We start from the raw sequence: 57671 nt of genomic DNA, 5'->3' as shown, positions 1-57671 counted from the left end.
GTCCACCGGCTGGACGTCCTCGACACCGCCTACCGCCGACTGGGCGGCAGATACGCCGAGTTCGCCGATCTGCTGCGGCAGCGGCGCGCACGTCTCCTGGACGAGGCACGCGGCGACATCGAGGACTTCGCCCTGCTGGTGGAGGCGTGGGAGCCGCTGGTGAGATCGGCGGCGCTCACCGCCGTGGACCCGATGCCGGGGCAGCGGCCGTGACGGCGCGCGGGACGCGGGAGTCCGCACCGTTGCTCGCCGCGCTGGCGGAGGCCACCGAGGACCGTGTCGTCCTCGACCTCACCGGCATCGAAGACCGCTACGACTCGCTCAGGCGTGAACTGCCGGGCGTGGACGTGCGGTTCGCGATGAAGGCCTGTCCGGTGGACGAGGTGCTCGCCCGTCTCGCCGCGAAGGGCGCCGGAGTCGACGGGGCGAGTCCGCGCGAACTGGAGCAGGCGCTGCGCGCGGGCGTCCCGGTCGGCCGGACCCACTACGGCAACACGGTGAAGTCGGACCGGGACATCGCCGACGCCCACCGCCTCGGCGTGACGGTCTTCGCCACCGACAGCATGGAGGACCTGGCGGCGATCGCGGCCCACGCACCGGGAGCCCGGGTGTTCTGCAGGCTCGCGACCAGCGGCGAAGGGGCGCTGTGGGGCCTCAGCGACAAGTTCGGCTGCACACCCGGGGACGCCGTGCGCATCCTGCGGGCGGCGCCGGACCTGGGGCTCACGCCCTCCGGTCTGTCCGTGCACGTCGGCTCCCAGCAGATGACGGCGGACGCCTGGCACAGTGCCGTCGAACGCCTGGCCGACGTGCTCACCGCCCTGGCGGGACACGGGATCGTCCTGGACCACGTCAACCTCGGCGGCGGTCTGCCCGCCCTCGGTTACCTCGACCGGCACGGCGCGCCGCTGGACCCGCCCTTGGACAAGATCTTCGCCGTCATCCGCGAGGGCATGCGCCACCTCAGACAAGTCCACGGCGAGCACCTGGAGTTCGTCATGGAGCCGGGGCGCCACCTCGTCGCCGACCACGGGGCGGTGCGCGCCCATGTGGCCCGGCTCGCCGAGCGCCGCGGCCCCGACGGGGAGCGCCGGTACTGGCTGTATCTGAGCTGCGGGAAGTTCAACGGCCTCTACGAGATGGACGCGTTGCAGTACCCGCTCGTGTTCCCCACCCACGCCGACCCCGTGTACGTCCCCGCCGTCCTGGCCGGTCCCACCTGCGACAGCGACGACGCCTACCCGCCGGGCCACGGCCTTGTGCACGTCCCCCGGGACCTGGCGTCCGGCGATCCCGTCTGGGTGCTCGCCGGCGGCGCCTACGCGATCAGCTACACCACCCGGGGCTTCAACGGCTTCGCCCCGCTGCCGTACCTCTGCGTCGGCGAAGGACGTCCATGAGCGGCGACGGCGTGCGCGTACGCCCCATCGCCGACGCCGACTGGGACGCCATCGTGGCGATGGAGTCCAGGACCTATGCCCACCTCGGCCTGTCGGAGGGGCGCGCGGCCCTGCGTTCCAGGGTGGACGCCTCGCCGCACACCTGTTTCGTCCTGGACGTCGGCGCGCGGCCGGCCGGGTACCTGCTGGCACTGCCGTATCCACCCTTCGGATACCCGGACCTGGAGCGGGCGGAGAAGGCCGAACCGCCGTCGACCGCACCGCGCAATCTGCACCTGCACGACCTCGTCGTCCTGGAGCGGCTGCGGGGCAGGGGACTGGGGCAGCGCCTCCTCGGCCACCTGACCGTGACGGCCGCCGCACGAGGGTTCGAGCGGATCTCGCTGATCGCGGTCGGGCGCAGCGAGCCGTTCTGGTCGGCGCGCGGGTTCAGCGCGAGCCCGGGGATCGTCCCCACCGGTTACGGAGCCGACGCCGTCTACATGTCCAGGGCGATGTCCGAGGCGACGGCCGAGTCCACGAAGCGAGTTGATGTACGTGTCCCGTGTCCATGACCCCTTCCACCGCGGCCGGTCGGCCATCGCCGCGCTGTTCTGTTCCCTCGGCTTCCAGTACGCCACCTGGGCCTCACGCATCCCCGCCGTCAAGGCCGACCTCGGTCTGACCGCGGCCGAGGTGGGAGTGCTGCTGATGGCCGCCGGCATCGGCGCCGTGGCGTCCTTCCCGCTGGTGCCGGTCCTGGTGAGGCGGCTGGGCTCGGCACGGCTGGCACTCCTGTCGGCCCTGTGCCTGACCGCGCTGCTCCTGGCCCTCGCCGTGGCCCCCGACTACCCGGTGGCACTGCTGGTCATGGTGGCCGACGGGGTGTGCGTGGGATGCCTGAACGTGGCCATGAACGCGCAGGGCACCGCACTGGAGACCCGCTACCGACGCAACACCATGGCCCGGCTGCACGCCACCTTCAGCGCCGGTTCCCTGCTCGCGGCGCTGCTCGCCTCCGGCATGACCGCGGCGACCTCCTCCGTCACGGCGCACTTCGGCGTGGCCGCCGTGGTCCTCGTCCTGCTGGCCGGCGTGGCCCGCACCGGCCTGCTGGAGGACGAGGCTCCCGGCGAGGCACGGCAGGACAAGAGCCGCACCGGATGGAGTCTGCCGTCCCGGATCACCCTCTGGATGTGCTGTGCGATGGCCTTCGGCACCGTGACCGAGGGCGCCATGAACGACTGGTCCGCCCTCTATCTGCGCGAAGTCGCCAAGGCCTCGGCGGAGTTGGCACCGACGGGCATCGCCGTGGTGTCCGGGATGATGGTGGTGGCCCGGCTCTTCGCCGACGGGTGGCGCAGCCGCTGGGGTGACGGGCGCGTCGTCCTGCTCGGCAGCGCACTCGCCGCCGCCGGGCTGGCCTTCGCCCTGGTGAGCGGGGGAGTGACGGCGGCTCTCATCGGGTTCGCCTGCGTCGGCCTCGGCTGCGCGGCCGTGACCCCCTGCGTCTATGTGGCCGCGGCGAAACAGGGCTCACAGGCGCTGGCACTGGTCGCCGCGATGGGCACGACGGGCCTGCTGGCCGGGCCGCCCCTCATCGGCTTCGTCGCGAGCGCGAGCAGCCTGGTCTGGGGCCTCGCGGTGGTCGCGGCGGCGGCGGCCGTGGTCTCGCTGTGCAGTACCCGGATCCGGTGGACGCCCGTGACCGGCTGACGGGACGCCCGCCGACGGGACATCGGCGGGCGTTGCCTTCCGACCCGCCGATCGTTGATCACTGCACGCGGTGAGCGATGATCGGAGAGCCCTGTGCGCATGACCGACCTCCAGCGGTGCGAGATCCGGCCGGGAAGGCTCGTGGAATGGACGCTGCATCCGGCGTCCGTGGGTGCGGCGCGAGCACTGCCGGACGACGCGAGGCCACCGGCGTACGTCCAGGAGTCCCATATCCGTACGGCACGCACCGTGCGGGAGGACGGGCTGTTCGTGCCGACCTGGATCGGAACCGCCTTCGACATCCCGGGGCGTATCGAACTCGACGTGCTCCAGGGCGCGTTGGAGAGCTGGATGCTGCGGCACGAGACGCTGCGCAGCGGGTTCCGGTGGGCCGGTGACGAGATGCGCCGGTTCACGCTGGGCGAGGGCGCCGTCGCCCTGCACCGCGAGGACGTCGGGGAGTTCGCGGACCCGGTGACGCTCACCCGCTATCTGCAGGACCGTTTCGATGTCGCCGCCGACGCGCTCACCTGGCCGAACTTCCTCTTCGCCGCCGTCGTCCGGGACGACGGCGCGAGTGTCTACATGGCGTTCGACCACAGCAATGTGGACGCGTACTCGATCCACCGCATCACCGCGGAGATCCACGAGCTCTACGCGGCCGGGCTCGACGGACGGGCCGTCGAGCCCCAACCGGTCGCCAGCTACGTCGACTTCTGCGCGAGCGAGCGCACGGACGCCGATCTGATCGACGACACGCACACCGTGGTCGGCCGCTGGCGCGAGTTCATCGCCCGCTGCGACGGCAAGCTGCCGAACTTCCCCGTCGATCTCGGCCTGGACCCCGAGGGCCCGCTGCCCGAGCAGAGGTTCCTCACGGAGATGCTCGTGGACGCCGAGGACGCGGCGGCCTTCGAGGCCTACTGCCGGCCCTACGGCGGCACTCTCGTCGGCGTCGTCGCGGCGGTCGCGCTCGCCGCCCGCGAGATCGGCGGACTCGGCGTGTACCGCACCGTCGTGCCCTTCCACACCCGGGTCAAGTCCCGCTGGGCCGACTCCGTCGGCTGGTACGTGGGCGGCGCCCCGGTCGAGATCCCGGTGGCACGGGCCACGGACTTCGACGGCGTCCTGGAGCTGGTCCGCGCCGCGCTGCGCGACACCCGGCCGCTGTCCCGGATGCCCCTCGCCCGTGTGCTGCGCCTGCTGGGCGCGGACTTCCGGCCCACCTCCCCCGACCTGTACTCGATCCTCTCCTACGTCGACTCGCGCGGTATCCCGGGCGCCGAGCGCTGGCAGGAGCTGAAGGCGTACGGGCTGATCCGGGTGTCGTACGGGGACCAGGTGTGCGCGTGGGTCACCCGTGTCCACGAGGGGCTGCAGTTCGCGTGCCGGCTGCCGGACACGGAGGTCGCGCACCGGAACATGCGGCGCACCGCCGACCTCGTGCGCGAGCGGGTCGTAGCGGTGGCCCGCGAGGCCGCGGCCCTGACCGTACGGGTCTAGCGCCCGGGAGCCTGTCCGCGCATCGGTGGGCTTGGTGTGATCTTTGCCGGTGCACACGTTGCCCCGGCGCTTGCGCCGCGCCTAGCCTCACCCGCGGAACCGTGGGAGGGCCGGGATGCTGAAAACCGTCCGGGAACAGGCGGCAGGACTCACCAAGGACCAGCGCAACGCCTTCGTCGCCGCCTATCTGGGCTGGGCGATGGACGCCTTCGACTACTTCCTCGTGGTCCTCGTCTACAGCGAGATCGCCGACGACTTCGGGGTCTCGCTCACCGACATGGCCTTCCTCACCACCGCGACGCTGGTGATGCGGCCGGTCGGCGCGTTGCTCTTCGGAATGTGGGCCGACCGCAAGGGCCGCCGGGTTCCGCTCATGGTCGACGTGGTCTTCTACTCGATCGTCGGCTTCGCCTGTGCGTTCGCCCCCAACTACGCCGTCCTGCTGGTGCTGCGCCTGCTCTACGGCATCGGCATGGGCGGCGAGTGGGGACTGGGCGCGGCGCTGGCCATGGAGAAGATCCCGGCCGAGCGGCGCGGCTTCTGGTCCGGGCTGCTGCAGAGCGGTTACTCGCTCGGGTATCTGCTCGCCGCGGTGGCGTTCTTCGGCATCGAACCCGCCTTCGGCTGGCGGGGGTTGTTCGCCTTCAGTCTGGTGCCCGCCCTGGTCGCCCTGTGGGTGCGGTCCCGGGTGGAGGAGAGCGAGGTGTGGGAGAAGAGCGTCCGGCTCAACCGCACCCCCGCCCACCAGGTGTTCAGAAAGCCGGCCGTGCTGAAGCGGTTCGTGTACCTGGTCGCGCTGATGACCGCCTTCAACTGGCTGTCCCACGGCACGCAGGACGTCTACCCGACCTTCGTCAAGAAGGGCCTCGGCCTCTCCCCGGACACCGCGATCGCCATCGCCGTCGTCTACAACGTCGGCGCCATCATCGGCGGCATGGTGCTGGGCGCCTACTCCGAACGACTCGGCCGCCGCCGTACGATCATGATCGCGGCTGCCGCCGGCCTGGTCGTGGTGCCGTTCTTCGTCCTGTCCACGCAGGTCGGCTGGCTGATGCTCTCGTCCTTCCTGATGCAACTGTGCGTCCAGGGCGCCTGGGGCGTGATCCCCGCGCACCTCACCGAGATGAGCCCGGACGCGATCCGCGGCTTCTACCCCGGCGTCACCTACCAGCTCGGCAACCTCATCGCCGCCCTCAACCTCCCGATCCAGGAGGCCATCGCCGAACGCCACGGCTACCCCCCGGCGATCGCCTGGACCGTGGTACCCGCCATGGTCGCCGTGATCGTCCTGAGCGCGTTCGGCAAGGAGGCCAAGGGCATCCGCTTCGGCACGACGGCAGCACAGGCACCGAGCACGGCGGCGGCGGACACGGCGTGACGACGGGCCGGCCCCGAGGCCGACGATGAGCGCGCTCTGTCGGAGACCGGCGTGTTCACCGGCCCACGCCACCCGTCCCACGGCCACCGCCACGCGATCGGGGCCGGCCTGCTCGACCGGTTCCGGGAGCGTTAGCCTGTGGCGTGCACGCATTCCCGGTCGGCGCCGCCACCACGCTCGACGAACTCGCCCGCGACCCGCACCCCCGGCTCGCCCTGCTGCGGGCGCGCGAACCCGTGTCCTGGCTGCCGGAACTGGACGGCTGGCTGGTCACCCGCCGTGACCTGGCGCTGGAGGTGATGCGGGACGCCGTCACCTTCACCGTCGACGACCCCCGCTTCTCCACCGCCCAGGTCGTCGGACCGAGCATGCTCTCCCTGGACGGTGACGCCCACGCCCGGCACCGCGAGCCCTTCGCCCCGCCGTTCCGGCCCCGCGCGGTGCACGACGGCTTCGCCGCCTTCGTCGAGCGGGAGACCGACCGGCTCGTCACCGCGCTCGCACCGGCCGGCGCCGCCGAGCTGCGCCGCACGCTCGCCGGCCCGCTCGCCGTCGCCGTCGTGACGGAGGCGCTCGGGCTGGTCGGCACCGACGCGGACACCGTCCTCGACTGGTACGAGTCCATCGTGCGGGCCGTCTCGGACATCACCGCGGGTCAGGACGCCGACCCCGCGGGCGCCGCGGCCTACGCGCAGCTGCGGGCCGCCGTCGAGGCCACCCTCGCCGACCGGGGTGCCCACTCGCTCCTGATCTCGGCGGCCGAGCGGCTGACGCCGTCGGAGGTGGCCTCCAACGCCGCGGTGATGATGTTCGGCGGCATCGAGACCACCGAGGCGATGATCACCAACGCACTGCTCCACCTGCTCCGCCACCCCGACCAACTCGCCCTGGTCCAGGCCGACGCCGACCTGCTCGACGGCGCGATCGAGGAGTCGCTGCGCCTCGAGCCCGGTGCGATGGTCGTGGACCGGTACGCCACCCGCGACACCGTCCTCGGGGAGGCGGACATACGTGAGGGCGACCTCGTCACGGTCTCCCTCGCCGGTGCCAACCGTGACCCCGCCGTCTTCGCGGACCCCGACCGCTTCGACGTCCGCCGCGCCAATGCTCGCCTCCAGCTCGCCTTCGCCCACGGCCCGCACCACTGCGTCGCCGCCCATCTGGCCCGCCTGGAGACCCGCGTCGCTCTCCGCTGCCTCCTCGGCCGGCTCCCCGGCCTGCGGCTCGACCCCGAGCACCCGGCGACGCCGTACGGCCTGGTCTTCCGTAAACCGCCCGCCCTCCATGTGCGGTGGGGCTGAAGAACTGTTGAAGCACCTATCAGGACGGCCCCGAGGAGCAGCTCGTGACGTATGACATCAACGCCCTCCGCTCCCAGTTCCCCGCCCTCGACGCGGGAGTGGCGCACTTCGACGGCCCCGGCGGCACCCAGACACCCCGGCCGGTCATCGAGGCGATCGCCGGCGCCCTGGCCGGCCCGCTGTCGAACCGGGGACACAACGCGCCGGGGGAGCGCAACGCCGAGGCCATCGTCAACGGCACCCGCGCCGCCCTGGCCGACCTCCTCGGGGCGGACCCGTCCGGGATCGTCTTCGGGCGCAGCGCCACCCAGCTCACCTACGATTTCTCCCGCACCCTCGCCAAGTCCTGGGCGCCCGGCGACGAGGTGGTCGTGACCCGGCTGGACCACGACGCCAACATCCGGCCCTGGGTGCAGGCCGCCGAACGGGCCGGCGCCACCGTGCGCTGGGCCGACTTCGACCCCGCCACCGGGGAGCTGACCCCCGACGACATCCGCGCCGTGCTGTCGGAGCGCACCCGGCTGGTCGCCGTCACCGCCGCCTCCAACCTGATCGGCACCCGCCCCGCGGTCCCCGAGATCTCCCGGCTCGCCCACGAGACCGGGGCGCTGGTGTACGTCGACGGTGTCCACCACACCGCCCACGCGCTGGTCGACCTGGACCGACTCGGCGCGGACTTCGTCGTCTGCTCGGCCTACAAGTTCCTCGGTCCGCACCACGGAGTCCTCGCCGCCCGGCCGGAGTTGCTGGAGACCCTGCGGCCGGACAAGCTGCTGCCCTCCACCGACGTCGTCCCGGAACGCTTCGAACTCGGCACGCTGCCCTACGAGTTCCTGGCCGGTACCCGCGCCGCCGTCGACTTCCTCGCGGGCCTCGACCCCAGCGCCACAGGCAGCCGGCGCGAGCGGCTGACCGCGGCCTTCGAAGCGCTGGAAGCACATGAGCGGGTCCTGCGCGCACAGCTCGACAAGGGCCTGTCCTCGCTCGACGGGATCACCGTCCACTCCCGGGCCGCCGACCGCACGCCCACCCTGCTGCTGACCTTCCGGGAGCACAGCACGGTCGATGCCTACGGCTTCCTCGCCGAGCGGGGCGTCCACGCGCCCTCCGGCTCCTTCTACGCGATCGAGGCGTCCCGCCGGCTCGGCCTCGGCGACACCGGCGGTCTGCGGATCGGTCTGGCGCCGTACAACAACGCGGAGGACGTGGACCGGTTCCTGGCGGGACTGGGCGAGTTCCTCGCTTCCTAGGCGGCCTCGAACCCGGTCAGCGCCGCCCTCGCCACCGCCGTCCCCGCCCGCAGCGCCCCGACCGGATCCACCGCCTCGTCCAGCTCGACGAGGACGGTGCCCGCGCCCGGGGTGCGGGACATCGCGTCCGCCCAGCCCTCCCAGTCGACGATGCCCTTGCCCAGCTCGGCCATGTAGGGCCGCTGCTGGGCGAAGACCGTCTCGTCGACGGTGAGTTCCACGTCGATCGGTTTGACCGCGTCCTTCCAGTGCGCCAGGGCGATGCGCCGGGCGTGGCGGCGGGCCACGGCCACCGGGTCGCCGCCGCCGAGCGCGATATGGCAGGAGTCGGGGCAGAGCCAGACATAGCGAGGATCAGTCAGCGCCATGAACAGGTCGATGTCCCGCTCGTACCAGAGCGTGCTGTTGGACTCCGTGTGCAGGGCGAGCCTGACACCGTGGTGGGCCACGGCCTCGCCGACGGCGTGGGCGATGTCGGCCATACGGGCCATGTAGGCGGCGTCGACGAAGAAGGGCGGGCGGATCCCGAACGTCTGCCGCATCGGCAGCCCGGCGACCAGGAGCTCCGCTCCGGCCTCGGCGAGGAACGCGGCGCGCCGCTCGGCGTCGGCGACGATCGCCGCCGTGTTGCCGGCCCGCCGCCAGTCGGGCGCGTCGCTGTCGGCGATGAAGGCGCTCACCAAAGACAGTCCACGGCCGGCGAGTTCGCGCCGGAACGCCTCCGCGCTGCCGAACGCCCGCAGCACCGAGCCGATGTCGCCCGGCGCGAACGTCAGCTCCAGTCCGGTGACGCCTGAGGCGAGCAGCGAGTCCATCACCCGCTCCCAGAAGGCCCCGGGGTGGTCGTGGGCCCATGCGCGCAGTGCGGCGGCGGAGTCGAGCCCCCAGAACTCCGGGTGGTGGAAGGTGATGACGTCCGTCGCGAAACGCCGGGTCACTCGGAGCCTCCCCGGGCGTTGTAGACGTCGACCCCGCCCGCGTCGACGGCCTCGCGGTAGGCGCGGAACACCGCGAGGGCCTCGTCCCGCAGCACGTCCGACACGACCTGGATGCCGCGTTCCTCGAACTGCTCGGCCCAGTCCTCGCGGACCGGCCCCTCGTCGAACGTGGTGATCTCCTCCAGCTCCGGCCCCTCGCCGGCGACCACCAGTCCGCGCACCCCGGACCACATGGTCGCGCCGTAACACTGGACGCACGGACGCCAGTTGACGACCAGCTCGTGCCCCGGCATCCCCTTGCCCCCGAGATCCCAGCTGCCGGTCGCCGTCTGCGCCAGGCCGAGTGCGAGGACCTCGGCGTGGGCGACGGAGACGCCGGTGGTGAGGACGACGTTCACCCCGACCGAGACGATCCGCCCGCTCTCCCGCTCGGCGACCAGTGCCGCGAACGGACCGCCGTTGCCCTCGCGCCAGTTGCGGTCCGCGAGCCGGTGCACCAGCCGCATCCGGTCCTCACGGGAAGGGAGGACCGCCGGCCCCTCGGCCAGCTCGTCGTCGATCCACGCGGGCAGCGAGACGCGGAATTCCTTCGCGATGTCGATCATGTTCAGACTTCCTGCGCGATGTTCATGGACGGTTCGGCTTCCTGGGCGACGGTGACGGAGGACCCGGCCTCCCGCCGGTGCACGGTGTTGGCCGTCCCGCGGGCGCTCAGCGCGCGAGCGGCCCGGACAGCCGTCACCATGCCGGTCAGAGTGACGTTCGCGGCCATCGCCGTGGGGATCACTCCGTTGCCGGCGAGATACAGATTGTCGTGGCCCCACACCCGTCCCTCGGGGTCGCACACGCTGGTGCCGTCGTCGGCGGCACCCGTGCGGACCGTGCCGGTCAGATGCAGCGAGGAGCCGGGCGGCAGCAGGGCGCTCTCCGTCTCCGGGTCGAAGGGGCCGAACTCCTCGGCCAGCGAACGCACTTCGGCCAGCGCCCGCCCGATCAGCGCACGGTCGGCGTCGGAGTGGCCGAACTCGACGGTGATGCGCGGCATCCCCGCCAGGTCGGTCCGCTCGTCCGAGAAGACCAGCCGGTTCTCGGGGCGGGACTCCAGCGGCGCGTACAGCGAGAGCCCCACGGAGTGGGCGAGCGGGCGGCCACCCTCGTCGACGTACGTCCGGTTCATGATCTGGCCGTGGAACGGCTGCGCGGGCCCGTTGTGCGGCAGCCAGAGGGAGTCGGTGCTGAACTCACCGGGGCGCGGCAGCGGCAGCGCCTCCAGGTCCAGGCCGAACCGGTCCAGGTCGAGCAGGACACGGGCGGTGATGAAGGCATGTTCGTTGAGACGGCGGCCCAGCGCGGGTGGGCGGATTCCCGAGGCGAACAGCAGCTGTGGGGTGCGCAGCGCGTCCGCGCACACCACGACGGCGTCCGCGCGCAGTTCCGATGCGACGCCGTCGGCGAGGCGGCGCAGCCGGGCGCCCCGGACCCGGCCGTCCCCGGCGACGAGCAGGGAGGTGGTGAGTGTGCCGGTGAGGAGCCTGAAAGCGGGGTCACCGCCCATGGCGATCGGCGGGAAGATGGTCCCCGGCGCGGTGCGCGGCATGGGTCCTGAGCCGGTCGCCGTGACGGCCATGGGCATCGGCTGCGGCCTACGGTCCTCGGGCCCGACACTGTCGTAGCGTCGCCGCAGGACGTCGAGGACCTGTCGTCCGACGGGGGTCGGGCCGATCGCGGCGGGTGTGACGCCGAGCAGCCGGTGGGCCGTGGCCAGGTCCGCCGCCCAGCCCTCCGGGTCACCGAAGTCGAACACCTCGTCCCCGGCCGGCCAGGGTGTCGCCGCCGTCCAGTGCACTCCCATGCCTCCCGTGTTCCACGCGAGGGCCGCCCGAGGCATCGACTCGGCGTCCTCGCCGAACGCGAGCGCGTGGTACATGCCGGGCGCCAGGCCGGTGAGCGTGTCCGGGACCTCGCGGACCACCTCCGCGCCGGTGTACATGCCCTGGATGCCGGTGGCCACCTGGGCGTTGTAGCGCGCCCACAGGCCCGGGTCGTCGAGGTCGTGCAGATGCCGTCCGGGGGCCCCGCCGATCGGGGCGCCGGCGTCGACCATGGTGAGGGCGAGCCCCGGATCGGTCCCGCGCAGCAGCCGCGCCACGGCGGCTCCCATGATGCCGCTGCCCACGATGAGGACGTCGGTGTGGGGGATGTGGGTGGTCACGTGAGACTCCGTAGGTGGGGGCGGCTCGGGCCCAGGGGGCCGAACAGCTCGGTGTCCATGCGGTCCAGCGCCAGCTTGACGGCGCCGACGAGCGGGGCGTCGGCCCCGAGGCCGGTGGCCCGTAGTTCGACCGCGGGGGTGCGGGCGGCGCGCAGGGCCGCGCGCACCCGGGGCAGCAGCACATCGGCGGCGGCCTCCAGTCCGCCGCCGAGGACGATCAGCGAGGGCGCGACGGTCCACGACAGGGTGGTCAGGATGGAGGCGATGTTCTCCACGAACTCCTCGACCTCCGCGAGCGCGAGCGGGTCACCGGCCCGCGCCGCCTCGAAACGGCCGAGCGCGACGTTCCGCCGCTCCGGCTCCGGAGAGGTCAGCCAGGCCGCGGGGCGGTTCTCCACCGAGCCGGTCGGTATCGACGCCGCCTCCACGATCTCACCGGCGGCCCCGTCGAGCCCGCGGTGCACGGCGCCCCTGATCAGGATGCCGAGGCCGGTCCGGTTGCCGAGCACCGCCCAGACGACGTTGTCGTGGTCGCCGGCCACACCCCGCCAACGTTCGGCGAGCGCGCCGAGGTTGGAGTCGTTGTCCGCGAACCACGGCACCCGGACGCGCCACGCCAGCTCCTGCGGCAGCCGGACGCCCTCCCAGCGGGTGGTGTGCACCAGCCGCCGTACCACCCCGTCGTCGTCGATCGCGCCGCCGCTCGCCACCGCGCCGGCGCGCAGACGCTCCGGCGAGCCGCCCGCGTCCTCCAGCGCCTCGCCCACCAGTTCGGCCACGTCGTCGAGGGTGGCCCGCGGGTCCTGATAGGCGCGCAGCGGACGCTGGGCCCGGCCGACGATCCGCCCCCGCACATCGGCCACGACCGCCGAGGCGTACTCGGTGTTGATCTGGGCCGCCGCCAACAGGGCGTGTTCGGCGCGCAGTTCATAGCGGCGGGCGGGGCGGCCGGCGCAGCCGCTGGTGGACACCCGGTCGAGCTCGGCCACCCAGCCCGCCTCCACGAGGGAGTCGAGGATCAGCTCGATGGTACGGCGCGACAGTCCCGTCAGCTCGGCCAGCGCGGTCAGCTTCAGCGGGCCGGCGGAGACCGCCAGCGCCCGCAGTATCACCGACGTGTTGACCCGTCGTACGGCACTCTGGTTCATCCCGGACATCAGCACCCCCGCGCCGCCGTCCGCACCGGTCGGGTCGCCGTCACCGCATCCCCGTCCCCGCGACGCCCTGCACGAAGTACCGCTGCAGGAACAGGAAGAGCACCAGCACCGGCAGCATCACGACGATCGCGCCGGCCAGCATCAGACCGTAGTCGGTGACATGGGCCGCCGCCTGACTGGTGGCGGCGAGGCCGACCGGGAGGGTGTAACTCGACATGCTCTGGGCCACGATGAGCGGCCAGATGAAGTTGTTCCAGGAGTACAGGAACGACATGATCGTGATCGTCGCCACGGCCGGACCGGCCAGGGGCAGGAAGATCCGGAAGAAGATCCGGAACTCGCCCGCGCCGTCGATCCGGGCCGCCTCCAGCAGCTCGTCCGGGATCGACTGCGCGTACTGCCGCATGATGAACACCGAGAGCGGCAGCGCCATGGACGGCAGCGCGACACCGGTGAGGGTGTCCGCCAGTCCCAGGTCGACGGTGATCACGAACTGGGTGAGGAACACCGAGGTGACCGGCACCATCATCGCCGCCATGACCGCCGCGAACGCGAGCCGCCTGCCCGCGAACTCCAGCTTGGCCAGGGCGTATCCGGCCGCCGAGGCGGCCACCACGTTGCCCACGACGACCAGCGCCGCGACGACGACACTGTTGGCCAGGAACCGGCCGAAGCCCTGGGTCCGGAACAGCCGGGTGAAGTTGTCGAAGGTGACATGGTGCGGCAGCCATGCGCCGGGGTCGGAGCGGATCTCGTCCAGACTGCGCAGCGAACCGCTGAGCACCCAGACGAACGGCAGCAGCGTGAGCAGCGCGCACAGCAACAGGGCGCCGTAGAGGAGAGGTTGGGAGATCGAGCGGTGGCGGACGGCGATCCGGCCGGCGGTCGCCCCGGTGACGGGGCCGGTGGTGGGTTCGGTGCTCTGCGGTGCGGTGATCGCGGTCATGAGCGGGGCCTCAGCAGTCGGAACTGGACGACACTCACCAGGGCGACGAGGGCCAGCATCACGAAGGACGCGGCCGAGGAGACGCCCAGCTCGCCCACCCCGAACTGGTGGTAGGTGTACAGCGCGACCGACTCGGTGGAGCCGAGCGGGCCGCCGTCGGTGAGCAGGTACGGCTCGTCGAAGACCTGGAGGTAGAAGACGGTGAGCAGGACGGAGACCATCAGGGTCGTCGGCATCAGCATCGGCAGGGTGATGTGCCACAACCGCCGCCGCTTTCCCGCCCCGTCGAGGGACGCCGCCTCGTGGACGTCCCGGGGGATCGCCTGGAGTCCGGCGAGGAACAGCACCATCGCGGTGCCGAAGTTGCGCCAGACACCGAGGGCGATGACCACGGGCATGGCCAGGTGCTGATCGTCCAGCCAGTTCGGCCCGGCCAGGCCGATCGCGCCGAGGACCTTGTTCACGGTGCCGTTCTCGTTGAAGGCGTACCGCCAGATCAGCGCCACCGCCACGACGTTGGTGACGACCGGCGCGAAGAACACCGTACGGAAGGCGCCGCGCAGCCGCCGGACACCGGAGTCGAGCACCAGGGCGAGCGCGAAGCCGACGCCCATCGTCAGCGGCACCCCGACGGCCACGAACACCGCCGTGTTGAGGATGTCCCTGAGGAAACTGTCGTCCTGGAAGAGACGGACGTAGTTCTGCACTCCGGTGAAGTTCACCGCGAACGGGTGGCGCAGGTCCGTGCCCCGCAGATCGGTGAGGCTGAAGCCGAGCGCCGAGAACGTCGGGACCGCCGTGAAGAGCAGGAACAGCACCGTGAAGGGCGCGAGGAACAGCCAGGCGACGGCCGTCCGGCGGGCCCTCACTTCGCTCCCGTGCCGAGACTCTCGGCGTACGCCTGTACGTTCGCGGCGGCCTTCGCCGCGCTGCGGGTGCCCTTGGCGACGGCCTCCGTCTCCTTGCCCAGCCGGGTGGCGACCTGCTGCCAGGTGGGCACCTGGGGAAAGGCGCGGGTGTTCTTGAGCTGGGTGAGGAACGCGTCGAGCAGCGGCTGGCCCTTGATGGCCGGGTCGTCCCAGGCGGAGACCACGGCCGGCAGTGAGCTGTAGGCCTGGTACTGCGCGATCTGTGTCGCGGGCCGTGCCAGATACCGTACGAACTTCCAGGCCGCGTCGGCGTTGCCCGCGTCGGCGAGGACCCCCCAGGTGCCGCCCGCAGAGAAGGACACGCTGCCCGACGGGCCGGCCGGCAGCGGGGCGGTGGCCACATGGGCCGCCGTCCAGCCCTTCTTCTTCGCCGCGGTGTCGAGCTGACCGATCACCCAGGGCCCGGTGATCATCGAAGCGGTCTTGCCGGAGACGAAGTACGGCTGCGCGTCGAGGAAGGTCGGTCCGCTGGTGTCGGCCGCCCTGGACGTGAAGAAGGACGCGTTGTACTTGAGCGCGTCCACGGTCGCCGGAGTGTCCAGCGTCCACTTGCCGCCCGACAGCAGCGAGCCGCCCGCCTGCCAGGCGTACATCGCGACGTCCTGGCCGTTGAAGACGTCCCAGCCGATGTCGGCCCCGAGCCCGTGCCCGGCGCCCGCGCCCTGGAGCGCCTTGAGGAACGGCACCATCTGGTCCCAGGTGGTGGGCGCCTTCACGCCCGCTTTCCTGGCGAGGTCGGAGCGGTAGACGAGCGCGTACGTGTACGCGTACCAGGGCACGGTGTAGGGCACGCCCCCCACCACACCCGCCTCCCACAGGCTCTTGAAGAAGCTGTCCGGGTCGACGAGCCCGTCCGGTACGGCCCGCAGGATCGACGGGTCGAGGAACTGTGCCTGCTCCTCCGGGAAGAACTGGGCGATGTCGGGTCCCTTGCCCGCCGCGATCGCCGACTGGAGCTTGGTGTAGTACTCGGCGTTCGGGATCAGCGTGAACTTCACGGTCAGCTTGGGGTTCGCGGCCTTGAACGGCTTGATCACCTGGGTCAGCACGTCGGCGTCGCCCTGGGCGGCCCACACGTCGAGGGTGCCGGTGGCCGGGGCGGTGCCGATCGGCGCGGCGGAGGTCTTGGCGGACGCGGTCTCCGTGCCGCGGCCGCAGCCGGTCAGGGCCGAGGCGCCGAGCAGCGCCAGGCCGGCGGTCAACTTCAGGGCACCACGTCTGGAGGGGTGGGACATCGGGGGCTCCTGGGGGATTTCGCGGGAAAGCAGCGATATTGCTGACTGCGAAGCTACGAACGCCGTGTTGCACCGGCGTGGCCCGCCCGTCACGAATAATTTCGGAACTTGTAGCGAAATCCCCTCCTCACCCTCTGTGTGCGATTCCGCACGGCCTGTTGCGTGAGGGGCCGCTGGTGCACCAGGGTGTACTGCCATGGACCGTGACTGGAGCCCCACCTTCCGTCCGACCCGCCGTCAACTCCTCGCCGCCGCGGGCGCCGTGCCCCTTCTGGGTACGACGGCCCCCGCGGCGGTGGCCCGCCCCCACACCGGCGCGTCCGCCCTGACGTTCACCCGGGCCACCAACGGCTCGGCCACCCTCGCGCCCACCGGAGACCGTCTGGTCGCCGAGGCGCAGGGCACCCTCTGGTCCCTGCCCCGCACCGGCGGCAGCGCCCGCTCCCTGACCCCGCCCGACCTCGAACCGGGCCGCCCCACCCACTCCCCGGACGGCGGCCTCATCGCCTTCTGCGCCTACCGCGACGGCGGTTTCCACCTCTGGACGGTCCGCCCCGACGGCTCCGAGCTGCGCAGACGCACCGACGGCCCCTGGGACGACCGCGGCCCGGCCTGGTCGCCCGACGGCGCCCGCCTCGCCTTCTCCTCCGAACGCGGTGGCGACCCCGTCGCCGGCAGCCCGTACCGCATCCACGTCCTGGACCTGGCCACCGGTCGTATCACCCGTGTCACCGGCCTGGGCGGCCAGGACGGCCCCCTCCAGGACAACCCGTGGGAGGACTTCGACCCCGTCTGGTCCCCGGACGGCACCCACATCCTGTTCGTCCGCGCGAAAACGGTCATCACCCCCCTCGGCCCGACCGTGGAGGCCCGCACGATCGCCGCCGTCCCTTCCGACGGCGCCGGCCCGGTCACCGTCCGGTACACCGAGACGGAGGCCGCCCAGGTCATGACCCCCGCCCTCGCCCCCGACGGCCGCCTGGCCCACCTCCGCACGACCGCCGCCCCGAACGCCTCCAGCACCCTCGTCGTCGACGGCCGGCCCGTCGCGATCACCGGCGACATCGCCCCGGTGCCCCCGCGCTGGACACCCGGCGGCGCACTGCTCCTGACCCTGGACGGCGCCTTCACCCTCGTACGGCCCGACAAGCCGGAGCAGCGGGAGACCGTCCCGTTCGAGGGAGTCCTCCCCGTGCGACGGCCGCGGTACCGCACCAAGGAGTACGACCTCGGGCAGGCCCGCACCCGTCCGGTGCGCGGCATCCATCTGCCCGCGCTCTCGCCCGACGGCCGTCAGATCGCGTTCGCCGCCCTCAACTCACTGTGGCTGGCCGGAAGTTCGGGCGGGCGCCCGCCGCGGCGACTGCACACGGCGCCGGCCACCCGCTATCTCCTCGGCCCCGTGTGGGCACCCGACGGGCTCTCGCTCGTCCACGCCGACGACCGCGACGGACTCCTCGGGGTGTACCGGCACGACCTCGCCACCGGAGAGGAGACCGCCCTCGCGACCGGCGGCCGGGTGCACCCGGCGCTCTCGCCCGACGGACGGCGGCTCGGCTGTCTCGACCTCACCGGCAGACTCCTGGTCCGCGACCTGGTGTCCGGCGAGGAACGCGTCCTGGCCTCTCCCCTCGGCGGGGGCGGTCTGCCCGGCCGCCCCAGCTGGTCACCCGACGGCCGCTACCTCGCCCTGTGCGACCGCAACCGTCTCAACTCCCGCTTCAGGGAGGGCTACAACCTCGTCCGGATCGTCGACACCGCGACCGGCGCCGACCGTCTGCACCCCGTGGCACCCCACACCTCCATCGCCGACCGGTACGACTCCGGGCCCGTCTGGTCGCCCGACGGCCGCCGGCTGGCCGTGATCGTCGAATCGGCCCTGTGTCTGCTGCCCGTGGAAGCCGACGGCACCCCGAGCGGTGAGCTGCGCACCCTCACCACCGAACCGGCCGACCACCCCTCCTGGTCCGCCGACTCCACCACCCTGCTGTACCTCTCCGCCGGCCGGCTGCGGCTCATCGACGTCGAAAGCGGCGACGTCCGCACCGTCCGCGTCCCCCTCGACGCGCACCGGCCCACCCCCGCCGACGTCGTCGTGCACGCCGGACGGCTGTGGGACGGCACCGGTGAGACAACCCGCGACGACGTCGACATCGTGGTGAGGGGCGGACGGATCACGTCGGTCGAGCCCCACCGCTCCCGGCGCAGGGCGGCGCTCCGCCGGATCGACGCCTCGGGACGCACGGTCGTGCCCGGCCTGTGGGACACCCACACCCACCCCTGGCAGAGCACCTACGGCGGCCGGCAGACCGTCGGCCAGCTCACCTACGGCATCACCACGGCCGTCTCCCTCGGCGGATTCGCCTACGAACAGGCCCGGCTCCGCGAGGCGGTCGCCGCAGGTCAGCTCGCCGGGCCCCGGCTCCTGACGACGGGGGAGCTCCTCGACGGCGCACGGGTCGCCTACAGCATGGGCCGCGCCCACCGGACCCGGGCGGGGCTGCGCCGCTCGCTGGCACGGGGCGCGGCGCTGGACTGGGACTTCGTCAAGACGTATGTGCGGGCGCCGGGTTGGGTGATGGAGGAGGCCGCGCGGTTCGCGCACGAGCGGCTCGGAGTACGCACCGGAGGGCATCTCCTGTCGCCCGGCGTCCAGCTCGGCCAGGACCTGACGACCCATCTGCAGGCCACCCAGCGCGCCGAGTTCGGACACGCCGTCACCGCGACGGGCCATGCCCACCAGGACGTCGTGGAGATCTACACCGCGCACGGTGTGCGCTTCTCGATGATCGCGACGCCGTTCTCCGCCGTCCCGCTCCTCGGCGCGGATCCCGCCCTCGCCGACGATCCCCGGGTCACGGTGGTGATGCCGCCCTGGGACAGCGCCGCCGTCAAGCAGTCGGCCGGTGTCCCGCCCACCGCGGCCCAACTCGCCACCCTCCGCACGGAGACCGACATCTACCGGCGCATCCTGGCGGCCGGCGGAACCGTCGCCCTCGGCACGGACCAGCCCCTCGTCCCCGTCGGGCTCTCCCTCCACCTCGGCCTGCGCGCCCTGCACCGGGGCGGTCTGTCCCCGGCACAGGCGCTGCGCACGGCCACCGTCCTGCCCGCCCGCCTCTTCGGCGTCGACCGCGATCTCGGCACCGTCGAGGAGGGCAGGCTCGGGGACCTGACCGTCGTCGACGGCGACCCGTTCACGGACTTCGACGATCTCGTCCGCACGGTCGCGGTCGTCCGGGGCGGAGTGCCGTACAGCACGGAGGAGCTGGTCGCCGCGTTCGAGCCGATGAGCGGGAAGGAGGACTGGCTCGGGATGGGACGGCTCATGCGCAGGGACGGGTGCTGTGGCGCCCAGTGGTGAGCCGCGGTCCGGGGCACTCGCCGTGCGCCACCGGTGCGCGTGAGCGTGCTCAGCGGCCCGGGTCCACCCAGGTGAGCCCGTCCTCGGAGGCCACCAGTCCGCCGGGCCGCACCGGTGACTCGTCCTCCAGCGGCCCGCCGAACACACCCCGCTCCTGCAGCACCGCCCCCTCCTGGAACACCTGACGCACGGAGGCCGACTCGAAGAGCGGGTTGCGCAGCCCGTCCGACTCCGGGAGCCGCCCGACCGCGCCGTCCAGCTCCGAGGAGGCGCTGGTCAGCCGCGCACCCGGATCGGCGAGCGACGCGTCACCGGAGGCCAGCCCGCCCACCAGCTCCACGAACGCCTCCAGCTCCGTCGCCGCCACGTTCGTGACCTTGCGGGCCTTCCAGAAGTACGACCGCTCGTCCTGGTGCATGTCGTAGAAGGAGACCAGGAACTCGTAGAACAGCGCGTACTCGTGCCGGTAGCGGGCCTGGAACTCCTCGAGCAGCCGTTCCTCGGCCACCTCCCCGGCCAGGGCGCCGTTGATCGACCGGGCCGCGAGCAGCGCACCGTAGGTGGCGAGGTGCACGCCGGAGGAGAGCACCGGGTCGACGAAGCAGGCCGCGTCCCCGACCAGCACCATGCCGGGCCGCCACAGCCGCGTCTTCCAGTACGACCAGTCCTTGCGCACCCGCACCTGGTCGTAGGGAGCCTCGGTGGCCTGCTCCACCCCGGCGAGCATCTCCCGCACCTCCGGGCACGCGTCGATCAGCCGCCGCCAGCCGGCCACCGGATCCCGCTGGATCTCGGCCGCGTTCTCGCGGCTCACCACGGCGCCCACACTGGTCAGCCCGTCCCGCAGCGGGATATACCAGATCCAGCCCTCGTCGAACGCGGCGCAGAAGATGTTGCCGTCGTTCGGCTCCGGCAGCCGCGCGCCTCCCGCGAAGTAGCCGAACACCGCGATGTTCCGGAAGAAGTCCGAGTACGTCCGCTTCCCGCCGACCTCACCGTGGATACGGCTGCCGTTGCCGGAGGCGTCCACGACGTACCGGGCCCGCGCCTCACCGACCTCGCCGTCCGGGCCGGTCCAGCGCACCCCCCGCACCCGCTCCCCGTCCGCCACCACCTCTCGCACCCGGCAGCGCTCACGGACGTCCACGCCCTTGCGGCGGGCGTTGTCCAGCAGGATCGCGTCGAAGCGCTGCCGTTCGACCTGGTAGGCGAAGGAGGTCGGGTCCGCGAGGCGCGGTGAGAGGGCGAAGGAGAACTGCCAGGGGTCCCGGTTGCGCCCCCACCGGAAGGTCCCGCCGCGTTTGACCTTGAACCCGGCCCGCGCGACCTCGTCCTCGACACCCAGGATGCGGCACACCCCGTGGACCGTGGAGGGCAGCAGCGACTCGCCGATCTGGTAGCGGGGAAAGGCCTGTTGCTCCAGGAGCAGGACCCGGTGGCCACGCAGGGCGACGGCGGTGGCGGCGGTGGACCCGGCCGGTCCGCCGCCGACGACGATCACGTCGAACTCGGTGGGATGCATTGCTCTCCTCGTGCCGTCAGGGCGTCTGTGCCAGGGAGTCGATCCAGGAGCGGACGGCGTGCGCCGTGACGCCGGCGTGCTCCTGCATGAACGAGAGGTGGTCGCCCGGGACTTCGACCTGGCTGTGGCGCAGCGGCCAGGACGTCCGCCACTCGTCGGGGCCCGCGCCCGCCGCCATCCGCGGGGTCGGCTCGGCCGCCCGCACCAGCAGGGTGGGCGTGTCGACCGGCTCCGGCTCCCAGTCGAGGAACATCCGGGTGTACGCCCCCATCGCCGCGACGCCCGCGTCCTCGTCCCCGGAGAAGTCGTGGCCGCCCAGACGCGGCGCGATCGAGGCCGGCAGGGACAGCAGCCACTCCCTGTCGCTGTTGCCCTCGTCGATGAGATAGGTGTCGAGCAGCACCTGCCCGAGGGGAGCCCTGCCCAGGGACTCCAGGTGCCGGGTCACGGCGTGGGCGATCGCGCCTCCCGTGCTGACACCGGCGACGACGAAGGGCCGGTCGCCGATGTGCCGCAGCACCGTCTCCGCATGGGTGTGGGCGAGCGTCTCCCGGTCGACGGGCACGGCGTCACCCGCGCCGACACCGGGATGCGGCAGTTCGAGGACGTCCAACTCGCCCTGGAGACAGCCGTGGAAGCGGGCGAACTCACCGCCGGGCGCGGCGAAGGGCGGGTGCTGGCCGGTGAAGAAGACCAGCACGGGCCGGTCGGCGGGGCCGGTGGCGCGCCGCAGAGGTGGCAGGGCGTGCTTCCGGCTGTCCGCCGCGTCGAAGGTCGGCACCGCGTAGGACGCCGTGACCAGCATGTGCATCGCGGCGACGACCTGCCCGGCCTCGCAGACCCGCCGGTAGAGCGCGGACAGGGTCTGTGCGGGCCGCTCGTCGGGGACGGTGCGTCCGGGCCCCGGGTCCGCCGGCGCGGCGCCAGGGGTGTCGGGCAGATCGTCGAGCAGGCCCAGCACATGGCGGGCGAGCCCCTCGGCCGTCGGGTGGTCGAACACCACGGCGGCCGAGAGCCTCAGCCGCAGCGCCATGCTCAGCCGGTTCCGGATCTGCACCGCCATCAGCGAGTCGAAGCCCAGTTCGGCGAAGGACTTCCCGTCCGGCAGCGAGTCCGCGTCCGGATACCCGAGGACCGTCGCCACGTCCCGGCGCATCAACTCCACGAGCCTGCCCTCGCGTCGGGCACCCGGCAGCTCCGCCAGCATCTTCCGCCAGGCTCCCGGCTCCCATGCCCCCTCGGTGTCGGGCTCCGCCGTACGCGCGGTGGGCCGCCCAGGAGGTACGAGGTCGCGCAACGGCGGCGGCAGGGTCCCTTGCGCGGAACGCAGGCCTGCCTTGTCCAGCGCGACCGGCACGAGCACCGGCTCGCCGCTCTCCCGGAGAGCCGCGTCGAACAGGGCCAGGCCGAGCTCGACGGACAGCGGCCGGAGCGGGTCACCGGCGCTCCGCGGAGCGGCCATACCGTCCGCCGTCTCCCAGGGACCCCACGCCAGGGAGACGGCGGGCAGGCCCTGCGCGGTGCGATGGCGGGCCAGGGCGTCCAGGAACGAGTTCGCCGCCGCGTAGTTGCCCTGCCCGGCCCGCCCCAACAGCCCGGACACGGACGAGAACAGCACGAACGCCGACAGGTCCAGGTCCCTGGTGAGCTCGTGCAGATGCCAGGCCGCGTCCGCCTTCGGCCGGAGTACGCCGTCCAGCCGAACGGGGGTCAGCGCGGCCAGCACGCCGTCGTCCAGCACCCCGGCGGCATGGACCACGGCCGTCAGGGTCGGCGCACAGCTCTCGATCACCCCGGCCAGCGCCGCCCGGTCGGCCACGTCACAGGCCACGATCCGTACCTCGGCGCCCAACTCGGCCAGTCCGGCGCGCAGTTCATCGGCGCCGGGTGCCTCGGGCCCCCGCCGGCCGGTGAGAACCAGGTGCCGGACGCCGTACGAGACGACGAGATGCCGGGCGAGCGCGGCGCCCAGCGCGCCGGTGCCCCCGGTGATCAGCACCGTGCCGTCGAGGGACGGCGTACCGCTCGCCGGGACGGCCGCCGCCGGGACGAGCCGCGGCACCGTCACCTCGCCTTCGCGGACGGAGACTTGGGCCTCACCGCAGGCCACGGCCGTCGGCACCAGCCGCTGCGACTCGGGCCGCCCGTCCGTGTCGACGAGGACGACACGGCCCGGCAGCTCCGACTGGGCCGCCCGCACCAGTCCCCACACCGCGGCACCGGCCAGATCCGGGTCGGGGGCGGTGGCGTTCTCCGTCACCACGACGAGACGCGCGCCCGCCGTACCGGGATCGTCCTGCCAGTCCTGCACCGCGCGGAGCACGCTCGCCGTCAACCGGCGCACCGCGGCCGGCGGGTCGGACCCCACCGCCGGGTCGACCGCCCTGACGATCACGAGGTCGGGCTCCGGCACGGCGGTGCCGACCTCCAGGGCGGTCCACTGGGGACGCCACAGCGCGCGCCGCACGGCCTCGGCCGCCGACTCGGCGGCGCTGTCCGGGAGTTCGCGCGTGCTCAGGGAGTCCACCCGTGCCACGGGTCGGCCCGCCGTATCGGCGAGGGCGACCGAGACCGTGTCCGCGCCCGTCGGGACGATGCGCACCCGCACGTCCGTCGCCCCGGCCGCGTGAAGGCGCACACCGTTCCATGCGAACGGCACCCGGACGGCGCCGGCGCCGGAACCGGCCGGCAGCGGGGCGTGCACGGCCGCGTCCAGCAGCGCCGGGTGGATCCCGAAGCGGTGGGCCTCCTTCGACTCGCTCTCGGGCAGCCGGACGTCCGCGAACAGCTCCTCGCCCCGCCGCCACACGGCCCGTACGCCCCGGAAGGCCGGCCCGTAGGCGAGACCCGTCTCCGCGAGGCGGTCGTAGGCCTCGGTGAGATCGAGTGCGGTGGCGCCGCGTGGTGGCCAGTCCCGGGAGGCGAGGTCCGGTTCGGGCACCGGAGCCGCCGAGGCGCCGAGCAGGCCGGTCGCGTGCCGGGTCCAGGACGCGTCCGCCGTGTCGGGGCGGGTGTGGAGGTCGAGGGGGCGTCGGCCGGTCCCGTCCTCGGCGCCGACCACGACCTGGACATGTACGGCCGTGCCCTCGGGAAGTGCGAGTGGGGCCACGACCACGAGTTCGTCGAGGCTGCCGCAGCCGACCGCGTCGCCCGCCCGTACGGCCATCTCCACGAAGGCGGTCGCCGGGACGAGGACCCGCCCGGCGACCACATGGTCCGCGAGCCACGGGAGGGCCGCGGTGGACAGCAGCCCGGAGAACACCGTGCGGTCGGTGCCGGGGACGGTGAACGCCGGTCCCAGCAGCGGGTGTTCACGGGTGGCGGCCGGTGGATTGGGGCCGGTGCCGGAGGCGTCCAGCCAGTAGCGGCGGTGCTGGAACGCGTAGGTCGGCAGCCCGACCCGGCGTGCTCCGGTGTGCGCGAGAGCCGTGGGCCAGTCGACCCGCACCCCGCGTACATGGAGGCGGGCCAGGGCGGACAGCAGGGTCTGGGGCTCGGGCTCGCCGCTTCGGCCGGCGGCCACGCACAGGGGGTCCCGGTCCGCGAGACAGTCCTCGGCCGCCGTGGTGAGCGCATGGCCCGGGCCGATCTCCAGAAACGCCGAGACACCGTCGTCGCCGAGCCGTCGTACCGCGTCGGCGAACCGGACCGGTCGTCGGACGTGCCGGACCCAGTACTCCGGGGAGCGGAGCTCGTCGGGTCCGGCCGGGCGGCCCGTGACCGCCGAGACCAGCGGAATGCGCGGTGCGTGGAAGGTCAGGCCCTCGGCGACGCGGCGGAAGTCGTCGAGCATCGGCTCCATCAGGGGCGAGTGGAAGGCATGGGAGACCCGCAGGTGTACGGTCCTGCGGCCACGTGCCTCGAACCCGGCCGCCACCGCGAGCACCGGCTCCCGCGGGCCCGAGATCACCACGGAGCGCGGCCCGTTGACCGACGCGACGGCGACCCGGCCGCCGGTGTCGGCGAGCGCGGCGAGGGCCTCCTCCTCCGTCGCGTCCAGCGCCGTCATCGCCCCGTCCTCGGGGAGTGCCCGCATCAGCCGGCCCCGGGCCACGACGAGCGCCGCCGCGTCGGGCAGGTCCAGCACACCGGCGACATGCGCTGCCGCCAACTCGCCCACGGAGTGGCCGCTCAGGACGTCGGGGCGGACGCCCCAGGACTCCAGCAGCCGGAACAGCGCCACCTCGAAGGCGAACAGACCGGTCTGGGCGAAGTCCGTACGGTCGAGCAGCGTGGCCTGAGGGGTTCCCGGCGCGGCCGACAGCACACCGCTCAGGGGGTGTTCGAGACGGCCGTCCAACTCCTGGCAGACCTCGTCGAGGGCGGCGGCGAAGACCGGGAACGCGGTGCGCAACCCGGCGCCCATACGCGCGCGTTGGGAGCCCTGCCCGGTGAACAGGAAGGCGGTACGGACATCCGGGTCCGCGACGCCCCGTCCGCCCCCGTCCCCACCCCCGCCCTCGGCGAGCGTGTGGAGGGCGGAGAGCATCCGGGCCCGGTCGCCCGCCGGAACCGACGCGCGATGGGACAACGCCGACCGGGACACCGCCAGGGACAGACCCACATCGGCCGCCGTGAGTCCGGGCCGGGCCGTCAGCTGGTCGGCGAGACGGCGGGCCTGGGCACGCAGGGCGGTTTCGTCGGCGGCGGACAGCAGCCAGGGGAGGGGAGCGGCGGGCTCACCGGAGGCGGGCGGCGCGCTGGTCCTCGCTGCGCCGACGCTCTCCCGTGGCGCCTCCTCCACGATCACATGCGCGTTCGTCCCGCCGATCCCGAAGGCCGACACCGCCGCGCGCCGCGGTCCGGATTCCGTCCTCGGCCAGGGACGTGCCCGCGTCAGCAGCCGCACCCGGCCGGTGGACCAGTCGACGTGCGGGGTCGGCTCGTCCGCGTGCAGGGTGCACGGGAGCCGCTCGTGGCGCAGCGCCTGGACCATCTTGATGACCCCGGCGACACCGGCGGCCGCCTGGGTGTGCCCCAGATTGGACTTGACGGAGCCCAGCCACAGCGGCGGCCGGTCCTCCCCGCGCCCTTGGCCGTACGTCGCCAGCAGGGCCCGTGCCTCCACCGGGTCGCCGAGCCGGGTGCCCGTGCCGTGCGCCTCGACCACGTCCACGTCCTGCGGGTGGAGCCCGGCGCCCGTCAGCGCCTCGGAGATGAGCCGCTGCTGGGCCGGTCCGCTGGGCGCCGCCAGCCCGTTGGAGGCGCCGTCGGAGTTGACCGCCGAGCCGCGCAGGACGGCCAGTACGGGATGCCCGTGGCGCCGGGCGTCGGACAGCCGCTCCAGCAGCACCAGCCCCACGCCCTCGGCCCAGGCGGTCCCGTCCGCCGACGCCGCGAACGACTTGCAGCGGCCGTCGGCGGCGAGCCCCCGCTGCCGGCTGAACGCCGTGAACGCCTTGGGCGTCGACATGACGGTGACCCCGCCCGCCAGCGCGAGCGAACACTCCCCGGAGCGCAGCGCCCGGGCCGCCCAGTGCAGCGCCACCAGGGAGGAGGAGCACGCGGTGTCGATCGTGACGGAGGGGCCGCGCAGGCCGTAGACGTACGAGAGCCGCCCGGAGGCCACGCTGCCCGCCGAGCCCAGCGCCAGATGGGCCTCCAGTTCGTGGGTGCTGAACCGGGAGGAGTAGTCGGCGTGCATCATGCCGACGAACACACCCGTGTCGCTCTCCCGCAGGGATGCCGGGGCGATACCGGCCCGCTCCCAGACCTCCCAGGACGTCTCCAGGAGCAGCCGCTGCTGCGGGTCCATGGCGAGCGCCTCGCGCGGTGAGATGCCGAACAGGCCCGCGTCGAACTCCGCGGCCCGGTGCAGGAATCCGCCGCTGCGGGTGTACGACGTGCCGACGTGGTCCGGGTCGGGGTCGTACAGCGCGTCCAGGTCCCAGCCCCGGTCGGTGGGGAAACCGGAGACGGCGTCCCTGCCCTCCGACACCAACTGCCAGAGGTCCTCGGGGGAGTTGACGTCCCCGGGATACCGGCAGCCCATGGCGACGACGACGATCGGGTCCTCGTCGTCGCCGCCCGCGCCGGTGTGCGGCGCGGGCGCCGCCTTCGGGGCGAACAGGGTGTCGTACAGCTGCCGGGCGAGTGCGGTCGGCGTGGGGTGGTCGAAGACCAGTGTCGAAGGGAGCCGTAGCCCGGTCGCCTCGCCGAGCCGGTCGAGGAGGGAGACCGCGCTCGCGGAGGTCAGCCCGAGGTCCGTGAAGGTGCTGTCGGGGGAGGTGAGTCCGGACTGCCCGGCCTCGGCCGTCTCCGCCAGCACCGCCTCGCGCAGGGCGCGTTCGCGTGCCTCGGGCGGCAGGGACAGCAGCTGCCGGCGCAGCGAGCCCCCGGGCCCGGTGGCCGCCGCCGGCGCCTGTACGACGGCGTGGCGGGCGATCTTGCCGGAGGCCGTGCGGGGGACGGCCGCGATCTCATGGATCTCGACGGGCAGTTTGTACGCGGCCAACCGGGGGCGGCACGCGTCGAGGACGCCCCGCGCGTCGAAGCCGCCCGGCTCCGGGACGACGTAGGCCACCGGGACCTCGCCCAGGACGTCGTCCGGGCGCCCCACCACGACCGCGTCCCGTACGCCGGGGCAACGCAGCAGGGCCTCCTCGATCTCCGTCGGGTGGATGTTCTCGCCGCCCCGGATGATCAACTCGCTGACCCGTCCGGTGAGCCGGAGATGGCCGTGCTCGACGCGCCGGCCCAGGTCCCCGGTGCGGTACCAGCCGTCCCGCAGCGCGGCGGCGCTCTCCTCGGGCCGGTCGTGGTAGCCGGACATCAGACTCGGCCCGCGCACCCAGATCTCGCCCTCGGCCCCGTCGGTGACGTCGCCGCCCGAGCCGGGATCGACGACGCGCACCTCCATGCCGGGGACCGGCGAGCCGCAGGAGCCGTCGACGCGCGGTCCGTCCGGACGGTTGACCGCGATCATCCCGCAGGTCTCGGTGGAGCCGTACGCGTCGAGGAGCTGCGCCCCCAGCAGCTCCTCCACCGCCCGGCGCAGGGGCGGTGCGCTCGGCGCTCCGGCCACCAGACAGGTCCGCAGCGGCGGCGGAGGAGCGGCACCCTCGGCGGACGCCAGGAGCTGGTGGTAGGTGGCAGGCACGCCGGCCAGGACGGTGTAGGGGCCGGGCAGGGCGGGGTGCGGGGTGTGGAGTTCGCGCAACAGGCCGTCGGGCGGAAGGAGTTCGGCGGTGATCCGGGCGCTCGCGCCGACCGCGGTGACGCCGAGGATCGCCAGGGAGTGGCCGAAGCTGTGGAACAGGGGGAGGGGCCACAGCAGCCGGTCGTCGCGGGAGAGCCCGAACAGTGGGGCGTAACAGGCGGCCGGTGACCACAGGGCGGCGCGCTGGGTGGACAGGACGCCCTTGGGGCGGTGGGTGGTGCCGGAGGTGTAGAGCATCCACGCCGGTTCGTCCAACCCGAGGTCGTCCCGGGGCGGTTCGGCGGACTCGGCCTCGGCCGCGTCGGCGAACCGGACCGTGCCCTCGGGGGCGTCGGCGGGCAGCGGGTCCGGGCCGGTGAGCAGAACACGGACGGAGTGGCCGAGCCGCCGCAGCCGGGAGAGTCCCACGGGGTCGGTGACCAGGACGGAGGCGCCGCTGTCCTGGAGGAAATGGGCCAGTTCGGCGTCGGAGGAACGGGGGTTGAGCGGTACCCCGACCGCCCCGGCCCTGACGGCGGCCAGCACGCTCTCCACCATCTCGACGCGGTTGCCCAGACAGATCGCCAACCGCTCGCCGCGCCGCAGCCCCGTGCGCGCGAGGTACGCGGCCAGTCGTCCGGTGCGCCGCTCCAACTCCGCGTAGGTGACGGCCCGTACGTCATCGGCGTAGGCCACTCGCGAGGGCGACGCCGCGGCATGCGCCGTCAGCAGTTCGGGCAGCGGACGGATCAGCCGGTCGTGCGTCATGGTCCTGCCCCTCCGGCACCCGCCGGGGCGCGGCGCCGTCGATCCCCTTGCCGAACAACATCATCGAGCCTAAGGCAGCGCGACCCGTGCTCGAACTGGTCAGCGACCGCTGTCGGGGCAGAACTGGCCCGCCCCGGCGGGGCCTTCGGGGCAGGCCGATGGTACGGAAAGGGCAACCGGCGCGCTCCGACAGGGCAGTTCGCCGGGGCGCACCGGCGACCGGCGCCTATCCGATCTCCACCACCCGCGCCCAGTCGGGAGGCGAGTCCGGCACATAGTCGGGATCGTTCTCGATCCAGGAGCCCCGGGACCGGGGGAACAGACCCACCACCGTGCGGCAGGCCGGGCGCGACGTCGGCCAGGGGGTCTGTCCGTCCGTCAGCACCACGACGACATCGGGGCGGGGCCGGGTCCGCAGCGCCGTCGCGAAACCGGTGCGCAGATCCGTACCGCCGCCGCCGAGCAGCGGGATGCCCTCGGCGCGGCACAGCGGGTGCGCGATCGGGGCCGCCGCGTCGCACGGCACCACCGTGACCAGGTCGCGCCGGCCGCCCAGGGCCCGCGAGATCGCGGCGACCTCCAGCAGCGCGCTGCCCAGTTCGGCGTCGCTGACGGAACCGGACGTGTCGATCACTACGGAGACCCGGGGCGGTCTGCGCAGCAGACTCGGCAGGACGACACCGGGCAGACTCGCCGAACGGCGCGCCGGGCGGCCGTAGGAGTAGTCCTCGCCCGCTCCGCAGCCGGAGACCGCCGAGCGGAGTGCCGCACCCAGCAACTCCCGCCAGGGCTGCGGCGGATGGACCACCTTCTCCGCCCACCGCTCCCACCCCTCCGAGGCGCTGCCCGGTCGGCCCTTGATGCCCTGTGCCACCCGGTAGCGGACCCCGTCCTTCTCCTGCTCGCTGAGCCCGTGCGCACCGTCCGGACCCAGGTCCCACCCGCGCTCCCGCCCATCGGCGCCGCTCCCGCAGTCCAGCCAGACCAGCCCCCCGGTGCGCGGCCCGAGCCGGAACTGACGCAGATAGTCCTCCATCAGCTGCCCGTCGGGCAGCTGCAGGTCCGCAGGCCTGACGGCCCCCTCGGGCCTGGCCAGCCCGTGGCCGTACACGTCGTCGTTGATCTCGAAGTCCGCGGCGATGTTCATCCGCAGCCGCTCGCCCGGACCGGTCAGACCGCGCTGTCTGGCGACGCGCTCGCTGCGCCCGTGGTGGTCGCGCAGCAGGTGCGACACCTCGTGCACCCAAACCCCGGCCAGCTCCTCCACCGGTGTGCGGTCCACGAACCCCGGCGAGACATAGCACCGCCAGTGCCGGTCCACGGCCATCGTCGGCACGTCCACCGACTCGACGGTGTGCAGGGCGAACAGAGCCGTCGCCAGATAGGGCCGGGCCCGGACGGCCTGCAGCCGGGCGGCGAACAGCTTGTCCAGATCCAGGGCTCCCTGTGTGTCCCGTGTGTCCCGTGTGTCTGGTGCGCTCAGTGGGTCTGGTGTGTCCGGGCCCGGGGTTCCCGGGGGCCGTCGTGTCTCCGAGGCGGTCATCGGCGTGCCCTCTTCGCCGCCACCGTCGCGGCGGTTCGGGCCGCGGCCTCGTCGGCGCGGCGGGACAGGGTGACGACTCCGGCGAGCTGTTCGATGACCGCCGGGACGTCCCAGTCCGGCCGGCGCAGGGAGGCCAGCGTGGTCGCGGGCACGACCACCAGGTCCGGGGCGCCGGTCTCCAGGGCCCGCACCAGCAGCGCCCAGGCGGCGTCCCAGCGGGGCCGGTCGAGGCGGGCGCGGACGGCCGCCACCACACCGTCGAGCGTGGCCTGGCGCAGGTCCCCGCGCTCGGGCAGGACCGCTCCGCCCGGGTCGGCGAGCAGCTCCTCGGGGTCCGGAAGGTCCATCCGGTCCACACCGGCCAGCAGTTCGAGACCCGGACCGTCGCCCACCGTGGCGCGCACCAGCAGCGACAGCACGTCCCGCGAGGACCCGGAGGCCGTCACGAAGGCGATCAGCCGCAGGGCCATCTCCCAGCTCCGGGGCGACGGCCAGGCCCCGCCCCGGCGCGTCTCGCTGTTCGGCAGTCGGTGCACCAGGGTGGGCCGGACGGCCAGCAGCCCGCACACCGCCCGCCGGGCGAAGTCCACGGCCTCCTCCAGCTTCCCCGGGTCGAGCCGGGGGAGCGTCGCCCGCGGCCAGGTCCCGCCGAGACCGCGTACGACGACCTCGTGGTCGTGGGTCCACTGGAGATGCACGAAACGGTTGGCCAGCGGTGCGCTCAGCTCCCAGCCGTCGGCCGCCGAGGACCGCGGGTTGGCGGCGGCCACGATCCGCACTCCGGGCGGCAGTTGAAGTGCGCCGATACGGCGCTCGAGGACCAGCCGGAGCAGCGCCGCCTGCACGGCGGGCGGTGCGGTGGACAGTTCGTCGAGGAACAGCAGCCCCCGCCCGGCCCGCACCAGCCGGACGGCCCAGTCCGGCGGGGCCATCGGAACGCCCTGTCCGGCCGGGTCGTCGCCGACGATCGGCAGCCCCGAGAAGTCGGACGGCTCGTGCACGCTGGCGATCACCGTGGTCAACGGCAGCTCCAGGGCCTCGGCGAGCTGGGTCAGCGCCGCGGTCTTGCCGATCCCCGGCTCACCCCACAGCAGCACGGGCAGATCGGCGGCGACGGCCAGCGTCAGCGCCTCCAGCTGGATGTCGGGGCGGGGTTCGGTGGTGGCGTCGCGCAACAGGTCCAACAGCTCGTCGGCGACGTCGAGTTGGGAGGTGAGGGGGCTTTCGGGCAGGACGGACGGAGCACAAGTGGGCATGTGTGATCACCTTTTGGGGTTCGAAGGGGAGTTTGAGGGTGGGTGCAGGGGGGGTGAAGGGGGTACGGCGATGAACTTCCGGTCAGCGACGGGCGCGGTGCCGGCGGCGCGTGCCACGGCCGGACGGACGGAGCGGCCCGGGCAGGACCCGGCCGGGTCCGGGTCCGGCGAGCCCGGCCCTGAACAGGCCGTAGGAGATCCGCCGTTCCGCCGCCGCCTCCAGCTCGTCCCGCAACGGCCCGTCCCGCAGCACCGCCTGAGGACCCAGCAGGCCTTCCACGACGGCCAGCGCGCCGGCCGTGTCCCCGTGGTCGAGGCGTTCGCGCACGCCGGCTAGGCAGTCGGGGCGGCGGTGTGCCTCGTCGATGGCCCGGAGGCAGGGCAGCGGGGTGCCGGTCAGCGCGGCCAGCAGCTCCTCCCGCCGGATCTCGTCCGGGGCGTGGTCCAGCGCGGACAGCACACCGTCGACCAGTCCGATCCGGTGCGGGACCCCACGGCAGTCGACGAGATGGGGATCTCCGGTCCGCACGGAGGCACGGTCCGGGGCGGCCGTCACATGACCGGATTCCAGCGCGGCGGCGACCAGCGGATGCAACCGCCCTGCCTCGATCGCACCCGACCGCAGCAGATCGAGATCGGGCAACACCCAGGTCGCGGCGTCGGGCAGCACGGGCAGCGAGGAGCCACCGCCGAGGGAGATCTCCGGCGCGGCCGTGTCTCCCGGTTCCCCCGGCAGCTCCAGAACCAGCCGCCGTCCCCGCCCCAACCGCACCGCCACCCTGCGCCCGGCCGTCCCCTCGGCCCGCAGCAGCAGCTCCGCCTCGGCGGCCCAGCGGTGCACGGCACACCGGCACCCCGGCGGCACCGGGTACGGCAACCCGGGCTCCGGCACAGGCTCGTCGGGCGGCAGATCCGCACCGCACCGCACCCGCAGTTCGGCCGCCCTGCGCGCGTCCCAGAGATGCCGGTGAAGATCCAGACGGAAGCGTGGGCTGGGGTGAGGGTGTGGATGCGGATGCGGGGAAGGTCCGAGGCCGGAGCCGGCCCCGTCCCACACCGCCAGGCTGATCCGCTGACCGGCGTCCGCCCAGGCGGGCGGTGTCCGGGCGACGAGATGCACCGGGCGGGGACCGTGGCGGCCCTCGGCCGTGTACCGGGCCAGCGCGACCGTGAGCCCCGGCCGCAGCAGCCCGTCCGGAGCGATCCTCGGCATGTGCCAGCGCAGCAGGTCGGGCGCCAAGTGCCGTAGATCGGACCGGAGTCGGGACATGAGCCCGTGCCCATGGGCCCGCCGCACGGAACGCAGGTCGAGATCCACGTCGACGCGTGCCGCGGCACACGCCCCCGCCCAGTCCCCGGCGAGTCGCCGGGCGGTCGCGGTGCGGATCATGGAGGCCGGCACGGCGAACTCGCGCACGCGCGGCCAGAAGGAGAGCCGGGAAAACCCGTCCGGGAGATGAGTGGCCATCAGCACTCACCTTGCGCGGACGGGACCCCCAATCCGAGAACAGAGGAAGTCGTCATCGCCGAGGATGGTAACCACACCCGTTCCGCTCTGTCAGCCCCATTTCCGGGGGCACATGAGCCGTGTGATTGACTACGGCCGTGCTCGACGAGTCGCTCTTCCGGACCTGGGACCTCCCGGTGGCCGACCGGTTCGAGGCCTGGACCGAGCGACTGGGCCGCACCCATGCGCCCATGGACCTGGACAGCGACCGCGCGGCCGACTACCGCGGCATCCAGCGCCTCATCCACCTCGGAGACATCACCGTCTGGCCGGCCACCTTCGACCACCTGGTCTTCCGCCGCACTCCCCGGCTCGTACGCAGCTCCGACCCCGAGGTCTACCACCTCTCCCTGCTCAGGAGGGGCGAGGGCGCGGCCAGTTGGGGCCGGCAGCAGCTCGCGTACCGGATCGACGACTTCCACACCAACAGCTCCTCGCGGTCGTGGGAGATCCACACCGGCGCGGACCCCGTCACCGTGATCGGACTCGAACTCCCCCGAGCCCTCGTGGCGCTGCCGGGACGGCAGACGGACCGGATCATCGGCAGCCGCGTCTCGAGCCGCGAGGGCATCGGCGCGCTGCTGGCGCAGTTCCTGGTGCAGCTGGTCTCGGACACCGGCCCGTACCGGCCGTCGGACGGGCCGCGGCTCGGTACCGTCGTCGCCGACCTGGTGACCGCCGTCTTCGCGCAGGCGCTGGAGGCGGAGCAGGGGCTGCCGCCCGAGACCCGGTCGCGGACCCTCGTCCTGAGCGTCAAGGCGTTCATCCGCCGCCATCTGGCCGACCCCGAGTTGACCCCCGCGGGGATCGCCGCCGCGCACCACATCTCGCGCAGCTATCTGTACCGCCTCTTCCAGGCCGAGGGCACCACCGTCGTCTCGTACATCCGTGAGCAGCGCCTCGCGGGCGCCCGCCGGGAGCTCGCCGATCCGGCACTGCGCACCCTGCCGATCCACGCCGTCGCCGCCCGCTGGGGCTTCCCGCGCGCCGCCGAGTTCGCCCGCGCCTTCCGCACCGCCTACGGCATCCCGCCGAGCGAGCTGCGGGCGCGGGAGTGCGGACCCCCCGCGCGTCGGTGATCTCCCGGCGCACGAGTGGACTCTCCGCCAACGAGGTGTGGACTGTCCGCCAACGACACGGCGGCGGCCCTCCACGCATCCTTGTGATCACCGCCGCGTACGTGCAAGGGGAACACATACGGGCGCCGCACGGGCGGGGCCAGGACCACGGGGGAGTCCTGGCCCCGCCCGTTCGCATGTCACCGGGCCGGATGGGCTACAGTGGACCCTGATGATTGAAGTGTCAAACACATCGGGATGGTCCCGCACGCCCGGATCGAGGTTCGTTCCATGCATGTCGTCATCAGTGGTTCCACGGGGCTGATCGGCGGCGCGCTGTCCGCGTCGCTGCTCGCCGACGGTCATCGCGTCACCCGGCTGGTCCGCCGGGAGCCGCAGGCCCGCGCGGACGGGAGCGAGGAGGCGCGCTGGGACCCGCGGGCGGGCACGCTGGACCCGGCGGTGCTCGACGGCGCGGACGCGGTCGTCGGCCTGGCCGGTGCCGGGGTCGGCGACCGGCGTTGGACGGCCTCGTACAAGCGGGAGATCCGCGAGAGCCGGGTCCGCGGAACCGGCGCCCTGGCTACGGCGATCGGCGCCTGCGCGAAGCCTCCCGCCGTGTTCGTGTCGGGTTCCGCGGTCGGCTACTACGGCGAGACCGGGCAGACCGCCGTCGACGAGACCGCCCGGCCCGGCGAGGACTTCCTGGCCGGCGTCTGCCAGGAGTGGGAGGCCGCGGCCCAGGGCGCCCGTACGGCCGGGACCCGGGTGGTCACCACCCGCTTCGGGATCGTCGTGTCGTCCGAGGGGGGCGCGATGGGCCGCCTGCTGCCGCTGGCCCGCGCCGGGCTCGGCGGCCGGCTGGGCGACGGCCGTCAGTACTGGAGCTACATCTCCCTGTCCGACACGGTCCGCGCCCTGCGCCATCTGATCGACACCGAGTCGGTCACCGGCCCGGTCAACATGACCACCCCGAACCCCGCGACCAACCGTGACATCACCGCCGCCGTCGGCGGCGCCCTGCACCGCCCCACTGTCCTGCCCGTTCCCGCCTTCGCCCTGCGTCTGGTGCTCGGCGAGTTCGCCGACGGCATCCTGATGAGCCAGCGTGTGCTGCCGACACGGCTCCTGGACTCGGGCTTCGTGTTCGAGCATCCGACCTTCGAGGCGGCCCTGGCCCCGGCCGTCGCCTGACCCCCCTTTCACCTGACCCCCCTTTCGCCTGACCGCCCTTTCACCTGCCCGCTTCCGAACGCAGCGCGTCCGAGAGGGACTTGGCGCCGCCATGTGCCGTCAGTCCGCCGTCGACCGGGATCTCCGCGCCGGTGATGAAGGACGCCTCGTCGGAGAGCAGGAACAGCACCAGCGGGGCGACCTCGGCGACGGAGCCGGTCCGGCCGAGCGGGGTCTCGCGGATGTTGGCCTCGCGGAAGGCGGGAGCGGCCGAGGCGGTCATCTCCGTCTCGATGAAACCGGGGTGCACGGTGTTCACCCGGATGCCGCGCGGGCCCAGCTCCGTGGCCGCCGCCTTCGACAGGCCGCGCAGGGCCCATTTGCTGGAGGTGTAGGCGACCGGGTAGTGGCCGGTGAGGGCGGCGGTCGAGCCGACGTTCACGATCGACGACCCCGGTGGCATCAGCGGGGCCAGGTGCTGGATGCCGAGCAGCGGACCGGTGACGTTCACCGCGTGGACACGGGCCAGGTCCTCGGGGCGTACGTCGCCGACGCGGGCGCGCCAGGTGATCCCCGCGTTGTTGACCAGACCGTGCACTCCGCCGTACGACTCCTCGAGTTCGGCGGCGAGTTCGGCCCACTCCTGGTCACTGGTGACGTCGAGGCGGCGACAGTCACCGCGCGGTCGTGCGTCGGTGGCGATGACGCGGGCGCCCGCCCGGGCCAGGGCGTCCGCCTCGGCGGCCCCCTGCCCCCGGGCGGCGCCCGTGACCACCACGACCCTGCCCTCCAGCCCTCTCACGGCCGCTCCCGGCCGCGGCGCCGCGCGACGGGCAGCGGCACCGGACCGGGGCCCGTCACCACGGTGTTGGAGACGGTGCCGATGCCCTCGACGGTGAGGGTGACGGTGTCGCCGGGCCGCAGCGGCGGCGGGTCCTGGCGGCCTCGCACTCCCCAGAGCTCCGCGAGACAGCCGCCGTTGCCGCAGGTCCCCGAGCCGAGCACGTCACCGGGGCGGACGACGGTGCCCCGGGAGGCGTACGCCGTCATCTCCTCGAAGGTCCAGCTCATGTTGGAGAGCAGGTCCTTGCCGACCACCTCGCCGTTGACCTCTGCGGTCAGCGCCAGGCGCAGAAAGCCGTCGGCGTCCCGGTACGGCTCCAGCTCGTCGGCCGTGACCAGGTACGGGCCCAGCGTGGCCGCCGTGTCCTTGCCCTTGCAGGGGCCGAGACGGACCTGCATCTCGCGGGACTGGAGGTCCCGCGCGGACCAGTCGTTGAGGATCGTGTAGCCGAGGATGTGCTCACGGGCCCGCTCCGGGGTGAGGTCACGGCCCTCACGGCCGATGACGGCCGCGACCTCCAGCTCGAAGTCGAGCACCCGCGAGCCCGGCGGCATCCGGACGGTGTCGTACGGGCCCACGATCGCGTACGGGTTGGTGAAGTAGAAGGTCGGCGCGTCGTACCAGGCCTCCGGCACCCCGCCCGCGCCGTCCACGGACCGCCGTACGCCCTCGACGTGTTCCTCGAAGGTGACGAAGTCCCGCACGGTGGGCGGCTGCAGGGGCGGAAGCAGCTGTACGTCCGTCAACGGCACGGACGCGCCCACCGGTCGCGCCTGTGGCGCGTCGAGCGGTGACGTGCCCTCCGGCAGCGGGCGGACGGCATCGCCCTCGACGATCCCGCACCGGCGGCGGCCCTCGTGGACATAACTGGCTATGCGCATGGCCGCCTCACACCGGCGGGGCGACGAACACGCCGCGGTCGACGTCGTTGAAGGACTCCTTGGCGACCATCTCGTTCATGGGGTTGGCGGTACCCCACTGGTCGGTGACCTCGGGCCGCGAGAAGTCGTAGACGTGCGGGTGCCAGGTGTCCTCGTCGAGCACCTCCAACTCGGTCGTGTACTCGACCGTGTTGCCGTGCGGGTCGAAGAAGTAGGAGAAGGTGTTGTCGCCCGCCATGTGTCGGCCGGGGCCCCAGATCTTGCGCACACCGGCCCGGAGCAGCCGGCCCGTGCCGCGCAGGTACTCGTCGATGCCGCGCAGTTCGAAGGAGATGTGGTGCAGGGCGGTGTGCGGGCCCTGGGCGATGGCCATGGAGTGGTGCTGGTTGCTGATCCTCATGAAGTGCATGACCTCGCCCATGTGCGGCGAGTGCAGGGTGTCGGAGAGCCGGAAGCCGAGGTGGCGCTCGTACCACTGCCGAGTGCGGTTCAGATCGGGGGAGTTGAGGACCACGTGCGACAGCTTGACCGGGATCGACTCCTTCTCCTCGATCCTGCGGTGGCGCCGGGCCTCGACGTCCGCCGAGACCTCGATCGTGCGTCCGTCGACGTCGAAGAACCGGAAGCCGTAGCCGCCGCCGGGGGTGTCGGCCTTGCCCGGCCGGGAGACCAGCCGTACGCCGTCGGCGAGGAGCCGCTCGGCCAGCGTGTCCACGTCGGCGGCCGAGGCCGCGCCGTAGGAGACCAGGTCGAGACGCTTCTCCTCGGCCTTCCGCAGCCGTACGACGTACTGCTCGGGGCTGCCCTCGGCGGCCAGGAAGGAGATCCCGGAGTCCTCGGCGACCTTGGTCAGGCCCCAGACACCGGAGTAGAAGTCGAGCTGCTTGTCGTAGTCGGGCACGGCGAGGTCGACGTGGCGCAGATGGGTGAGCAGGCGGTCGCTCATGAGGTCAGCCCTTCAGGAGGAGCGCGGCGGCGTTGCCGCCCCGTACGGCGTGGAGTTCGGGCTCGGACAGGCGTGCGGCGCGCAGCGCGCCCACGGGGTCCTCGGTGCCCATGTCGAAGGGGAAGTCGGAGCCGAGCAGCACGCGGTCGGCGCCCGCGACGCGGATCAACTCCCGCAGGACGCAGGGGTCGTGGACCAGGGAGTCGAAGTACAGCCGGCTGAGGTAGCTGCTCGGCGGGTGGGCGCAGCCGGCGCCCGCGTCGGAGCGGGCCGACCAGGCGTGGTCGGAGCGGCCGATGTGGGTGGGCAGATAGCCGCCCCCGTGCGCCGCGATCACCTTCAGTCCGGGATGGCGGTCCAGCACGCCGGAGAAGATGAGATGGGACAGCGCGACCGCGTTCTCCGTCGGCTGGCCGACCGTGTTGGACAGGTACCACCGGTCCAGGCGCTCGTCGAGCGTGCAGCCGAACGGGTGCAGGAAGAGGATCGCGCCCGTCTCCTCGGCCCGCGTCCAGAAGGGCTCGTACGCCGGATCGGACAGCTCGCGGCCCGGGGCGTGCGAGGAGATCTCGACGCCCGACAGGCCCAGGCCCACCGCGTGTTCGAGCGCGCGCACCGCCGACTCGGGGTGCTGCAGAGGCGCCAGCCCCAGACCGTGCAGCCGGTCGCGCGCCCGGGCGCAGTGCGCGGCGGTCGCCTCGTTGGCCAGCCGGTACACCTTCTCGGCCGTCTCCTCGTCCGCCCAGTAGTGGTAGTGCGAGGGGGACGGGCTGACCAGCTGGACGTCCACGCCCTGCGCGTCCATCGCGGCGAGACGCACGGCCACGTCCGTCAGCCGCGGGACGCGCTCGCCCACCATGGGGCCGTTGACGGCGAGCGCGGCGGGACCGTTGCGGCGGGCGTCCAGCGCCCGGGCCTCGGCGAGACCGGGCAGTCCGGCCACCAGGGCGTCCACCTCGGGAAGCAGGACGTGCGCGTGCACATCGATCGTGGGCGCGTGCACAGCTGTCGTGGGCACCGTCACGGCAGCTCCTTGAGGAAGTTCATCGTGGTGCCGATCAGCCCGGGGACATCGGCGTCGCGGACACCGTCGAGCTGCCACCGGCCGAGCTGGACGGACGCCTCGACTACCGTCCGCACACGCGGCATCCGGCGCTCGTAGTACGCCTGGAACAGCTCCTCGTCCCAGTCCCGGCCATCGGTCAGCAGCTCCGCCAGCACCGACGCGTCCTCCAGGGACATCGCCGCGCCCTGCGCGAGGGTCGGCGGGCAGCAGTGGGCCGCGTCACCGACGAGGACGACCCGCCCGCGATGCCAGGAGCCCTCGACCAACAGCCGGTCGAACCAGGTGTAGTTGACCTGCGCCGGATCGGTGATGTGCTTGACGATCTCCGTCCAGGCCCCGCCGTACCCCTCGGCCAGCCGGCGCATCTCGTCGGCGTACGACTCCGGAGGGATCGTCGCCCGGTCGCGGCACCGCTCGACGACGTACGCGTAGACGGTGTTCTCGCTCGTCGGACAGTAGCCCGCGATGAACGCGGGGCCGCCGTAGGCCAGGTCGGTGCGGGTGACGCCCTCGGGGCGCGGGGCGGGCGTGCGCCAGATCGCCATACCGGTGGGCTCCGGCTTCTCGGTGATGCCGATCGCGGCACGGGTGGCCGAGTTGAGCCCGTCGGCGGCGACCACGAGGTCGTAGCGGCCGCTCGTGCCGTCGCCGAAGCGGACCGAGACACCGTCCGCGTCCTGCTCCAGGGCCTCGGCGGTGGTGCCCAGGCGCACACCGGCGCCGGAGGAGCGGACCGCGTCGATGAGGATCTGCTGCAGGCGCGGGCGCCGCATGCCGACCGTGGCGGGCAGGTCCTCGCCGCCCGTCCTGATGTCCTCGCCGACGAACAGGACGGTGCCGTCGGGGGCGGTCACCCCGAGCGTGGCGAACGGGTAGCCGGAGGCCTCGACCTGCTCCCACACACCGATCTCACGCAGCACGCGCAGGGCGTTGCCCTGGAGGGTGATGCCGGAGCCGGTGGTGGCGTTCCAGTCGGGTCTGGCCTCGACCAGGTCCACGGCTGCGCCGGCGCGGCGCAGCAGGACCGTCACGGCGCAGCCCGAGGCACCGCCGCCCACGACGAGGACGCTACGGCTGCGGGGCATGACGCTGCGGGTCTGGGTCATGGGGAACTCCCTTGTTCCGCCGGTTACTTGACGGCGATCGGGTTGACCGGGGAACCGACGGCCCCGGTGATGGGCAGGGGTGCGGCGGTGAGCCAGAACTCGTACACGCCGTCGGCCGCGCAGTCCGCGGCGAGCGCGTCCGGATCCCACATCTCGCCGATCAGCAGGCCGATATGGGGGATGGCGACCTGGTGCAGCGGCTGGAAGGCGTGCGCGAACTCGTTCGGCCGTACCTCGAAGCCCCAGGTGTCGGTGGCGATCGCGGCGATCTCCGTGCGGTGCAGCCAGCCGGCCGTGGTGAACGACAGCCCGGGCGAGTCGCCGCCCGCGTAGTCGCCCCAGCCCTCGCGCCGGGCACGCGCGAGTCGCCCCGTACGGACGACGACGATGTCACCGCGTCCCACGCGCACGCCGTGCGCCTCGGCCGTCGCGGTCAGGTGCTCCTCGGTGACGGCGAACCCGTCGGGCAACTCGCCGCCCCCGCCGACGACCCGGCCGACGTCGAGCAGGACCCCGCGCCCGGCCACATACGGCGCCATGTGCTCGATGCCGGTGACGAGGTCGCCGTCGGAGGTGACGACCTTCTCGGCCCGCCGTCCGTTCCAGGCGTTGCCGTGGTCGAAGATGTGGCCGAGCCCGTCCCACTGGGTCGAGCACTGCAACGGCATCGCGATCACGTCGTCCGCGCCGCCGATGCCATGCGGGAAACCCTGGTTGCCGAGGGCCGCGTCGGTCCCGGTGTCCAGCATCGTGTGCACGGGGTTGGTGCGCCGTCGCCAGCCCTTCTGCGGGCCGTTCATGTCGAAGCTCTGCGAGAGGGAGAAGCTCTCACCGCGCCGGATGAGCGCGGCGCCCTCGCGGCGCTTGGCCGCGTCGAGGAAGTTCAGCGTGCCGAGCACGTCGTCCTCGCCCCAACGCCCCCAGTTGGAGAAGGACTTGGCGGCCTCGGCGATCGCGCCCTCGGGGTCGTGGCGGTCCGCGGTCATCGCGGCACCTCCGCGACACAGCGGGTGCGCTGAGCGCCGAGCCCGCTGATCGAGCCGTCCATCACGTCGCCGTCGCGCAGCAACCGGCCCCAGTGCATGCCGTTTCCGGCCGGGGACCCCGTCAACACCAGGTCGCCCGGCAGCAGTCGGGCCGTCCGCGAGGCGTACGACACCAGCCGCGCGATCCCGAACAGCATGTCCTTGGTCGACTCGTCCTGCATCGTCTCGCCGTTCAGCTTCAGCGTGACCCGCAGATCCTCCGGGTCGGCGACCGAGGAGGCCGGCACGATCCAGGGGCCCAGCGGCGTGAACCCGGGCGCGTTCTTGCTGCGCAGCCAGTCGGTGCCGATGGCCTTCATGTCCCGGCGGAACACGGTGGCACGGTCGGTGAGGTCGTTGGCGATGGTGTAACCGGCGACGTGGTCCAGCGCCTCCTCCACGGGGACCCGATGGGCGGGCCGGGAGATCACGGCCGCCAACTCCAGCTCCCAGTCCGGCTGTTCGGCCCAGTCGGGAAGTACGACATCGTCGTAGGGGCCGGTGATCGCGCTCGGGAGGCCGATGAAGACGTACGGCAGGTCCTCGGCCGCCCGCCGGTCCATGACCTCCGCGATCTCGGCCCGGGCCGCCTCGACCGTGCGCGGGTCGTCGGGGGAGCGGTGGGCGACCTCCAGGTCGATCACATGCTGCCGGTAGTTGGCGCCGGACTGGAAGACCTGGCGGGGCTCGAGGGGGGCGTGCACCCGCAGGCCCTCGAAGGGCTGCCGGCCGGCGTCGGCGTCCCCCGCCAGCTCGTGCAGACGGGGGAGCAGCTCGTCCCAGCGCTCCAGCAGCGCGCGGACCGTCAGGCCGGGCTCGGCGAACGCCGCTCCGAGGTCCAGCACATGGCCCGTCGGGAGCACCAGACCGGCGAAAGGCGCCTGGTCGGGGGCCGAGAGGGTGCCGAGTGCGAACGGGCCGGAGAAAGGCGTGAAGGGGGCTGCGGGTTTCACGGGGATGTCCTCCTGATTGCGGTGCGACTAATCTGGCCCGCCATCCAGTAATCTGGGAAATCGATTCCGTGGATGCGGATCATCCATCGTGTTTATGGAGGTCGTGTTCATGGAGACTGTGTTCAGGGAGGCCGTGCCGATGAGGACCGTGGTCATGGGCAGCCCGTCGTGAATCTCGCCAGCCTCGACCTCAACCTCGTCGTCGCCCTGCGGGCCCTGCTGGAGGAGCGCAACGTCACCCGCGCCGGTCGCCGGATCGGCCTCAGCCAGCCCGCGATGAGCGCCGCCCTGGCCCGGCTGCGCCGTCACTTCGACGACGACCTGCTCTCCCGCGTCGGCGGCCACTACGAGCTCACCGCCCTCGGCCAGGTCCTCCTCGACCGCACCTCCGCCGCCTGCGACCTGCTGGAACGCCTCTTCACCAGCCAGGCCGACTTCGATCCCGCCCGCGAGGAGCGGGAGTTCACCCTCGTCTCCTCCGACTACGCGGTGGCCGTCTTCGGCGCCGAACTCGCCCGCACCGTCCACCGGGAGGCCCCGGGCATCCGGCTGCGCTTCACCCAGACCCCGCCCGGCATCGTCGAGGGCGTCGGCACCCTTCTCAGCACCACCGACGGCCTGCTCATCCCGCATGGCATCATCAGCGACCACCCCGCCACCGAGCTCTACCGGGACCGCTGGGTCTTCGTCGTCGCCGAGGACCACCCCGACATCGGCGACCGCCTCACCCTGGACGACCTGGCGCGGCTGCCGTGGGTGACGTACCAGCGCACCTACGACGCCCCCGCGGTCCGCCAGCTCGGCATGCTCGGCATCGAGCCGAAGGTCGAGGTCTCCGCCGACAGCTTCACGGTGCTGCCGTTCCTGGTCGTGGGCACGCGCCGGATCGCCCTGGTCCAGGAGCGCCTCGCCCGGCTGCTGGTCGCCGTCGCCCCCGTACGGATCTTGGAGGCGCCCTACGAGGCCGTCCCGCTCCAGGAGGCCCTGTGGTGGCATCCGGTGCACACCCACGACGCCGCGCACATCTGGCTGCGCGAGACGGCGGCACGCGTGGGGGCCATGGTGGACGGGCAGGTCATCCACGGCGTGGATGAAGGTGATCCGGGAGTTCGATCGCCGGGGGACTAGGCGGGCGGGCGCGCCGTTGCCCATAGTCGGGGCAGTTCCTGGCGCCCGCCGCTGGTACCGGGCGCAGTCCCCTCGGGTTCACCGGTGCTCCCCGGCGTGGCAAAGCCACGGCCGTGGTGCGGCCCGGCACCCCCTGCCACCGCTCGTGGAGCCCCGTATGCCCGGATCCGTCTCCCTGCCCGCGCCCGCCGACACCGTCGACGCCCCGACCCCGGCCGGACCGCTGCGTGCCACGCTGCTGATGGCCGGCAGCTGTCTCCCGGTCCTCGGTGCCGTGCTGATCGCCCCGGTCCTGCCGAAGATGCAGGACCACTTCGCCTCGACACCGGGCGCGAAGGCGCTCGTCCCGGTGGTCCTGACCGTCCCCGCCCTGGCCCTCGCCCTCCTGGCCCCCTTCGCCGGTGTCATCGTCGACCGCCTCGGCCGCACCCGCCTGCTGGTCGTGGCCACCCTGCTCTACGCCGTCTTCGGAACCGCCCCGCTCTGGCTGGACTCCCTCGGGGCGATCGTCGCCAGCCGGGTCCTGGTCGGCATCACCGAGGCCGCCATCATGACCTGCTGCACCACCTTGATCGGCGACTACTACAGCGGACGCGTCCGGGACCGCTATCTCGCCCTGCAGACCATGTGCGCCTCGGCCTCCGCGACGGCCTTCTTCGTCATCGGCGGCGCGGCGGGCTCGGCCGGCTGGCGTGCCCCCTTCTGGATCTACGCCGTCGGTCTGCTGCTCGCTCCCGCCACGGCCGCGGCACTGCCCAGGCACGGACAGCCGCAGAGGGGCCGACTCCCCGCCGAACAGCGGCCGTTCCCCGTACGGCGGCTGGCGGGCATCTGCGCGCTGACGGTCTTCGGGGCGATGGTCTTCTACACGGTCCCGGTCGAAACCTCGTATCTCCTCGACGACTTGGGCGTGAAGTCGACCGGTGTCATCGGCCTGGCCACCGCCCTCGCCAGCGCGGCCACCGTCGTCGGATCCCTCACCTTCACCAAGCTGCGCGGGATGCCCCGGCGTCGCCTGCCCCTGGTGTTCGCCCTGTGCGCCGCCGGCTTCGTGGTGATGGCACTGTCCGGGAATCCGGTGCCGCTGATCGTCGGCGCGGTCCTCAACTGCCTCGGTACGGGCGTGCTGTTGCCGTCCCTGCTGACCCTGGCGATGTCCCGCCTGGACTACGCCGACCGCGGCCGCGGCACCGGTCTGTGGACGGCGGCCTTCTTCGCGGGCGAGTTCGTGTGCCCGCTGGTGCTGATCGGACTGGAGAGCGCGGTCGGCAGCCTCGCGTCCGCCGTCGGGGTACTGGGACTTGCGTCGCTGGCGGTGGCGGGCGGACTGTGGTGGGGCCACGCCCGCTCGACCGCCGCACGTCCCTCGTAGCCCAGGCCGCCGTAGAAACGATGAAGAGCAGCCGTAGAAAGTAGAAGAGCAGCCGTAGAAACAGAAAAGAGCAAGGGAGTTGACCTCTCCTTGCCACTACTCACCTTATAGCACACCGGGGGGCTTGCGGCAAGGCCCCCTCGGTGCCGCAGAATCTCCGGGCTGAGCCGGAAACTGCGGAATGGGGGCGCCGGAGTGCGTGTGCTGTTGATGAGTTACGGATCGCGCGGAGACGTCGAGCCGCTGGCGGCCCTCGCGGTGGCGCTGCGGGATCTCGGCGTCGAGGCGCGGGTGTGCGCGCCGCCGGACGAGGAGTACGCCGAGCTGCTGGACGGCGTCGGCATCGACCATGTGCCGTTCGGGCCGTCGGTACGGGCCCTGGTGACCGGGGCGGCGCCCGCGGACGCGTTCCAGCTGGCGCCGGCCCTGGTGGCCGCGCACTTCGAGACGGTCCTGCCGGCCGCCGAGGGATGCGACGCGCTGGTGGCGACCGGTCTGATGCCGGCCGGGGCGCGTTCGGTGACCGAGAAGCTGGGCATCCACTATGTGATCGCGAGCTTCCACATCATGGGACTGCCGTCCCCGCACCACGGTCCCTCGGCGCGTCCGGGCAAGCCGGCCCCGGCGGGTGTGACCGACAACAGGGCGCTGTGGGACCTGGACGCCGAACGCGTGAACGCGCTGTACGGCGAGGCGCTCAACACCCGTCGCGCGGCGATCGGCCTGCCCCCGGTGGACAATGTCCGCGACCATGTCCTCGGCGGCCGGGTGTGGCTGGCGGCCGACCCGGTCCTGGCCCCCTGGAAGGACATGACCTTCCTCGAACTCGTGCAGACCGGCGCCTGGATGCTCCCGGACGAGCGGCCGCTGCCCGACGACCTGTCCGCGTTCCTCGAAGCCGGGGAGCCGCCGGTGTACGTGGGCTTCGGCAGCATGGCGATGCGTGGCGCGCCCGACCTCGCCCGGGTGGCCGTCGAGGCGGTACGCGCGCGGGGCCGCCGGGTGCTCGTCGGGCGCGGCTGGGCCGGGCTGGGCCCGGTCGACGACGGGGACGACTGTTTCGCGGTCGGCGAGGTCAACCACCGGGCGCTGTTCGGCCGGGTGGCCGCCGTCGTGCACCACGGCGGGGCCGGTACGACCGCCACCGCCGCCCGGGCCGGCGCGCCCCAGGTGGTCGTACCCCAGATCGCGGACCAGCCGAAGTGGGCCGCGCGGGTGGCCGAGCTGGGCATCGGTGCCGCCCACGACGGGCCGACCCCGACCGTGGAGTCCCTGTCGGCCGCCCTGGGGACGGCCCTGAGCGACGGGACCCGCGACCGGGCGAGGACCGTGGCCGGGACCATCCGCCCCGACGGCGCCGCGCTGGCTGCGAAACTCCTCGTCGAGGAGATCGGCGGGGGCCGGCGGCCCGTGTCCGCGTGAACCCCGGATCCCTGAACACATGAGCCGGTGGGGCGCGCCGGGCCTCGCCGCGCCCCACCGCTCGATCGGGTCGTACGCGACCCCCAATCGGAGCTGATGCAGTGAACCCCCTGACCACCAGTGCGTTCGACCTTCCCGGCCGGCTGTCCGCCAAGGCCGACCCCGCGCTGATCGCGGACGACGAACGGCACTTCGCGGCCATCGCGGAGTGCCTGGAGCAGACGATCGCCGAACTCACCGACCGCCTCGCCGCCGAACGCCGGGCGCCCGGCGGTGAGGGCCGGCAGGCCATGGACCGGGACACCGAGATCCACCGGCTGACCTCCCGTATGCGCGCCCTGCGCCGCTTCGGCCTCGACCTGTGCCTCGGGCGCATGGTCGGCGCGGACGACGGCGAGCCCGTGTACGTCGGGCGGCTCGGCCTCACGGACAGCACCGGGCGCCGGCTGCTGGTCGACTGGCGCTCGCCCGCCGCCGAGCCGTTCTTCGGCGCCACCCACGCCAACCCGATGGGCCTGGCCAGCCGCCGCCGGTACCGCTGGACGCGAGGCCGGATCGGCGACTACTGGGACGAGGTGTTCACCCCCGACGCCTTCGCCGGACACGCCGCGCTCGACGACCAGTCCGCGTTCATCGCCAGCCTCGGCACCAACAGGTCGGAGCGGATGCGGGACGTGCTCGGCACCATCCAGGCCGACCAGGACGCCATCATCCGCGCGGGCTCCCGGGGAGCCCTGGTGGTGGACGGCGGTCCGGGCACCGGCAAGACCGTCGTCGCCCTGCACCGCTCCGCCTACCTGCTCTACTCCGACCCGCGGCTCGGCCACCGGCGCGGCGGTGTCCTGTTCGTCGGCCCGCACCGGCCCTACCTGGCCTATGTCTCCGACGTGCTGCCCAGCCTCGGTGAGGAGGGCGTGCAGACCTGCACCCTGCGCGACCTCGTCGCGGAGGGCGCCGACGCGAGGGCCGAGACCGACCCGGAGGTGGCCCGGCTGAAGGCGTCGGCGGACCTGGTGCGGGCGGTCGAGAAGGCCGTCAGGTTCTACGAGGAGCCGCCCACCGAGGAGCTGACGGTCACCACCCACTGGAGTGACGTACAGCTGACCGCCGACGACTGGGCCACCGCCTTCGACGCGGCGGAACCCGGCACCCCGCACAACGAGGCGCGCCACCAGGTCTGGGAGGAACTGCTCATCCTCCTGGAGGACAAGCACGACGGCGAGGACGTCTCGCCGCGGCTGCTGCGCAGGTCGCTGCTGCGCAACCGGGACCTGGTGACGGCCTTCGACCGCGCGTGGCCGCTGCTGGAGGCGGCCGACGTGGTGGGAGACCTGTGGTCGGTCCCCGCCTATCTGCGGATGTGCGCGCCCTGGCTGAGCCCCGACGAGGTCCGCAGGCTCCAGCGGAAGGACGCCCCGCAGGCCTGGACCGTGTCCGACCTGCCGATCCTGGACGCGGCACGGCAGCGGCTCGGCGATCCCGAGGAGGCGCGGCGCAGGCGCCGTGATGCGGCCGTGCTCGCCGCCCAGCGCGAGCGCATGGAGCAGGTCGTCGACAACCTGATCGAGGCGGTGTCCACCTCCGGAGCCGACGGCGACGAGGGAATGGGCCTGGTGCGGATGCTGCGCGGCGAGGACGCCAAGGTCAGCCTGGTCGACGAGGGCGAACTGCCCGTCCCCGAGCCGGACCTGCTCGCGGGCCCGTTCGCCCATGTCGTCGTCGACGAGGCCCAGGAACTCACCGACGCCGAGTGGCAGATGCTGCTGGTGCGCTGTCCGTCCCGGAGCTTCACCGTCGTCGGGGACCGCGCCCAGGCCAGGCACGGCTTCACCGAGACCTGGCAGGAGCGGCTGGAGCGGATCGGGCTCGACCGGATCACCCTGGCCTCCCTCACCATCAACTACCGCACCCCGGAGGAGGTCATGGCCCAGGCCGAGCCGGTCATCCGCGCCGCCCTCCCCGACGCCAACGTGCCGACCTCCATCCGCAGCTCCGGCATCCCCGTCGTGCACGGCTCCACGTCCGACCGGGACACCGTCCTCGACACCTGGCTCGCCGCGCATGCGGAAGGGATCGCCTGCGTCATCGGCGACCCCACGTTCCCGGCGACACCGCGGGTCAGCTCCCTGACCCCGGAGCTCTCGAAGGGCCTCGAGTTCGACCTGGTCGTCCTCGTCGACCCGGACAGGTTCGGCGAGGGCATCGAGGGAGCGGTCGACCACTACGTGGCGATGACCCGGACCACCCGGCAACTGGCGATCCTCACCAGCCCCTGAGCGCCCTCTGCCCCACCCCTGTTCCCGCAGGTCGGAGTCGTGTTAACGGAGATGACAACGGTCACCGGTGCAGTCTTTGGTGATTCGTGCCCTGGTGCGTTTCACTGCCAGCAGGACACCGTTCGCGAGGGGGAAGGCGCCAGCATGAGTGATCACGGCCACGCCCACGGGCCGGCGCATGAGCACGGCTCCGGGCACGGGCACGGCGCGGGCCCACACGCCGGTCACGCGGGGCACACGGGTCACGCCGGGCACGCCGGTCACTCCCACGGTGTCTCGGCGGACGCCGACCGCCGCTGGCTGGCGACGGCCCTCGCGCTGATCGCCGCGTTCATGGCGGTCGAGGTCGTCATCGGCATCATGGCGAGTTCGCTGGCCCTGATCTCGGACGCGGCGCACATGCTCACCGACGCGGCGTCGATCGTCCTCGCGCTGATCGCGATGCGCCTGGCCGCCCGCCCGGCCCGCGGCGGCTTCACCTACGGCCTCAAACGCGCCGAGATCCTCTCGGCCCAGGCCAACGGGCTGACCCTGCTGCTCCTCGGGGCGTGGCTGGCGTACGAGGCGGTCCGCCGGCTGATCTCCCCGCCCGAGGTCGAGGGCGGACTGATGCTGGCCACCGCGCTGGCGGGTATCGCGGTGAACGTGGTGGCGACCTGGTGTCTCTCCCGCGCCAACCGCTCCTCGCTCAATGTCGAGGGCGCCTACCAGCACATCCTCAACGACCTGTTCGCCTTCATCGGCACCGCGGTCGCCGCACTGATCGTGGTCCTGACCGGTTTCGCCCGCGCCGACGCCATCGCCACCCTCGTGGTCGTCGCGCTCATGGCCAAGGCCGGCTACGGACTGCTGCGTGAGTCCGGCCGTATCTTCCTGGAGGCCGCCCCCGCCGACGTGGACCCGGACCGGCTGGGCGACGAGCTGGTCGCCAGGGCGACCGTCGTCGAGGTCCACGACCTGCACGTCTGGCAGATCACCTCAGGGCAGGCCGCCCTGTCCGCGCACATCCTGGTCGAGCCCGGCGGCGACTGCCATGCCGTCCGCCGCGACCTGGAGGAACTCCTGCGCCACGGCCACGGCATCACCCACACCACCCTCCAGGTCGACCACGCCCCCACCCCCGTCCTCCAGCTCGCCCTCCCCGGCGACCGCGACCTCCTCCCCATCGGCGACGCGGCCCACTGCGAGGAGCCGCACGGGCCGGTGCATCGGGAGGAGCCGCATGAGCACTGAGGGGTCCCGGCCGGTCACCTACGCATAGTGCGGGTCGTCGTTCGTGATGTCCGTGGTGACTCCGATGAACGTGTTCCTGAGCGCGGTACCCAGAGCGCCCTTGTAGTTGTAGATGGCCCACTGCATGCCGTCGAGCACGTTGTCGTACACATTGGCGCCGATGTAGTGATTGATGCTCACGCCGAATCTGTTCGCGTGTCCGATGCCGTGAATCCTGTTGCCGTACACGTTGAGATTCCGCGCCGCGTTGAACGGGCCCCCGCTGATCCCGATGATCAGGACGCCATCGGTGAAGCGGGTGCCGCTGATGTCGTTGTCGTGAATGTTGACGTTGTCGGCCGCGGCGTTCTGGAATCCGCTGTAGACGATTCCCGGCAGTGTTCCCGTGCCCTCCACGGAACCGCCGACGATCTTGTTGTGGTGAATCGACACGTCGGACAGCGTCTCGCCGGAGGAGTTGGGCTCAAGATCGATGGGTCCCGGCATACCGGACCGCGAACACCCGACGAATGTGTTGTCGTGCACTTCGATGTGTGTTCCGGAAACGACGGAAACACCGTTCCGGTTGGCGTGGTCGGAGGTGAAGGTGTTGTTCGGGCCGATGTCGCAGTTGCGGGCGGAACCACCGATGTTCACATAGACGCCGTCACCGATGATGTCGGTGAACTCGCAGTTCTTGACGGTCACGTCGCTGAAGTTCCCGTGGATCCGCACGCAGTGGCGGAACTGGGACCACGTGGCTCCCTGGTGGGAAGCCCGCCCGTCGAACCTGAGGTTGTCGATCGTGACGCCCGATCCGCGCACCGTCAGGATCTCGTCGCTCTGGGTGGTGGACGTCGTGGACCCGTCAGGGAACCGGAGAGTGGAGCCATTTCCCTCGACATAGCAGTCGGACGGAATGGACAAGGAGGTGACCGTGTACGTCCGACCCGCCGGGAACACGAGACGTTTGCCGCCGGCGGCATCGGCCGCCGACTGCGGAGTGGGATGGTCCACCACATGCACACTGCCGCCGCCCGACGGGCGGCGCGCCATGGCCAGGAGTGGGATCGATGCCAGTGCCAACATGGATCTGCGGGGGATGGAGGCGGAGGGGGAAGCGGAGGATATGACCGCTGGTGATCTTTGCGCTCGGAACAAAGCAACTGACTCCGTGTGCCTGAAACAATATCAGCGGTCGGTGCCGCTCGAATGCGGCACTCTACCCCAGGTTTTTCAGTTGTCCAGATCGCGTATGCGAATCGATCGTCCGTCTGTCACTCCGCCGCGGTGAAGCGGTCGAGCAGTGCGTCCAGTCCTGCTTCCAGGTCCTCGGGACCGCCCCTTTCGGCGAGCGCGGGGGCCGTTTCCCGGAGCCTGGGCAACTCATGGGGCGGCATCCGGTGCAGCCCGAGGCGGAAGGCGGGATCCGGTTCCTCGGCGTTGTCCACCATCGGGCGGAGTTCCGCGGACACATAGCCCAGTAGCCATGCGGTGAAGGCGCGGAACGCGGCCGACGTGCGGGGCTTGTCCAAGCCGGCGCCTTCGAGCAGGGCGAGCACTCTCTCGTGGTCCCTCAGGACGGCCAGGGGGCGCTGGGCCAGTGGTACGGCCAGCATCCGCGTCGTGAGCAGCGGAACCGCGTGAGGATGCGCGAGACAGACGTCGTAGGTGGCCCGGGCGATGCGATGCAGCCCGCTGCGCCAGTCGGGTTCCTCGGCGCCGGTGCCCGACTGGGGGGCCAGCCGTTCCTCCAGCTCCAGGTACAGGGCCTCCACCAGGCCGTCGAGAAGCGCTTCCTTGCCCTCCGCGTAGCGGTAGAGGGCCATGGCCTCGACCCCGAGCTCGGCGCCGAGCCTGCGCATGCTCAGGGCGGAGAGGCCCTCCCGGTCCACCAGGTCGAGGGCGCTGGCGAGCACGCGTTGCCGGCTGAGCCGCCCGTAACGGCCGCGGTCGCTCGCGCGGCGTGCCGGAGCACCGCCTCCCGCGCCCGTTCTCCGCGCCTGCTCCTTGGCCATGCCCGCCTCCGCTTTCGACCGCGTCGCTTTCCACCTGTGTTGACTCTATACACCCCTGGGTGGAGAGTGTACGTATACGGCGTAAATATACGCGTTTCGCGTGCGCTGTCGTTCCGCTGAGCAAACAGCGTTGGGAGTGAGCCATGGCAGCTCATCGTCTCCGGCCCGCGCAGGACCTCGTCGAGCGGGCCCGGCCTCCCCTCAACGGTGCGCACCCCGCGGACGCACTGCCGGCGGACCGTGTGGATCCGCCCGACGTACCGTTCGCGGTGACCTGGATCAGTCCGGAGGCCCGCAGGGCGGCGGACGGCGTGCTCGCCTCGGGCTGGGTGACCACCGGTCATGAGACGGAGCTCTTCGAGAGCGAGATCGCTTCCCGCGTCGGGGCCGAGCACGCCATCGCGGTGAGCTCGTGCACGGCGGCGCTGGAGCTGGCGCTGCGCGGCCTCGCACTGCCGCCCGGTGCGGCTGTGCTGATCCCCGACGTGACCTTCTGCGGTGCCGCCCACGCCGTCCTGCACGCGGGACTGCGGCCGGTCCTGGTCGATGTCGACCCGCGTACGGCGACACCGACCGCGGACACCGTCGCCCGTGCCGCGGCGGCCTGCGGCCGGCCTCGGGCGATGATGGTCCTTCACTACGCCGGGGCCCCGACACCGGTCGCCGAGCTCGCCGAGGCCGCCGGGCTGCCCCTCACCCGCGTGGTCGAGGACGCCGCCCACGCTCTGGGGACGTCGGTGGGGGACCGGTCCGTGGGCACCCTGTCGAGGGCGACCTGCTTCAGCTTCTACGCCACCAAGAACCTTCCCATCGGCGAGGGGGGCATGGTCACCACCGACGATCCGGAGCTCGCCGTACGGATCCGCCGCTCGAGGCTCAACGGAATGTCCGCGGACGCCTGGCGGCGGACGCAGCCGGGCGGTCGCTGGCGGTACACGGTGGAGGAGGCGGGCCTGAAGGCCAACATGACGGATGTGCAGGCCGCCATCGGGAGGGCACAGCTGGGTCACTTCGACGACTGGCAGCGACGGCGGCACTCCCTGGCCACGCGATACGACACCCTGCTCGCGACCATTCCCGGGATCCGGCCGCTGGACGTCCCCACGCCCGGGAACCACGCCCGTCACCTGTACGTGGTGCGGGTCCTGGCGGAGTACGGCACCGGCCGCGACGAACTCGTGGACACGCTGTCGAAGCGGGGCATCGGCACCTCCGTCCACTTCATCCCTCTGCACCACCTGCCGTTCTTCCGGCGAAACGCGCTGAAACCGCTCGGTGGCCTGCCGGGAGCCGACGCGCTCTTCCCGCAGCTGCTGTCCCTGCCGCTGCACCCGTTCCTCACCGAGCGGGTGGTCGACCGGGTCTGCGCCGAGCTGGCCCTGCTGGCACGCGAACGGCCCGCCGGATCCCCCTTCCACACCGGCCGGACAGCGGAGGCGCACCGTGCCATGACGGGCCGGTACGTCGAGGAGCCCTGATGTTCCCGCACCGCGAGTGGTCTCAGTGGACACCGAGGCCCGCGCTCGGCAGAGGCCGCAGGCGCCGCCGGGTGCTGGTGCTGTCCCTGAGCCTGCTGGTCGCCGTGGTCGCGCTGCTGGGGGTGGGCGCGGGGGGCATCTGGTGGGCCACCGACCACTACGGCGACAAGGTCGCCCGCATACCCGACGCCTTCCCCACGGGCCCCAGGCCGGAGAAACCGCACGGGCCGGGCGCCCAGGACAGCGGCGGCACCACGTTCCTGTTCGCCGGCGTCGACAGCCGTTCCGCGAAGCCCACCACCGGGGACGCGGCCACGGCGGCCCTGTGGAGATTCGGCGCGCAGCGCAGCGACACGCTGATGCTCGTGCATCTCGGCCCCGGTGAGCGCACGTCCTACGCCGTCTCGCTGCCCCGTGACAGCTGGGTGCCCATCCCCGGACACGGATCCGCGAAGATCAACGCCGCGTTCTCCTGGGGCGGTCCGCCGCTCCTCATCCAGACGGTCGAACAGCTCACCGGAGTGCGGGTCGACCACTTCGCGGTCATCGACTGGCACGGCTTCAGGGCCCTCACCGACGCGGTGGGCGGGGTGCCGATCACGGTGGCCGCGGACTCCTACGATCCGGCGCAGGGACGGCACTTCACGGCCGGAACCCATGTCATGCACGGTCACGAGGCGCTCGCCTACGTCCGGCAACGCCATGGCCTGCCGGGCGGAGAGCTGGACCGGATGAAACGGCAGCAGCAGTTCCTCCGCGCTCTCGCCGTGGAGATCCGGGGCCATGTGAGCATCACCCACCCATTGCGGGTCAACCGGATGCTCGACGCGATCACCCGCACCGTGAGCGTGGACGACCGTCTGTCCAACGGCGACCTGCGCGGCCTCGTCTTCGGACTGCGCCATCTGAACTCCGCGGACACCCACTTCACCACCGCGCCGATCGTCCGGTCGGAGATGATCGACCGCCAGTACGCGCTGATCCTCGACCGGGCCGGCCTGCGGACGCTGTGCCACCGGATCGTGACGGAACACCCGCCCGGCAGCGGGAAGTGAGGCGGTCACGTGCGTCTGCGCCCTCGTCCGGGACGACTGCGGAGCCCGTCGGCCGCGGCCGTGGGCCCCGCCCGGGCACTCGCCTCCGGGATGGGATTCAGCGCGCTCGCGCAGATCGCGCCGCTGCTCACCAATCTGGCGCTGACGCCGTACCTGATCCATCGACTGGGACTGGACCGGTTCGGAGTCTGGTCGCTGATCCTCGTCTTCCTCGCCACCCTCACCGTGCTGGACGGGGGAGTGGGCGCCTCACTGGCGCGCTTCTACGCCTACCACGGTGTGCGCGGTGACCAGGACGCCACGGGGAGGCTGGTCGTCGGCTCGGTGTCGGTCTTCCTCGGACTGGGCGCACTCGTCACCGGACTCGCCGCGCTCATCGGCCCCCGGATCGTGACCGCGCTGGACGTTCCACCACGGTTGACGGCGGAAGCCGGGCAACTCCTGCTGGTCCTGGGCCCGCTTCTGACGCTGGCGCTGATCTCCAACTCCGCGATCGCGCTGCTGCAGGCCAACGCCCGCTTCCGGAGCCTCGCGGCCGTCAGCGCCGGTTCGTGCCTCACCTACGCGGTCGCCGTGACCGCGGTCGTCCACGACGGGCACGACCTGCTGCCGCTCGCACTCCTGACCACGCTCAGATACCTGCTCGTGACCGTCGGCGGATTCGCCGCGGGGGCACGGCACTTCCGCGTCCGGCGACCGCTGCTGCCCCGATCGGCCGAGCGGCGGGTCTTCGTCGGTTACGCCTCCCGTATGCAGCTGTCCGGATTCACCGTCTTCCTGAACGGGGAGATCGACGCCCTGGTGGTCGCCGTACTGCTGCCGGTGCGATACGTGGGCATCTACGCCGCCGGCTACCAGGCGGCGACCGCCCTGCGCAGCCTGCCGCTCTACGCCTTCCCGCCGATCCTCACCCGCATGACGCACGTCTACGCCACCCGGCAACTGCCCGGAGCGGTGGGGGACTTCCATGTGCTCCAGTCCCGGTGGCTGCCCGCGGTGCTCACCTACGGGACGGTGACGATCGCGGCGGTGGGGCCGGCGGTCGTGGTGTGGCTGGGCCCGGGACTCGCCCTCAGCGGGGCGGTGGCCGCCGTTCTGCTGACCGGATACGTCGTGCAGGTGGCGTTCACCGGGATGCGCACCTGCTTCGTCCGGGCGATCGGCCGCCCCGGGCTCGAGACCCGCTACTCCTGGTGCTCGACGGCGGTGAACCTGGCCCTCACCGTGCCCTTGACCATGCTGTGGGGGGTGATCGGCGTCGTACTGGCGACCTCGATCGGGCTGGTCGCGGGTTCCCTGTACCTCGTTCTGCTCTGCCGCCGCCTGGCGGGTCTGCGGGACGGACGCCTGCCGAGGAGATGGGTGCCGGCCACGGCGCTCGCCGTGCTGACCGCCGGCGGCGGAGAGCTCCTCGTGCTGAGAACCGGCTGGCACGGAGCGCTCCCGCTGCTGCTGGCCGGCGTGCCGGTCCTCGTCGGTCTCGGGGTCGCATGGGCGCTCATGGCCCGCGATCTCATCCGTGCGCCAAGGGTGCCGGAGCGAGTGCTTCTGAAGGAGGAGACGTCATGACTCCCACCACACCCGGCCGCCCGCACCCCCGGCCGCCCAAGCGCGTCCTGATCGTGGCGCAGCTCGACGGATACGCGAACAGCGTCAAGCCGCTGGCGATCGAGCGGTTCCTGCTGGACCACGGCCACGACGTACGCCTGGTGGACACCAACTGCCTTGCTCGTGCGTCCAGTACCCCCGGCTCTCCCGGCCGGATGCTCCCGGGATCACCCCGCCCCGCCAAACTGGCCCTGTACGCGAACGACATCGCTTCCAAGGCCCTCACCCGGCGATGGCGTTTCGGGCGGCGCCACCTGTCGTACTACGTACTGCTGACGGACCACCGTCTGCGGCGGCGCATCCTGCGGACCGAACTGGCCCTCGACGACTTCGACCTCGTCATCTGCGAGACCCCCTTCGACGCGGGCGTGCTCACGACGGGCACGCGGGCCGAGACCCTCTACGACTGCCCCAACCCCTGGGCCGACGAGGTACGCCACGAAGGACGGCTGACCGAGCGGCAGCACAGGAGGTTCCGCCGTTGGGAGAGGGACTTCCTGGAGGGGATGGAGCATCTGTCGTTCTCCTGGGAGACCTATGCCCGTTACGCGCAGGCCCACTACGGCATCAGCGGAGACAACTTCCTCCAGCTCAACTGGGGTTGCACTCCCTCGGCCCGGCGCGCACGGTGGGCGGATCCGCCGCGTGTGGCCTACGTCGGGTCCCTCAGCAGCCAGTTCATCGATCTTCCTCTGCTCGGACGACTCGGTCGGCTGTACCCCCACATCGACGTCTACGGCGGCCCACCGCCGGACCCGTCGCTCGGCATCGCCTACCGCGGCTACGCGTCTCCCGAGATCCTCAGCGAGTACCAGTTCGGACTGATCACCTGTACGCGCGACCCGATCCGTGAAGAGGGCTTCTCGGCGAAGCACCTGCACTACCTGGCCTACGGACTGCCCGTCCTGGTCCCGGCCTGGCGGCGCCATCTCGATCTGCTGCGCGGCTCGGTGCCCTACACCGAGGAGAACTTCACGGCCGTCGTCGAGTCGCTCGGTGACGCACACCGGTGGCGGAGGGCGAGCGACGCGGCCTACGAGCAGGGGCGGCGACTGGACTGGAACCGGACTCTGGAGCCGCTGCTCCGGCTTCTGGACCCGACGCCCGCGGGAAGCGAGCGGGAGGCCGCCTCGGCAGTGAGGCACGGCCCGCGATGACCACCGCGCCGCCACGACCGCGCACCGTCGACATCGTGATCGTCAACTGGAACACCGGTCGCTGTCTCGGGAACTGTCTGCGCTCCATCGCCCGTGCCGACCGGTCGGTGCTCCGCGTCGGCAAGGTGGTGGTCGTCGACAACGCGTCGAGCGACGGCTCGCTCCGGCACCTCGATGTTCCCGGCCTGCCGGTCCGGTTGATACGCAACGCCGAGAACCGCGGCTTCGCCCGGGCGTGCAACCAGGGGGCGACGCTGTGCGACGCGGAGTTCCTGCTCTTCCTCAACCCCGACACCGAGCTCTATCCGGACACACTGCGGGTGACGGGTGAGGTGCTGGGGAAACCCTGGGCCGAAGGCTTCGGCATCTTCGGGGCGCGCATGGTGGACGCGCGCGGACGCCCGCAACTCTCCTGCTCGAGGTTCCCGAGCCCGCGCATCTTCGTCGGCAGGATGACGGGGCTCGACCGGCTGGTGCCCGCCCTCTTCCCGCCCCACCACCTGCGGCCGCGGGAACTCGCCCACTCCGGCCCGGTCGACCAGGTCATAGGAGCGTTCTTCCTGGTGCGCAGCTCTCTGTTCGCCGAGCTCGACGGCTTCGACGACGGCTACTTCCTGTACCTGGAGGAGGTCGACTTCGCCTTGCGGGCAAGCGGGTTGAGCCGGCCCTCGTACCACATCAGTGAAGCGCGCGTCTATCACGCCGGTCAGGTCAGCTCGGCCCAGCTCGGACCGTGGCGGCACTACCTGCTGCTGCGCAGCCGCACCCGTTACATGTTCCAGCACTGGCCCCGGTACCAGGCGTGGCTGCTGACAGCCCTGAGCCTGTCCGTGGAACCCGTGGCCCGGCTG

The 57671-nt window shown here is 72.5% G+C and carries 42 protein-coding genes (2 of these 42 running past the window's edge); 21 read left to right on the top strand and 21 right to left on the bottom strand.

All coding sequences use genetic code 11. From position 1 onward, the window contains the following. From ABZT17_RS06985 to ABZT17_RS06950, 8 genes are all read left to right on the top strand, one after another. A protein-coding gene (locus ABZT17_RS06985) for a DUF6271 family protein (protein ID WP_356344692.1) crosses the window boundary here: on the top strand, positions 1 to 213 show its end. Its footprint begins 1107 nt before the window's first position; 213 of the gene's 1320 nt are visible here — the last part of the coding sequence; its start codon lies off the left edge, out of view; its stop codon occupies positions 211 to 213. Continuing rightward, complete coding sequence (locus ABZT17_RS06980) at positions 210 to 1400, top strand: type III PLP-dependent enzyme (protein ID WP_356344690.1); 1191 nt, start codon at positions 210 to 212, stop codon at positions 1398 to 1400. Before ABZT17_RS06985 ends, ABZT17_RS06980 begins: the two co-directional genes overlap by 4 nt. Next, positions 1397 to 1954: a GNAT family N-acetyltransferase gene (locus ABZT17_RS06975; RefSeq protein WP_356344687.1), complete on the top strand. Its 558-nt coding sequence runs from the start codon at positions 1397 to 1399 to the stop codon at positions 1952 to 1954. The genes ABZT17_RS06980 and ABZT17_RS06975 overlap by 4 nt, the downstream gene beginning before the upstream one ends. Next, positions 1932 to 3095 (top strand): MFS transporter, encoded by a 1164-nt coding sequence (locus ABZT17_RS06970; RefSeq protein ID WP_356344684.1) that lies wholly within the window; start codon positions 1932 to 1934, stop codon positions 3093 to 3095. The genes ABZT17_RS06975 and ABZT17_RS06970 overlap by 23 nt, the downstream gene beginning before the upstream one ends. Positions 3096 to 3194: 99 nt before the next feature. Continuing rightward, on the top strand, positions 3195 to 4598 hold the full coding sequence (locus ABZT17_RS06965; protein WP_356344682.1) for a condensation domain-containing protein: 1404 nt from the start codon (positions 3195 to 3197) through the stop codon (positions 4596 to 4598). A gap of 115 nt (positions 4599 to 4713) precedes the next feature. Beyond that, on the top strand, positions 4714 to 5976 hold the full coding sequence (locus tag ABZT17_RS06960; protein ID WP_356344679.1) for an MFS transporter: 1263 nt from the start codon (positions 4714 to 4716) through the stop codon (positions 5974 to 5976). Positions 5977 to 6119: 143 nt separating this feature from the next. Further along, entirely contained in the window at positions 6120 to 7277 is a 1158-nt protein-coding gene (locus tag ABZT17_RS06955; RefSeq protein ID WP_356344677.1) for a cytochrome P450, read from the top strand. A gap of 44 nt (positions 7278 to 7321) precedes the next feature. Further along, the gene (locus ABZT17_RS06950) at positions 7322 to 8527 is read left to right on the top strand and encodes a cysteine desulfurase-like protein (RefSeq protein WP_356344674.1); all 1206 of its coding nucleotides are present in this window, start codon (positions 7322 to 7324) and stop codon (positions 8525 to 8527) included. Here ABZT17_RS06950 and ABZT17_RS06945 read toward each other — a convergent pair. The 7 genes from ABZT17_RS06945 to ABZT17_RS06915 are packed head-to-tail and all read right to left on the bottom strand — an operon-like array spanning position 8524 to position 15944. After that, complete coding sequence (locus ABZT17_RS06945; RefSeq protein WP_356344671.1) at positions 8524 to 9465, bottom strand: sugar phosphate isomerase/epimerase; 942 nt, start codon at positions 9463 to 9465, stop codon at positions 8524 to 8526. The two genes, ABZT17_RS06950 and ABZT17_RS06945, sit on opposite strands and share 4 nt — an antisense overlap. Next, complete coding sequence (locus ABZT17_RS06940; RefSeq protein WP_356344668.1) at positions 9462 to 10070, bottom strand: nucleoside deaminase; 609 nt, start codon at positions 10068 to 10070, stop codon at positions 9462 to 9464. Before ABZT17_RS06940 ends, ABZT17_RS06945 begins: the two co-directional genes overlap by 4 nt. A gap of 2 nt (positions 10071 to 10072) precedes the next feature. Continuing rightward, entirely contained in the window at positions 10073 to 11626 is a 1554-nt protein-coding gene (locus ABZT17_RS06935; protein WP_356344817.1) for a GMC oxidoreductase, read from the bottom strand. Positions 11627 to 11673: 47 nt separating this feature from the next. After that, a complete protein-coding gene (locus ABZT17_RS06930) occupies positions 11674 to 12825 on the bottom strand; it encodes an ROK family transcriptional regulator (RefSeq protein ID WP_356344666.1) in 1152 nt (383 codons plus the stop codon). 49 nt (positions 12826 to 12874) lie between these two features. Next, positions 12875 to 13780, bottom strand: a complete 906-nt coding sequence (locus ABZT17_RS06925; protein WP_356344664.1) for a carbohydrate ABC transporter permease — start codon at positions 13778 to 13780, stop codon at positions 12875 to 12877. Further along, complete coding sequence (locus ABZT17_RS06920; protein WP_356344662.1) at positions 13777 to 14649, bottom strand: sugar ABC transporter permease; 873 nt, start codon at positions 14647 to 14649, stop codon at positions 13777 to 13779. Before ABZT17_RS06920 ends, ABZT17_RS06925 begins: the two co-directional genes overlap by 4 nt. After that, positions 14646 to 15944, bottom strand: a complete 1299-nt coding sequence (locus ABZT17_RS06915) for an extracellular solute-binding protein (protein WP_356344659.1) — start codon at positions 15942 to 15944, stop codon at positions 14646 to 14648. The genes ABZT17_RS06920 and ABZT17_RS06915 overlap by 4 nt, the downstream gene beginning before the upstream one ends. A gap of 196 nt (positions 15945 to 16140) precedes the next feature. On the opposite strand from ABZT17_RS06915, the gene ABZT17_RS06910 reads away from it, so the two are divergent. After that, entirely contained in the window at positions 16141 to 19308 is a 3168-nt protein-coding gene (locus ABZT17_RS06910; RefSeq protein ID WP_356344656.1) for an amidohydrolase family protein, read from the top strand. Positions 19309 to 19357: 49 nt separating this feature from the next. Here the strand turns inward: ABZT17_RS06910 and ABZT17_RS06905 are convergent, their stop codons facing one another. The 5 genes from ABZT17_RS06905 to ABZT17_RS06885 all read right to left on the bottom strand — a co-directional run bounded on the left by ABZT17_RS06905 (position 19358) and on the right by ABZT17_RS06885 (position 33003). Next, positions 19358 to 20830 carry an FAD-dependent oxidoreductase gene (locus tag ABZT17_RS06905; RefSeq protein ID WP_356344652.1) on the bottom strand — a complete coding sequence of 491 codons (1473 nt, stop codon included), beginning with the start codon at positions 20828 to 20830 and terminating at the stop codon, positions 19358 to 19360. Between the two features lie 16 nt (positions 20831 to 20846). After that, entirely contained in the window at positions 20847 to 28736 is a 7890-nt protein-coding gene (locus ABZT17_RS06900; protein WP_356344650.1) for a type I polyketide synthase, read from the bottom strand. A gap of 226 nt (positions 28737 to 28962) precedes the next feature. Next, complete coding sequence (locus tag ABZT17_RS06895) at positions 28963 to 30279, bottom strand: VWA-like domain-containing protein (RefSeq protein ID WP_356344648.1); 1317 nt, start codon at positions 30277 to 30279, stop codon at positions 28963 to 28965. Then, positions 30276 to 31535, bottom strand: coding sequence for a MoxR family ATPase (locus ABZT17_RS06890; RefSeq protein ID WP_356344645.1), 1260 nt, complete (start codon positions 31533 to 31535; stop codon positions 30276 to 30278). The genes ABZT17_RS06895 and ABZT17_RS06890 overlap by 4 nt, the downstream gene beginning before the upstream one ends. An 82-nt stretch (positions 31536 to 31617) precedes the next feature. Next, on the bottom strand, positions 31618 to 33003 hold the full coding sequence (locus ABZT17_RS06885) for a hypothetical protein (protein WP_356344643.1): 1386 nt from the start codon (positions 33001 to 33003) through the stop codon (positions 31618 to 31620). A gap of 125 nt (positions 33004 to 33128) precedes the next feature. On the opposite strand from ABZT17_RS06885, the gene ABZT17_RS06880 reads away from it, so the two are divergent. Beyond that, entirely contained in the window at positions 33129 to 34121 is a 993-nt protein-coding gene (locus ABZT17_RS06880) for a helix-turn-helix domain-containing protein (protein WP_356344641.1), read from the top strand. 270 nt (positions 34122 to 34391) lie between these two features. After that, a complete protein-coding gene (locus ABZT17_RS06875) occupies positions 34392 to 35294 on the top strand; it encodes a TIGR01777 family oxidoreductase (protein WP_356344638.1) in 903 nt (300 codons plus the stop codon). A gap of 40 nt (positions 35295 to 35334) precedes the next feature. On the opposite strand, the gene ABZT17_RS06870 is transcribed toward ABZT17_RS06875, so the two are convergent. Genes ABZT17_RS06870 through ABZT17_RS06840 form a run of 7 tightly spaced genes read right to left on the bottom strand, consistent with a single transcriptional unit; the run spans position 35335 to position 42094 of the window. Then, complete coding sequence (locus ABZT17_RS06870; RefSeq protein WP_356344635.1) at positions 35335 to 36075, bottom strand: SDR family oxidoreductase; 741 nt, start codon at positions 36073 to 36075, stop codon at positions 35335 to 35337. Beyond that, the gene (locus ABZT17_RS06865; protein ID WP_356344632.1) at positions 36072 to 36998 is read right to left on the bottom strand and encodes a fumarylacetoacetate hydrolase family protein; all 927 of its coding nucleotides are present in this window, start codon (positions 36996 to 36998) and stop codon (positions 36072 to 36074) included. Before ABZT17_RS06865 ends, ABZT17_RS06870 begins: the two co-directional genes overlap by 4 nt. 7 nt (positions 36999 to 37005) lie before the next feature. Continuing rightward, positions 37006 to 37944 (bottom strand): VOC family protein, encoded by a 939-nt coding sequence (locus tag ABZT17_RS06860; protein WP_356344629.1) that lies wholly within the window; start codon positions 37942 to 37944, stop codon positions 37006 to 37008. Positions 37945 to 37948: 4 nt separating this feature from the next. Then, complete coding sequence (locus ABZT17_RS06855) at positions 37949 to 38947, bottom strand: amidohydrolase family protein (RefSeq protein WP_356344815.1); 999 nt, start codon at positions 38945 to 38947, stop codon at positions 37949 to 37951. A 17-nt stretch (positions 38948 to 38964) separates the two neighbouring features. Then, positions 38965 to 40095, bottom strand: coding sequence for an FAD-dependent oxidoreductase (locus ABZT17_RS06850; RefSeq protein WP_356344812.1), 1131 nt, complete (start codon positions 40093 to 40095; stop codon positions 38965 to 38967). Positions 40096 to 40139: 44 nt separating this feature from the next. Next, positions 40140 to 41102 (bottom strand): cyclase family protein, encoded by a 963-nt coding sequence (locus tag ABZT17_RS06845; protein WP_356344627.1) that lies wholly within the window; start codon positions 41100 to 41102, stop codon positions 40140 to 40142. Beyond that, complete coding sequence (locus ABZT17_RS06840) at positions 41099 to 42094, bottom strand: fumarylacetoacetate hydrolase family protein (RefSeq protein WP_356344624.1); 996 nt, start codon at positions 42092 to 42094, stop codon at positions 41099 to 41101. Before ABZT17_RS06840 ends, ABZT17_RS06845 begins: the two co-directional genes overlap by 4 nt. Positions 42095 to 42262: 168 nt before the next feature. Between ABZT17_RS06840 and ABZT17_RS06835 the strand changes: the two genes are divergently transcribed. From ABZT17_RS06835 to ABZT17_RS06815, 5 genes are all read left to right on the top strand, one after another. Beyond that, complete coding sequence (locus ABZT17_RS06835) at positions 42263 to 43222, top strand: LysR family transcriptional regulator (protein WP_356344622.1); 960 nt, start codon at positions 42263 to 42265, stop codon at positions 43220 to 43222. Positions 43223 to 43379: 157 nt separating this feature from the next. After that, complete coding sequence (locus tag ABZT17_RS06830; protein ID WP_356344620.1) at positions 43380 to 44594, top strand: MFS transporter; 1215 nt, start codon at positions 43380 to 43382, stop codon at positions 44592 to 44594. A gap of 195 nt (positions 44595 to 44789) precedes the next feature. Then, entirely contained in the window at positions 44790 to 46016 is a 1227-nt protein-coding gene (locus ABZT17_RS06825) for a glycosyltransferase (RefSeq protein WP_356344618.1), read from the top strand. A 101-nt stretch (positions 46017 to 46117) separates the two neighbouring features. Continuing rightward, on the top strand, positions 46118 to 48292 hold the full coding sequence (helR, locus tag ABZT17_RS06820) for an RNA polymerase recycling motor ATPase HelR (protein WP_356344616.1): 2175 nt from the start codon (positions 46118 to 46120) through the stop codon (positions 48290 to 48292). A gap of 144 nt (positions 48293 to 48436) precedes the next feature. After that, positions 48437 to 49525 carry a cation diffusion facilitator family transporter gene (locus tag ABZT17_RS06815; protein WP_356344614.1) on the top strand — a complete coding sequence of 363 codons (1089 nt, stop codon included), beginning with the start codon at positions 48437 to 48439 and terminating at the stop codon, positions 49523 to 49525. Positions 49526 to 49543: 18 nt separating this feature from the next. On the opposite strand, the gene ABZT17_RS06810 is transcribed toward ABZT17_RS06815, so the two are convergent. Then, complete coding sequence (locus tag ABZT17_RS06810; protein ID WP_356344611.1) at positions 49544 to 50560, bottom strand: hypothetical protein; 1017 nt, start codon at positions 50558 to 50560, stop codon at positions 49544 to 49546. A gap of 221 nt (positions 50561 to 50781) precedes the next feature. After that, positions 50782 to 51522 carry a TetR/AcrR family transcriptional regulator C-terminal domain-containing protein gene (locus tag ABZT17_RS06805; RefSeq protein ID WP_356344608.1) on the bottom strand — a complete coding sequence of 247 codons (741 nt, stop codon included), beginning with the start codon at positions 51520 to 51522 and terminating at the stop codon, positions 50782 to 50784. A gap of 143 nt (positions 51523 to 51665) precedes the next feature. Between ABZT17_RS06805 and ABZT17_RS06800 the strand changes: the two genes are divergently transcribed. The 5 genes in view from ABZT17_RS06800 to ABZT17_RS06780 are tightly spaced (at most 9 nt apart) and all read left to right on the top strand, a layout consistent with a single transcriptional unit that may run on beyond the window. Continuing rightward, on the top strand, positions 51666 to 53000 hold the full coding sequence (locus ABZT17_RS06800; protein WP_356344606.1) for a DegT/DnrJ/EryC1/StrS family aminotransferase: 1335 nt from the start codon (positions 51666 to 51668) through the stop codon (positions 52998 to 53000). Then, positions 53000 to 54055 (top strand): LCP family protein, encoded by a 1056-nt coding sequence (locus tag ABZT17_RS06795; protein ID WP_356344604.1) that lies wholly within the window; start codon positions 53000 to 53002, stop codon positions 54053 to 54055. Before ABZT17_RS06800 ends, ABZT17_RS06795 begins: the two co-directional genes overlap by 1 nt. Positions 54056 to 54064: 9 nt before the next feature. After that, positions 54065 to 55624 carry an oligosaccharide flippase family protein gene (locus ABZT17_RS06790; RefSeq protein ID WP_356344601.1) on the top strand — a complete coding sequence of 520 codons (1560 nt, stop codon included), beginning with the start codon at positions 54065 to 54067 and terminating at the stop codon, positions 55622 to 55624. Beyond that, positions 55621 to 56820: a hypothetical protein gene (locus tag ABZT17_RS06785; protein WP_356344599.1), complete on the top strand. Its 1200-nt coding sequence runs from the start codon at positions 55621 to 55623 to the stop codon at positions 56818 to 56820. Before ABZT17_RS06790 ends, ABZT17_RS06785 begins: the two co-directional genes overlap by 4 nt. After that, positions 56817 to 57671: the 5' portion of a glycosyltransferase family 2 protein gene (locus ABZT17_RS06780; protein WP_356344596.1), read on the top strand. The gene runs 129 nt beyond the window's last position; only the first 855 of its 984 coding nucleotides appear in the window; the start codon lies at positions 56817 to 56819; its stop codon lies beyond the right edge, outside the window. The genes ABZT17_RS06785 and ABZT17_RS06780 overlap by 4 nt, the downstream gene beginning before the upstream one ends.

Source organism: Streptomyces sp. NPDC005648, assembly GCF_040605395.1.
In the GTDB taxonomy this organism is placed as follows: Bacteria; Actinomycetota; Actinomycetes; order Streptomycetales; family Streptomycetaceae; genus Streptomyces.
This window is presented reverse-complemented; position numbering and strand designations above follow the sequence as displayed.

What these genes read in the sequence shown, in the direction of transcription:
- ABZT17_RS06975 (WP_356344687.1), top strand. Translation starts at nt 1,397, where the DNA reads ATGAGCGGCGACGGCGTGCGCGTACGCCCCATCGCCGACGCCGACTGG.
- ABZT17_RS06970 (WP_356344684.1), top strand. Translation starts at nt 1,932, where the DNA reads ATGTACGTGTCCCGTGTCCATGACCCCTTCCACCGCGGCCGGTCGGCC.
- ABZT17_RS06965 (WP_356344682.1), top strand. Translation starts at nt 3,195, where the DNA reads ATGACCGACCTCCAGCGGTGCGAGATCCGGCCGGGAAGGCTCGTGGAA.
- ABZT17_RS06960 (WP_356344679.1), top strand. Translation starts at nt 4,714, where the DNA reads ATGCTGAAAACCGTCCGGGAACAGGCGGCAGGACTCACCAAGGACCAG.
- ABZT17_RS06940 (WP_356344668.1), bottom strand. Translation starts at nt 10,070, where the DNA reads ATGATCGACATCGCGAAGGAATTCCGCGTCTCGCTGCCCGCGTGGATC.
- ABZT17_RS06935 (WP_356344817.1), bottom strand. Translation starts at nt 11,626, where the DNA reads ATGGGAGCCGCCGTGGCGCGGCTGCTGCGCGGGACCGATCCGGGGCTC.
- ABZT17_RS06930 (WP_356344666.1), bottom strand. Translation starts at nt 12,825, where the DNA reads ATGAACCAGAGTGCCGTACGACGGGTCAACACGTCGGTGATACTGCGG.
- ABZT17_RS06925 (WP_356344664.1), bottom strand. Translation starts at nt 13,780, where the DNA reads ATGACCGCGATCACCGCACCGCAGAGCACCGAACCCACCACCGGCCCC.
- ABZT17_RS06915 (WP_356344659.1), bottom strand. Translation starts at nt 15,944, where the DNA reads ATGTCCCACCCCTCCAGACGTGGTGCCCTGAAGTTGACCGCCGGCCTG.
- ABZT17_RS06910 (WP_356344656.1), top strand. Translation starts at nt 16,141, where the DNA reads ATGGACCGTGACTGGAGCCCCACCTTCCGTCCGACCCGCCGTCAACTC.
- ABZT17_RS06905 (WP_356344652.1), bottom strand. Translation starts at nt 20,830, where the DNA reads ATGCATCCCACCGAGTTCGACGTGATCGTCGTCGGCGGCGGACCGGCC.
- ABZT17_RS06900 (WP_356344650.1), bottom strand. Translation starts at nt 28,736, where the DNA reads ATGACGCACGACCGGCTGATCCGTCCGCTGCCCGAACTGCTGACGGCG.
- ABZT17_RS06895 (WP_356344648.1), bottom strand. Translation starts at nt 30,279, where the DNA reads ATGACCGCCTCGGAGACACGACGGCCCCCGGGAACCCCGGGCCCGGAC.
- ABZT17_RS06890 (WP_356344645.1), bottom strand. Translation starts at nt 31,535, where the DNA reads ATGCCCACTTGTGCTCCGTCCGTCCTGCCCGAAAGCCCCCTCACCTCC.
- ABZT17_RS06885 (WP_356344643.1), bottom strand. Translation starts at nt 33,003, where the DNA reads ATGGCCACTCATCTCCCGGACGGGTTTTCCCGGCTCTCCTTCTGGCCG.
- ABZT17_RS06875 (WP_356344638.1), top strand. Translation starts at nt 34,392, where the DNA reads ATGCATGTCGTCATCAGTGGTTCCACGGGGCTGATCGGCGGCGCGCTG.
- ABZT17_RS06865 (WP_356344632.1), bottom strand. Translation starts at nt 36,998, where the DNA reads ATGCGCATAGCCAGTTATGTCCACGAGGGCCGCCGCCGGTGCGGGATC.
- ABZT17_RS06860 (WP_356344629.1), bottom strand. Translation starts at nt 37,944, where the DNA reads ATGAGCGACCGCCTGCTCACCCATCTGCGCCACGTCGACCTCGCCGTG.
- ABZT17_RS06850 (WP_356344812.1), bottom strand. Translation starts at nt 40,095, where the DNA reads ATGCCCCGCAGCCGTAGCGTCCTCGTCGTGGGCGGCGGTGCCTCGGGC.
- ABZT17_RS06845 (WP_356344627.1), bottom strand. Translation starts at nt 41,102, where the DNA reads ATGACCGCGGACCGCCACGACCCCGAGGGCGCGATCGCCGAGGCCGCC.
- ABZT17_RS06830 (WP_356344620.1), top strand. Translation starts at nt 43,380, where the DNA reads ATGCCCGGATCCGTCTCCCTGCCCGCGCCCGCCGACACCGTCGACGCC.
- ABZT17_RS06815 (WP_356344614.1), top strand. Translation starts at nt 48,437, where the DNA reads ATGAGTGATCACGGCCACGCCCACGGGCCGGCGCATGAGCACGGCTCC.
- ABZT17_RS06810 (WP_356344611.1), bottom strand. Translation starts at nt 50,560, where the DNA reads ATGGCGCGCCGCCCGTCGGGCGGCGGCAGTGTGCATGTGGTGGACCAT.
- ABZT17_RS06805 (WP_356344608.1), bottom strand. Translation starts at nt 51,522, where the DNA reads ATGGCCAAGGAGCAGGCGCGGAGAACGGGCGCGGGAGGCGGTGCTCCG.
- ABZT17_RS06800 (WP_356344606.1), top strand. Translation starts at nt 51,666, where the DNA reads ATGGCAGCTCATCGTCTCCGGCCCGCGCAGGACCTCGTCGAGCGGGCC.
- ABZT17_RS06795 (WP_356344604.1), top strand. Translation starts at nt 53,000, where the DNA reads ATGTTCCCGCACCGCGAGTGGTCTCAGTGGACACCGAGGCCCGCGCTC.
- ABZT17_RS06785 (WP_356344599.1), top strand. Translation starts at nt 55,621, where the DNA reads ATGACTCCCACCACACCCGGCCGCCCGCACCCCCGGCCGCCCAAGCGC.